52 protein-coding genes (2 of these 52 running past the window's edge) are annotated in these 56,935 nt (G+C 64.0%); 32 read left to right on the forward strand and 20 right to left on the reverse strand.

Going from position 1 to position 56,935, the window contains the following annotated elements:
- From BM059_RS04190 to BM059_RS04205, 4 genes are all read left to right on the forward strand, one after another.
- Positions 1 to 503, forward strand: the end of a protein-coding gene (locus tag BM059_RS04190; protein ID WP_074937417.1) for an MmgE/PrpD family protein. 853 nt of this gene lie to the left of the window's left edge; only the last 503 of its 1,356 coding nucleotides appear in the window; the start codon falls outside the window, past its left edge; its stop codon occupies positions 501 to 503.
- 124 nt (positions 504 to 627) lie between these two features.
- Entirely contained in the window at positions 628 to 1,827 is a 1,200-nt protein-coding gene (locus tag BM059_RS04195) for a CaiB/BaiF CoA transferase family protein (protein ID WP_074936945.1), read from the forward strand.
- 195 nt (positions 1,828 to 2,022) lie between these two features.
- Entirely contained in the window at positions 2,023 to 2,844 is an 822-nt protein-coding gene (locus BM059_RS04200; RefSeq protein ID WP_074936946.1) for an HpcH/HpaI aldolase/citrate lyase family protein, read from the forward strand.
- 130 nt (positions 2,845 to 2,974) lie between these two features.
- Positions 2,975 to 3,967 (forward strand): TRAP transporter substrate-binding protein, encoded by a 993-nt coding sequence (locus BM059_RS04205; protein WP_074936947.1) that lies wholly within the window; start codon positions 2,975 to 2,977, stop codon positions 3,965 to 3,967.
- Positions 3,968 to 4,118: 151 nt separating this feature from the next.
- Here the strand turns inward: BM059_RS04205 and BM059_RS04210 are convergent, their stop codons facing one another.
- The gene (locus BM059_RS04210; RefSeq protein WP_074936948.1) at positions 4,119 to 5,054 is read right to left on the reverse strand and encodes a hydroxymethylglutaryl-CoA lyase; all 936 of its coding nucleotides are present in this window, start codon (positions 5,052 to 5,054) and stop codon (positions 4,119 to 4,121) included.
- A gap of 166 nt (positions 5,055 to 5,220) precedes the next feature.
- The gene (locus BM059_RS04215) at positions 5,221 to 6,423 is read right to left on the reverse strand and encodes a CaiB/BaiF CoA transferase family protein (RefSeq protein ID WP_074936949.1); all 1,203 of its coding nucleotides are present in this window, start codon (positions 6,421 to 6,423) and stop codon (positions 5,221 to 5,223) included.
- A 168-nt stretch (positions 6,424 to 6,591) separates the two neighbouring features.
- Here BM059_RS04215 and BM059_RS04220 point away from each other — a divergent pair, with 168 nt between their 5' ends.
- The 7 genes from BM059_RS04220 (at position 6,592) to BM059_RS04250 (ending at position 15,617) form a co-directional block, all read left to right on the forward strand.
- Positions 6,592 to 7,512: a LysR family transcriptional regulator gene (locus tag BM059_RS04220; protein ID WP_037000197.1), complete on the forward strand. Its 921-nt coding sequence runs from the start codon at positions 6,592 to 6,594 to the stop codon at positions 7,510 to 7,512.
- A gap of 118 nt (positions 7,513 to 7,630) precedes the next feature.
- Complete coding sequence (locus BM059_RS04225; RefSeq protein WP_074936950.1) at positions 7,631 to 8,644, forward strand: TRAP transporter substrate-binding protein; 1,014 nt, start codon at positions 7,631 to 7,633, stop codon at positions 8,642 to 8,644.
- 154 nt (positions 8,645 to 8,798) lie between these two features.
- Positions 8,799 to 9,428: a TRAP transporter small permease gene (locus tag BM059_RS04230; protein ID WP_074936952.1), complete on the forward strand. Its 630-nt coding sequence runs from the start codon at positions 8,799 to 8,801 to the stop codon at positions 9,426 to 9,428.
- A complete protein-coding gene (gene dctM / locus BM059_RS04235; RefSeq protein ID WP_055985020.1) occupies positions 9,425 to 10,708 on the forward strand; it encodes a C4-dicarboxylate TRAP transporter large permease protein DctM in 1,284 nt (427 codons plus the stop codon). Before BM059_RS04230 ends, dctM begins: the two co-directional genes overlap by 4 nt.
- A gap of 215 nt (positions 10,709 to 10,923) precedes the next feature.
- Positions 10,924 to 12,885: an acetate--CoA ligase gene (acs, locus tag BM059_RS04240; protein ID WP_037005210.1), complete on the forward strand. Its 1,962-nt coding sequence runs from the start codon at positions 10,924 to 10,926 to the stop codon at positions 12,883 to 12,885.
- Between the two features lie 266 nt (positions 12,886 to 13,151).
- On the forward strand, positions 13,152 to 14,783 hold the full coding sequence (locus BM059_RS04245) for a methyl-accepting chemotaxis protein (RefSeq protein WP_074936954.1): 1,632 nt from the start codon (positions 13,152 to 13,154) through the stop codon (positions 14,781 to 14,783).
- 48 nt (positions 14,784 to 14,831) lie between these two features.
- Positions 14,832 to 15,617 (forward strand): EAL domain-containing protein, encoded by a 786-nt coding sequence (locus BM059_RS04250; RefSeq protein ID WP_394327995.1) that lies wholly within the window; start codon positions 14,832 to 14,834, stop codon positions 15,615 to 15,617.
- 56 nt (positions 15,618 to 15,673) lie between these two features.
- Here the strand turns inward: BM059_RS04250 and BM059_RS04255 are convergent, their stop codons facing one another.
- Positions 15,674 to 16,351, reverse strand: a complete 678-nt coding sequence (locus BM059_RS04255) for a DUF4197 domain-containing protein (protein WP_037005206.1) — start codon at positions 16,349 to 16,351, stop codon at positions 15,674 to 15,676.
- Positions 16,352 to 16,468: 117 nt separating this feature from the next.
- Between BM059_RS04255 and BM059_RS04260 the strand changes: the two genes are divergently transcribed.
- Positions 16,469 to 16,870, forward strand: a complete 402-nt coding sequence (locus tag BM059_RS04260) for a hypothetical protein (protein WP_074936955.1) — start codon at positions 16,469 to 16,471, stop codon at positions 16,868 to 16,870.
- 7 nt (positions 16,871 to 16,877) lie between these two features.
- Here BM059_RS04260 and BM059_RS04265 read toward each other — a convergent pair whose 3' ends face one another.
- The 5 genes from BM059_RS04265 to BM059_RS04285 form a co-directional block, all read right to left on the reverse strand.
- Positions 16,878 to 17,576: an SDR family NAD(P)-dependent oxidoreductase gene (locus BM059_RS04265; protein ID WP_074936957.1), complete on the reverse strand. Its 699-nt coding sequence runs from the start codon at positions 17,574 to 17,576 to the stop codon at positions 16,878 to 16,880.
- A complete protein-coding gene (locus BM059_RS04270; RefSeq protein WP_037005189.1) occupies positions 17,573 to 18,106 on the reverse strand; it encodes a DUF3833 domain-containing protein in 534 nt (177 codons plus the stop codon). Before BM059_RS04270 ends, BM059_RS04265 begins: the two co-directional genes overlap by 4 nt.
- 8 nt (positions 18,107 to 18,114) lie before the next feature.
- Positions 18,115 to 18,615, reverse strand: a complete 501-nt coding sequence (locus BM059_RS04275) for a chalcone isomerase family protein (protein ID WP_244154377.1) — start codon at positions 18,613 to 18,615, stop codon at positions 18,115 to 18,117.
- A 408-nt stretch (positions 18,616 to 19,023) separates the two neighbouring features.
- Complete coding sequence (locus BM059_RS04280) at positions 19,024 to 19,722, reverse strand: SDR family oxidoreductase (protein WP_074936960.1); 699 nt, start codon at positions 19,720 to 19,722, stop codon at positions 19,024 to 19,026.
- Positions 19,713 to 20,576, reverse strand: coding sequence for an MBL fold metallo-hydrolase (locus BM059_RS04285; protein WP_074936962.1), 864 nt, complete (start codon positions 20,574 to 20,576; stop codon positions 19,713 to 19,715). The genes BM059_RS04280 and BM059_RS04285 overlap by 10 nt, the downstream gene beginning before the upstream one ends.
- A gap of 102 nt (positions 20,577 to 20,678) precedes the next feature.
- On the opposite strand from BM059_RS04285, the gene BM059_RS04290 reads away from it, so the two are divergent.
- From BM059_RS04290 to BM059_RS04300, 3 genes are all read left to right on the forward strand, one after another.
- Positions 20,679 to 21,572: a LysR family transcriptional regulator gene (locus tag BM059_RS04290; protein WP_074936963.1), complete on the forward strand. Its 894-nt coding sequence runs from the start codon at positions 20,679 to 20,681 to the stop codon at positions 21,570 to 21,572.
- A gap of 87 nt (positions 21,573 to 21,659) precedes the next feature.
- Positions 21,660 to 23,021 carry a putative bifunctional diguanylate cyclase/phosphodiesterase gene (locus BM059_RS04295; protein ID WP_074936965.1) on the forward strand — a complete coding sequence of 454 codons (1,362 nt, stop codon included), beginning with the start codon at positions 21,660 to 21,662 and terminating at the stop codon, positions 23,019 to 23,021.
- A 231-nt stretch (positions 23,022 to 23,252) separates the two neighbouring features.
- The gene (locus BM059_RS04300) at positions 23,253 to 23,909 is read left to right on the forward strand and encodes a TIGR04211 family SH3 domain-containing protein (protein WP_074936966.1); all 657 of its coding nucleotides are present in this window, start codon (positions 23,253 to 23,255) and stop codon (positions 23,907 to 23,909) included.
- A 1-nt stretch (position 23,910) separates the two neighbouring features.
- Here the strand turns inward: BM059_RS04300 and BM059_RS04305 are convergent, their stop codons facing one another.
- The 6 genes from BM059_RS04305 to ubiM form a co-directional block, all read right to left on the reverse strand.
- A complete protein-coding gene (locus BM059_RS04305; RefSeq protein WP_074936968.1) occupies positions 23,911 to 24,816 on the reverse strand; it encodes a LysR family transcriptional regulator in 906 nt (301 codons plus the stop codon).
- A 12-nt stretch (positions 24,817 to 24,828) separates the two neighbouring features.
- Positions 24,829 to 25,083, reverse strand: a complete 255-nt coding sequence (locus tag BM059_RS04310) for a hypothetical protein (RefSeq protein WP_037005171.1) — start codon at positions 25,081 to 25,083, stop codon at positions 24,829 to 24,831.
- Positions 25,084 to 25,114: 31 nt separating this feature from the next.
- Positions 25,115 to 25,888, reverse strand: coding sequence for an SDR family oxidoreductase (locus BM059_RS04315; RefSeq protein WP_074936970.1), 774 nt, complete (start codon positions 25,886 to 25,888; stop codon positions 25,115 to 25,117).
- Positions 25,889 to 25,996: 108 nt separating this feature from the next.
- Positions 25,997 to 26,230, reverse strand: coding sequence for a cbb3-type cytochrome oxidase subunit 3 (locus BM059_RS04320; protein ID WP_074936972.1), 234 nt, complete (start codon positions 26,228 to 26,230; stop codon positions 25,997 to 25,999).
- Positions 26,220 to 27,653, reverse strand: coding sequence for a cytochrome-c oxidase, cbb3-type subunit I (ccoN, locus tag BM059_RS04325; protein ID WP_074936974.1), 1,434 nt, complete (start codon positions 27,651 to 27,653; stop codon positions 26,220 to 26,222). Before ccoN ends, BM059_RS04320 begins: the two co-directional genes overlap by 11 nt.
- 158 nt (positions 27,654 to 27,811) lie before the next feature.
- Entirely contained in the window at positions 27,812 to 28,984 is a 1,173-nt protein-coding gene (gene ubiM / locus BM059_RS04330; protein ID WP_074936975.1) for a 5-demethoxyubiquinol-8 5-hydroxylase UbiM, read from the reverse strand.
- Positions 28,985 to 29,304: 320 nt separating this feature from the next.
- Here ubiM and BM059_RS04335 point away from each other — a divergent pair, with 320 nt between their 5' ends.
- The 9 genes from BM059_RS04335 (at position 29,305) to BM059_RS04375 (ending at position 39,805) form a co-directional block, all read left to right on the forward strand.
- The gene (locus BM059_RS04335; RefSeq protein ID WP_074936977.1) at positions 29,305 to 30,291 is read left to right on the forward strand and encodes a glucokinase; all 987 of its coding nucleotides are present in this window, start codon (positions 29,305 to 29,307) and stop codon (positions 30,289 to 30,291) included.
- A 55-nt stretch (positions 30,292 to 30,346) separates the two neighbouring features.
- Entirely contained in the window at positions 30,347 to 31,081 is a 735-nt protein-coding gene (locus BM059_RS04340; RefSeq protein WP_074936979.1) for a response regulator, read from the forward strand.
- Complete coding sequence (locus BM059_RS04345) at positions 31,071 to 32,522, forward strand: ATP-binding protein (protein ID WP_037005149.1); 1,452 nt, start codon at positions 31,071 to 31,073, stop codon at positions 32,520 to 32,522. Before BM059_RS04340 ends, BM059_RS04345 begins: the two co-directional genes overlap by 11 nt.
- 116 nt (positions 32,523 to 32,638) lie before the next feature.
- Positions 32,639 to 33,883, forward strand: a complete 1,245-nt coding sequence (locus BM059_RS04350; protein WP_074936981.1) for a D-mannose isomerase — start codon at positions 32,639 to 32,641, stop codon at positions 33,881 to 33,883.
- A gap of 104 nt (positions 33,884 to 33,987) precedes the next feature.
- Positions 33,988 to 35,256, forward strand: coding sequence for an ABC transporter substrate-binding protein (locus BM059_RS04355; protein ID WP_074936982.1), 1,269 nt, complete (start codon positions 33,988 to 33,990; stop codon positions 35,254 to 35,256).
- 116 nt (positions 35,257 to 35,372) lie between these two features.
- Entirely contained in the window at positions 35,373 to 36,281 is a 909-nt protein-coding gene (locus BM059_RS04360; RefSeq protein ID WP_037005144.1) for a carbohydrate ABC transporter permease, read from the forward strand.
- A gap of 94 nt (positions 36,282 to 36,375) precedes the next feature.
- Complete coding sequence (locus BM059_RS04365) at positions 36,376 to 37,179, forward strand: carbohydrate ABC transporter permease (RefSeq protein ID WP_244154385.1); 804 nt, start codon at positions 36,376 to 36,378, stop codon at positions 37,177 to 37,179.
- A gap of 32 nt (positions 37,180 to 37,211) precedes the next feature.
- On the forward strand, positions 37,212 to 38,378 hold the full coding sequence (locus tag BM059_RS04370) for an ABC transporter ATP-binding protein (RefSeq protein WP_074936986.1): 1,167 nt from the start codon (positions 37,212 to 37,214) through the stop codon (positions 38,376 to 38,378).
- A gap of 173 nt (positions 38,379 to 38,551) precedes the next feature.
- Positions 38,552 to 39,805 carry a maltoporin gene (locus tag BM059_RS04375; RefSeq protein WP_074936987.1) on the forward strand — a complete coding sequence of 418 codons (1,254 nt, stop codon included), beginning with the start codon at positions 38,552 to 38,554 and terminating at the stop codon, positions 39,803 to 39,805.
- 100 nt (positions 39,806 to 39,905) lie between these two features.
- Here the strand turns inward: BM059_RS04375 and mapR are convergent, their stop codons facing one another.
- Both mapR and ccoG read right to left on the reverse strand, forming a co-directional pair.
- Entirely contained in the window at positions 39,906 to 41,318 is a 1,413-nt protein-coding gene (mapR, locus tag BM059_RS04380; protein WP_037005472.1) for a GntR family transcriptional regulator MpaR, read from the reverse strand.
- A 281-nt stretch (positions 41,319 to 41,599) separates the two neighbouring features.
- Entirely contained in the window at positions 41,600 to 43,012 is a 1,413-nt protein-coding gene (ccoG, locus tag BM059_RS04385) for a cytochrome c oxidase accessory protein CcoG (protein WP_074936989.1), read from the reverse strand.
- 342 nt (positions 43,013 to 43,354) lie between these two features.
- On the opposite strand from ccoG, the gene BM059_RS04390 reads away from it, so the two are divergent.
- The 5 genes from BM059_RS04390 to BM059_RS04410 all read left to right on the forward strand — a co-directional run bounded on the left by BM059_RS04390 (position 43,355) and on the right by BM059_RS04410 (position 48,472).
- Complete coding sequence (locus BM059_RS04390) at positions 43,355 to 45,022, forward strand: nitrite/sulfite reductase (protein WP_074936990.1); 1,668 nt, start codon at positions 43,355 to 43,357, stop codon at positions 45,020 to 45,022.
- Positions 45,019 to 45,537 (forward strand): DUF934 domain-containing protein, encoded by a 519-nt coding sequence (locus BM059_RS04395; protein ID WP_036998601.1) that lies wholly within the window; start codon positions 45,019 to 45,021, stop codon positions 45,535 to 45,537. Before BM059_RS04390 ends, BM059_RS04395 begins: the two co-directional genes overlap by 4 nt.
- Positions 45,534 to 45,887 carry a CidA/LrgA family protein gene (locus BM059_RS04400; protein WP_036998600.1) on the forward strand — a complete coding sequence of 118 codons (354 nt, stop codon included), beginning with the start codon at positions 45,534 to 45,536 and terminating at the stop codon, positions 45,885 to 45,887. The genes BM059_RS04395 and BM059_RS04400 overlap by 4 nt, the downstream gene beginning before the upstream one ends.
- The gene (locus BM059_RS04405; RefSeq protein ID WP_074936992.1) at positions 45,884 to 46,567 is read left to right on the forward strand and encodes an LrgB family protein; all 684 of its coding nucleotides are present in this window, start codon (positions 45,884 to 45,886) and stop codon (positions 46,565 to 46,567) included. Before BM059_RS04400 ends, BM059_RS04405 begins: the two co-directional genes overlap by 4 nt.
- A gap of 297 nt (positions 46,568 to 46,864) precedes the next feature.
- Complete coding sequence (locus tag BM059_RS04410) at positions 46,865 to 48,472, forward strand: malate:quinone oxidoreductase (RefSeq protein ID WP_036998597.1); 1,608 nt, start codon at positions 46,865 to 46,867, stop codon at positions 48,470 to 48,472.
- Between the two features lie 452 nt (positions 48,473 to 48,924).
- Here the strand turns inward: BM059_RS04410 and BM059_RS04415 are convergent, their stop codons facing one another.
- The 3 genes from BM059_RS04415 to BM059_RS04425 all read right to left on the reverse strand — a co-directional run bounded on the left by BM059_RS04415 (position 48,925) and on the right by BM059_RS04425 (position 53,552).
- On the reverse strand, positions 48,925 to 49,638 hold the full coding sequence (locus tag BM059_RS04415) for a S1 family peptidase (RefSeq protein WP_074936993.1): 714 nt from the start codon (positions 49,636 to 49,638) through the stop codon (positions 48,925 to 48,927).
- A gap of 237 nt (positions 49,639 to 49,875) precedes the next feature.
- Positions 49,876 to 52,359, reverse strand: a complete 2,484-nt coding sequence (gene plsB / locus BM059_RS04420; RefSeq protein ID WP_074936995.1) for a glycerol-3-phosphate 1-O-acyltransferase PlsB — start codon at positions 52,357 to 52,359, stop codon at positions 49,876 to 49,878.
- A 350-nt stretch (positions 52,360 to 52,709) separates the two neighbouring features.
- Positions 52,710 to 53,552, reverse strand: coding sequence for an EamA family transporter (locus BM059_RS04425; protein WP_036998591.1), 843 nt, complete (start codon positions 53,550 to 53,552; stop codon positions 52,710 to 52,712).
- A gap of 338 nt (positions 53,553 to 53,890) precedes the next feature.
- Here BM059_RS04425 and BM059_RS04430 point away from each other — a divergent pair, with 338 nt between their 5' ends.
- The 3 genes from BM059_RS04430 (at position 53,891) to BM059_RS04440 (ending at position 56,634) form a co-directional block, all read left to right on the forward strand.
- Positions 53,891 to 55,702 carry a bifunctional diguanylate cyclase/phosphodiesterase gene (locus BM059_RS04430; RefSeq protein ID WP_074936997.1) on the forward strand — a complete coding sequence of 604 codons (1,812 nt, stop codon included), beginning with the start codon at positions 53,891 to 53,893 and terminating at the stop codon, positions 55,700 to 55,702.
- Between the two features lie 111 nt (positions 55,703 to 55,813).
- On the forward strand, positions 55,814 to 56,206 hold the full coding sequence (locus BM059_RS04435; protein ID WP_074936999.1) for a hypothetical protein: 393 nt from the start codon (positions 55,814 to 55,816) through the stop codon (positions 56,204 to 56,206).
- A 47-nt stretch (positions 56,207 to 56,253) separates the two neighbouring features.
- Entirely contained in the window at positions 56,254 to 56,634 is a 381-nt protein-coding gene (locus BM059_RS04440; RefSeq protein ID WP_244154378.1) for a hypothetical protein, read from the forward strand.
- 87 nt (positions 56,635 to 56,721) lie between these two features.
- On the opposite strand, the gene BM059_RS04445 is transcribed toward BM059_RS04440, so the two are convergent.
- Positions 56,722 to 56,935: the end of a DUF695 domain-containing protein gene (locus BM059_RS04445; protein WP_036998583.1), read on the reverse strand. Its footprint extends 224 nt past the window's final position; only the last 214 of its 438 coding nucleotides appear in the window; its start codon lies off the right edge, out of view; it ends in the stop codon at positions 56,722 to 56,724.

Raw genomic sequence — 56,935 nt, forward strand, 5'->3', positions numbered from 1 at the left:
TGCAGCGCGAAGGCCTGCGTCATCAGCAGATCGAGCGCGTCATCGCCCGTGTGCATCAGGGCGCCATCGATGTGCTCGGCCGCGTGAAGGTGCCGCAGACCGTGCACCAGGCCAAGTTCTCCATGGGCACCGTGCTTGGCCTGATCGCCGTGCATGGCAGCGCGCAACTGACCGAGTTCGCCAATTTGGCGTTGCAGGACCCGGCCGTGGCCGCCTTCCGCGACAAGGTGCAGATGCGCCTCGACCCTGAGGTGGATGTGGCTTACCCGCAGCGCTGGTTGGGCCGCGTCGAGGTGATCACCACCGATGGCCGCACCCTGCGTGGCGCCATCGACGAGCCCAAGGGCGACCCCGGCAACACCCTTAGCCGCGCCGAGTTGGAAGACAAGTTCCGCCGCCTGCTGGCCTTCGCCGGCAAGCGCAGCAGCGATGAAGCGGGCGTGCTGATCGAGCGGGTCTGGCGTCTGCGCGAGACGGACGATCTGCGCCAGTTGACTTTGTAGGAGCGGATTCATCCGCGAAAACGTACGCCAACCCCGCACAACTGCAGCGCCTGACACAGTGCATTCGCGGATGAATCCGCTCCTACAGGAACGCTGCTGCGCCTGAGTAAATGAGGTTCTTGAGATGACTCAAAGCAATCCCCGACCACTGGATGGCATCACCGTGGTCAGCCTGGAGCACGCCATCGCTGCGCCGTTCTGCACCCGCCAACTCGCCGACCTCGGTGCGCGGGTGATCAAGGTCGAGCGTCCCGGCAGTGGCGATTTCGCTCGCGGCTATGACGAGCGCGTCAGCGGCCTGGCCTCGCATTTCGTCTGGACCAATCGCTCCAAGGAAAGCCTGACCCTCGACCTCAAGCAGGACGACGCCAGCGAAGTGCTCGACAGCCTGCTGGCCAAGGCCGACGTGCTGGTGCAGAACCTCGCACCGGGTGCCGCCGCGCGCATGGGCCTGTCGTTCGAGGCGCTGCACGAGCGCTTCCCGCAACTGATCGTCTGCGACATCTCCGGCTACGGCGAAGGCGGCCCGTACGAGCAGAAGAAGGCCTACGACCTGTTGATCCAGAGCGAGGGTGGATTTCTCTCCGTCACCGGCGGCGCCGGCGAGGAAGAGATGGCCAAGGCCGGTTGCTCCATCGCTGATATCGCCGCCGGCATGTACGCCTACACCGGCGTGCTGTCGGCGCTGATGCTGCGCGGCAAGACCGGTGTGGGTAGCCGCGTCGACGTGTCGATGCTGGAAAGCCTGGTGGAGTGGATGGGCTATCCGTTGTACTACGCCTACGACGGCGCCACGCCGCCGCCGCGCGCGGGCGCCGCGCACTCGACCATCTATCCCTACGGCCCGTTTCCGGCTGGCGACGGCGGCACGGTGATGCTCGGTCTGCAGAACGAGCGCGAATGGCAGGCGTTCTGCGAGAAGGTTCTGGAGCAGCCGGAGCTGGCCAGCGACGAGCGCTTTGCCGCCAACTTCAAGCGCTCAGCCAACCGCGCCGAACTGCGTGCGCTGATCGTCGAGGCGTTCTCGCGCATGAGCTCGGCGCAGGTCATCGAGCGCCTGGAGCAGGCGCAGATCGCCAATGCCCAGGTCAACGACATGGCCGGCGTCTGGGCTCACCCGCAACTCGAAGCGCGGCAGCGCTGGCGCCAGGTCGACAGCCCCAGCGGCAGCCTGCCGGCGTTGTTGCCGCCAGGGCGCAACAGCGCCTTCGAACCGCGCATGGATGCCATCCCGGCGCTGGGCCAGCACACCGATGCGCTGCTCACCGAGCTGGGCTACGCGTCCGCCGACATCCAGCGCTTGCATCAGCAGGGGGCGGTGTGAACGTGCCCATTCCCGGATTGCATCCGGGCGACGCGTCGCCATGCACGCACCGATGAATCCAAGAGCCGGTGCGCACGGCGCACCCTACGGGAAATATATGAACCCACAGTTGCGTAGGGTGGACGACGCTCTTTTCGTCCACCAGCCGTCTGCCTGTCACAAGGGGCAAACGCCCGCGTTTGATGAGGACAGATCATGAGCAAATCGATCATTCGCAGTGCCCTGTTCGTGCCGGCGAGTCGCCCGGAGCGCATTCCCAAGGCGCTCGCCATCGGTGCCGATGCGGTCATCGTCGACCTCGAAGACGCCGTGCAGGAGAGCCTCAAGGTCGAGGCCCGGGCCAATCTCGATGGCTTTCTCACGGCCAATCCCGACGCCCGGCTGCTGGTGCGGATCAACGCACCGGAACACGCCGGTCATGGCGCCGATATCGAACTCTGCGGCCGTCATGCCGGTGTCGTCGGTTTGCTGCTGCCCAAGGTGGAAAGCGCTGCCCAGGTGGCGCGAGTAGCGGCCTGTGGCAAGCCGGTGTGGCCGATCATCGAGAGTGCCGCGGGCTTGCTGGCGCTGGCGGAAATCGCCCGCGCTGAAGGCGTCGAGCGGCTGTCCTTCGGCGCTCTGGATTTGGGCCTGGACTTGGGCCTCAGCAGCGGTAGCGCCGCAGCCGAACGCATCCTCGACCAGGCCCGTTATGCCTTGTTGCTGCACTCGCGCACGGCTGGCCTGGCGGCGCCGCTGGACAGCGTATTTCCCGCCATCGAGGACCGCGACGGCCTTGCCCGCACGACACGCGATGCCCGCGACATGGGCTTCGACGGTTTGCTCTGCATCCACCCGACTCAGGTGGCGGTCGTGCACGACGCCCTGCGCCCGGCGGAGCAGGAGCTGGCCTGGGCACGCCGTGTGATGACGGCGGCTAGCAGCGGCGAAGGAGTATTCGTGGTGGACGGCCAGATGGTCGATGCCCCGGTACTTGGCCGTGCCCGACGCCTGCTGCTGCGGGCAGGAGAACCGTAGGCGCCCGCTTGCGGGCGATGCTTCTCAGCAGATCGCCGGCAAGCCGGCTCCTACAAAAAACGACTGGCTGCTGCGGCAGCCAGCCACCTTGTAACCACGTACCAACCTACAAAAACAATGAGGTAACGTCATGTTCAAACTCACCGCCAAGGCGCTCGCCTGCGCAGCCATGCTTTCCTGCGTCGGTCTGGCTCAGGCCGCTGATCCCATCATCATCAAGTTCGCCCACGTGGTGGCGGACAACACGCCCAAGGGACAGGGCGCGCTGCTGTTCAAGCAACTGGCCGAGGAGCGCCTGCCAGGCCGGGTGAAGGTGGAGGTCTACCCCAACTCGTCGCTGTTCGGCGATGGCAAGGAAATGGAGGCGCTGCTGATCGGCGACGTGCAGATGCTGGCGCCGTCGCTGGCCAAGTTCGAGCAGTACGCCAAGCCGGTGCAGCTCTTCGACCTGCCATTTCTGTTCGACAACATGGAGGCAGTCGATCGCTTCCAGGCCAGCCCTGAAGGCCGTGGCCTGCTGACCTCAATGGAAGACAAGAACATCACCGGCCTGGCCTACTGGCACAACGGCTTGAAAGTGATGTCGGCCAACAAACCACTGCGCGAGCCGGCCGATGCCCGTGGTCTGAAATTCCGCGTGCAGGCGTCGGCGGTGCTGGAGGAGCAGTTCAAGGCGGTGCGGGCCAATCCGCGCAAGATGAGCTTCGCCGAGGTCTATCAGGGCCTGCAGACCGGTGTGGTCAACGGCACCGAGAACACCTGGTCGAACTACTACAGCCAGAAGGTGCACGAGGTACAGAAGTACATGACCGAGTCCGATCATGGCCTGATCGACTACATGGTGATCACCAACACCACGTTCTGGAAGGGCCTGCCGGATGACGTGCGTGCCGAGCTGGAAACCATCATGGCCGAGGTCTCCGTGGAGGTGAACAAGCAGGCTGACGATCTCAACCGCACGGCCAAGCAGGACATCGCCAAGGCCGGCACCACCGAGATCATCGAGCTGACCCCGCAGCAGCGCGCCGAATGGCGTGAAGCGATGCGCCCGGTGTGGAAGAAATTCGAGAAGGAGATCGGCGCCGAGCTGATCCAGGCGGCGGAGAAGTCCAACCAGGGCTGAGTGTCGAGCTTGAAATGAAAACGCCCGGCTTGTGCCGGGCGTTTTCGTTCGAGGAGCAACGCTACTCGAATACGTAGGGTGCGCCGTGCGCACCAGTCACCCCAGAGTCGGCACCTCACGGCACACGATCTGTACGGCGTCGTGCCAGGCTTTACAGCCCGGCTTCCTGCATCCACTTCGGCTTGGGATAGCGTCGATCCGACTTGCCTGCCTTGAGGATGGCGCCCGGTACATCGTGGCCGATCAGCTCGGGCAGGGTGGCGGCGGCTTCGAGCAGGGCATCGAGATTCACGCCGGTGTCCAGGCCCATGCGCTGGAACATGTGCACCAGATCCTCGGTGCAGATATTGCCGCTGGCGCCTGGTGCATAGGGGCAGCCGCCGAGGCCGCCGAGGGAGGCGTCGAAGCGGTCAATACCGGCATTCAGCGCCGCCAGGGCATTGGCCAGGCCCATGCCGCGAGTGTTGTGGAAGTGCGCGGTGAACACCGCTTCGGGCCAGCGTTGCAGCGCCTCGCGGCAGATGCGCTCGACCTGCGCCGGGTCGGCCATGCCGGTGGTGTCGCACAGGGTCACGCCCTGCACGCCGATGTCCAGCAGGCGCTGGGTCAGCTCGTACACACGGGCCTCGCTGACCTCGCCCTCGAACGGGCAGCCGAAGGTGGTCGACAGCGAAGCGTTGATGAACACGCCGCTGCCGCGGCTGACCTCGATGATCTCGGCGAACTGCGCCAGCGATTGCTCCGGCGTCATGCGCAGGTTGGCCAGGCCGTGGGTGTCGCTGGCGGACATCACCAGGTTGATCTCGTCCACCTCGCACGACAGCGCGCGTTCGCAACCCTTCACGTTGGGCACCAGCACCGTGTACTCAACGCCGGCGACGCGCTGGATGCCGCGCATCACCTCTTCGGCATCGCGCAGGTTGGGGATGGCCTTGGGCGAGGTGAAGGAGGTCACCTCGACCTTGGCCAGGCCGGTGTGGGACAGGCGGTCGATCAGGGCGATCTTGTCTTCGGTGGGTACGAAGGACGCTTCGATCTGGAAGCCGTCACGGGTAGCGACGTCCTGGATGTAAAGGCGTTTGCTCATGGGGAATCCTCAATCTTTGACTTGATCGTTCCCACGTCGAGGCGTCGAACCGTCCGCGTGGGAATGCATCCGGGGACGCTCTGCGTCCGTCGCTATCACGGGCGGACGCAGAGCGTCCTGTGCTGAACTCCCACGCGGAGCGTGGGAGCTATCTGCAGCCATCTGGCTAGATGATCCCGCGCTCGCGCAGGCCGGCGACCTGTTCCGCGCTCAGGCCGAGGCCGGCGAGGATGTCGTCGTTGTGCTCGCCCAACTGCGGGCCGCCAGTGCCGATACGGCCCGGTGTACGGCTCAGCTTGGGCAGCACGCCCGGTACCTTGAGCGGGCCGACGCTGGTCTGCACCTGCTCGATCATCTGCCGCGCCAGGTAGTGCGGGTCCTGCACGATGTCGGCGGCGGTGTAGGGATAGCCGGCCGGTACGCGCGCGCCCTTGAGGGCTTCGATCACTTCATCGCGGCCGCGCTGCGCGGTCCATTCGGCGATGGCACCGTCGATCAGCTCGGCGTGCTGGCTGCGCCCGTCGTTCTGCGCCAGGCGCGGGTCATTGCCCAGGTCGTCGCGGCCGATCAGGCTCATCAGGCGCTTGTAGATGCTGTCGCCATTGCCGGCGATCAGCACGTAGCTGCCGTCGTTGCAGGGGTAGGAGTTGGACGGGGTGATGCCGGGCAGGGCGCTGCCGGCCGGCTCGCGGACGTAGCCGAAGGCGTCGTATTCGGGGATTAGACTTTCCATCATGGCGAACACCGACTCGTACAGTGCCACGTCGATCTCCTGGCCTTCGCCGCTGCGCGCACGTTCCTGCAGGGCCAGTAGAACGCCGATCACGCCGTACAGCGAGGACAGCGAATCACCGATGCTGATGCCGACGCGCACCGGCGCCTGGCCGGGGTAGCCGGAGAGGTGACGCAGGCCGCCCATGGCTTCGCCGATCACCCCGAAACCGGGCAGGTCGCGGTAGGGGCCGGTCTGCCCATAGCCGGAGATGCGCAGCATGATCAGGCGTGGGTTGATCGCCTTCAGCGCTTCATAACCCAGGCCCCAGCCTTCCAGCGTGCCGGGGCGGAAGTTCTCCACCAGCACGTCGGCCTCACTCACCAGCTTGCGCACGATGTCTTGCGCTTCGGCCTGTTTCAGATCGAGAGTCAGCGAGCGCTTGTTGCGCGATTGAACGTGCCACCAGAGCGAGGTGCCGTCCTTGATCTTGCGCCATTTGCGCAGCGGGTCGCCGACGCACGGCGGCTCGATCTTGATCACGTCGGCGCCGAATTCGCCGAGCAGTTTGCTGGCGAAGGGACCGGCGATGAGCTGGCCCATCTCGATCACCTTGAGCCCCTGCAGGGCCATGTTGCTGGTGTTGTTTTGAGTCATGGCTGCACCTGATTTGCCTGTGCGTTTCTCGTGGTGCGCAGAATGGCGCAGCGCAGCGGTTGCGACAATTGCCCAATGGCCAAGCTAGGCTTCGCGTATCGCGAAGTGGCATGCTGTAAATCAGCTTCCTGGCAGCATCGCTTCGCCAGGCGCGAAATGGAGACCCTCATGCGCCGCATCGATTTCGTCACCCTCAAGCTGTTCGTCGCCATCGCCGACGAGCGCAGCCTGACCCGCGCCGCCGAGCGCGAGCACCTGGCCCTGGCGGCGGTGAGCAAGCGCGTCAGCGACCTGGAAAGCCAACTGGGCATCGCGCTGCTCTATCGCCAGCCCAAGGGCGTCGAGCTGACCCCAGCCGGCCATGCGCTGCTGCACCACGCGCGCAACATGATGGACAACCTTGAGCAGCTCAACGCCGACCTCAGCGAGTTCAGCGAAGGGGTAAAAGGCCACGTGCGCATCCACGCCAACACCTCGGCGGTGATCGAGTTTCTGCCCGAGGACCTGGCCAGCTTCAGCCGCCTGCATCCGCAGGTGAAGATCGATCTGGAGGAGCGGGTCAGCAGCGAAACCATCCGCGCCGTGCGTGAGGGCCTGACCGATATCGGCATCTTCGCCGGCCATGTGCCGGCCGAGGATCTACAGGTATTCACCTACCGCCACGACCAGTTGGTGCTGGTCACCCCGCGCGAGCATCCACTGGCCGAACGCGACGGCCTGTTCCTGCGTGAGGCGGTGGGCTTCGATTTCATCGGCCTGCAGCAGGACGCCTCATTACATGGCCTGTTGCAGCATTCGGCGCAGAGTCAGGGCGTAGCGCTGCGCCTGCGCATTCAGGTGCGCAGCTTCGAGGCCATCTGCCGGATGATCCACACCGGTATGGGCGTCGGCGTACTACCGGACCTGGCGGTGCGTACCTACTTGCCGGCGCTCGATGTACGGGTCATCCCGTTGCACGATCCCTGGGCGCGGCGCGAACTCAAAGTGGCGGTGCGCAATCAGGACAACCTTTCGCTGACCGCGAAGCAGATGCTCGATCACCTGCGAAACAGTGGCGCGACAGAGGGATATTCAGCGCTGCCTTCGTGAATGCCGAAGGCTCGGTTGTTCAAATGTGAATTTCAGCCGGGGGGAGGGCGGAGTAGAGTCCGGGCCAATCGACGGCGATCCGCCCTCGACGCTCAGACAAAAACAACAGGAGCCTTCCATGAAGTTTTCTTTCGTCCGTCGTGGCCTGGCCGGTGTGCTCGCCGGTTGCGCACTGCTTGGCGCACTCTCGGCACACGCAGCCGATCCGATCTTGATCAAGTTTTCCCACATCACCGCTGACAGCACGCCGAAGGGCCAGGGCGCACTGCTGTTCAAGAAACTGGTGGAGGAGCGTCTGGCCGGCAAGGTCAAGGTCGACGTCTATGCCAACTCCTCGCTGTATGGCGATGGCAAGGAAATGGAAGCCCTGCTGCTCAACGAAGTGCAGATGCTGGCACCAGCACCGTCCAAGCTGGAGCAGTACACCAAGCAGCTGCAACTGTTCGACATGATGTTCCTGTTCGATGACGTCGCTGCCGCGCAGCGCTTCCAGTCTTCGGACAAGGGCAAGGCGTTGCTCAAGTCGATGGAGAGCAAGGGCATCACCGGCCTGGCCTACTGGCTCAACGGCATGCGTCAGCTCACCGCCAACAAGCCGCTGGTCGACCCTGCCGATGCCCGTGGGCAGAAATTCCGCGTGCAGCCGTCCGATCTACAAGCGGCGCAATACAGTGCGCTGCGTGCGGTGCCGCGCAAGATGGCCTTCGCCGAGATCTACCAGGGGCTGCAGACTGGCGTGGTCAACGCCCAGGACAACCCCTGGTCGAACATCTACTCGCAGAAGTACTTCGAGGTGCAGAAGTACATGACCGAGTCCAACCATGCCATCGGCAACTACCTGCTGATCACCAACACCCAGTTCTGGAACGGCCTGCCGGCGGATATCCGCAGCGAACTGGAGCAGATCGTCGACGAGGTGACCGTCGAAGTGAACAAGCAGGCCGAGGCGTTGAATACCGAAGCCCGCCAGGCCATCGTCGCTACCGGCAAGAGCGAGATCATCACCCTGACGCCCGAGCAGCGTGCCGCCTGGCGTGACGCCGTGCGCCCGGCGTGGAAGAAGTTCGAGGCCGAGATCGGCGCTGACATGATCGAAGCCGCGCAAGCCGCGCAAGCCGCCAACCAGCCGTAAGCCTTACAGCCGCCCCGGGCCCACGCACCCGGGGCGGCCCTTCATTCGCCGTCGCCTAAGACGGCGTTTGCCAATGACGAATATCGTGCCGTTCCAGGCTCGGTTAGATTCGTCATCCGACTCCTTAAAACCACAACAATGCTCGGAGATGCCGATGAACGCCTTGCGGCGCGTCTGGGAGCACTTCGAGGAAGGCTTCATCGCTTTCCTCCTGGCGGCCATGACGCTGATCACTTTCGTCTACGTGATCCTCAACAACTTCTACACCCTGTTCTACTGGCTGGGTGATGCCTTCGGCGGTAACGAGTTTCTGCTCGCTATCGGCGACTCCATTCTCGACATGGCCCAGGCAATGACCTGGAGCAATGCCCTGACCAAAGCGCTGTTCGGCTGGCTGATCTTCTTCGGCCTGGCCTACGGCGTGCGTACCGCCGGCCACATCGGCGTCGACGCCCTGGTCAAACTCGCCCCGCGCGGCATTCAGCGCATCATCGGCGTGGTCGCTTGCTCGGCCTGCCTGGGCTACGCCGGCCTGATCGCCGTCGGCAGCTTCGACTGGGTCAGCACCCTGTTCAAGGCTGGCATCGGTGCCGAGGACCTCGGCCACTACGGCATCCAGCAATGGCATATCGGCATGATCGTGCCGTTCGGCTACGCCATGGTGTTCATCCGCTTCCTGGAAATCCTCGTCCGTATCTTGCGCAACGAGCAGACCGGCCTCGGCCTGGCTGACGAAGCCGCCGATGCGCTGAAAATCAATGAGCACGAGGAGCCCAAGCAATGACCGTTCTGTTCCTCTTCCTGCTGCTGTTCCTGCTGATGTTCATCGGCGTGCCGATCGCCGCGTCGCTCGGCTTGGCCGGTTCGATCACCATCATGCTGTTCAGCCCGGACTCGGTGCGCTCGCTGGCGATCAAGCTGTTCGAGACCTCCGAGCACTACACCCTGCTGGCGATCCCGTTCTTCCTGCTCTCCGGTGCGTTCATGACCACCGGTGGCGTGGCACGTCGCCTGATCGACTTCGCCAACGCCTGCGTCGGCCACATCCGTGGCGGCCTGGCCATCGGTGCGGTACTGGCGTGCATGCTGTTCGCTGCGCTGTCCGGTTCGTCGCCGGCGACCGTCGCTGCGGTCGGCTCCATCGCCATCGCCGGCATGGTGCGTTCCGGTTACCCGCAGGCGTTCGGCGCCGGCATCGTGTGTAACGCCGGTACGCTGGGCATCCTGATTCCGCCGTCGATCGTGATGGTGGTGTACGCCGCTGCCACCGAGCAGTCGGTGGGCAAGCTGTTCATGGCCGGTGTGATCCCCGGCATCATGCTCGGCCTGGTGTTGATGATCGCGATCTACATCGTCGCGCGCATCAAGAAGCTGCCAGCCCTGCCGCGCGCCAGCTTCCGCGAGTGGCTGCGTTCCGCCCGTGAGGCGTTCTGGGGCCTGCTGCTGATGGTGATCATCCTCGGCGGTATCTACACCGGCATGTTCACCCCGACCGAGGCCGCGGCCGTGGCGGCGGTGTACGCCGGCTTCGTTGCCCTGTTCGTGTACAAGGACCTGACCATCCGCGAGTGCCCGAAGGTGCTGCTGGAGTCTGGCAAGCTGACCATCATGCTGATGTTCATCATCGCCAACGCCATGCTCTTCGCCCACGTGCTGACCACCGAGCAGATTCCCCAGCAAATCACCGCCTGGGTGGTGGAGCTGGGCCTGCAGCCGTGGCAGTTCCTGCTGGTGGTGAACATCGTGCTGCTAGTGGCCGGTGCCTTCATGGAGCCGTCGGCGATCATCCTGATCCTGGCGCCGATCCTGTTCCCGATCGCCATGCAACTGGGCATCGACCCGATTCACCTGGGCATCATCATGGTGGTGAACATGGAGATCGGTTTGATCACGCCGCCGGTGGGGCTGAACCTGTTCGTCACCTCGGCGGTGACGGGGATGCCACTGACGGCAGTGATCCGCGCAGCGATGCCGTGGCTGATGCTGCTGCTGAGCTTCCTGATGATCATCACCTATATCCCAGCGGTATCTATGGCGTTGCCGAACTGGCTGGGGATGAGCTGAGCAATTGTGTCTACCTCTGTGCCCGGCCTTGTGCCGGGTTTTTTTATCTACGCGCCTCGACGTATCCATGACGCTGTCGAATTGGCTCGCCATATGCCAGGCAGGGCTTCAAGACCATGGTCTTAGAGCGGTAAGACCATGGTCGAATGGCCTCACGAAGGGTCGGGGGATACAAAAGGCACCATACAAAAACAACTCCCCGTCGAGGTGATTCCATGAGTGCTGCGTCTCTTTACCCTGTGCGTCCCGAAGTGGCCGCGCGGACCCTCACTGACGAGGCCACCTACAAGGCCATGTACCAACAGTCCGTGGTCAACCCCGAGGGTTTCTGGCGCGAGCAGGGCAAGCGCATCGACTGGATCAAGCCCTACAACAAGGTCAAGCAGACCACCTTCGACGATCACCATGTCGACATCAAGTGGTTCGCCGATGGCACCCTGAACGTCTCCTACAACTGCCTCGACCGTCACCTGGAAGAGCGCGGTGACCAGATCGCGATCATCTGGGAAGGCGACGATCCGTCCGAGCACCGGGAAATCACCTACCGCGAGCTGCACGAGCAAGTGTGCAAGTTCGCCAACGCCCTGCGTGGCCAGGACGTGCACCGCGGCGACGTGGTAACCATCTACATGCCGATGATTCCGGAAGCTGTGGTGGCCATGCTGGCCTGTGCGCGTATTGGCGCGATCCACTCCGTGGTATTCGGCGGCTTCTCCCCCGAGGCGCTGGCCGGGCGCATCATCGATTGCCAGTCCAAGGTGGTGATCACCGCTGACGAAGGGCTGCGTGGCGGTAAGAAAGTACCGCTCAAAGCCAACGTCGACGACGCCCTGACCAACCCCGAGACCCGCAGCATCCAGAAGGTCATCGTGGTGCAGCGCACTGGCTCCGAGATCAAGTGGAACCAGCATCGCGACATCTGGTACGAAGACCTGATGAAGGTGGCTGGCAGCGTCTGCGCACCCAAGGAAATGGGCGCTGAAGAAGCCCTGTTCATCCTCTACACCTCCGGTTCCACCGGTAAGCCCAAGGGCGTGCTGCACACCACTGGCGGCTACCTGGTATACGCCTCGCTGACCCATGAGCGCGTGTTCGACTACCGTCCGGGCGAAGTCTTCTGGTGCACCGCTGACATCGGTTGGGTCACGGGCCACACCTATTTGGTCTATGGGCCGCTGTCCAACGGCGCCACCACCGTGATGTTCGAAGGCGTGCCGAACTATCCGGACGTTTCGCGCGTCGCCAAGATCGTCGACAAGCACAAGGTCAACATCCTCTACACCGCCCCGACCGCCATTCGCGCCATGATGGCCGAGGGCAAGGCCGCGGTCGAAGGCGCCGATGGTTCCAGCCTGCGCCTGCTCGGTTCGGTTGGTGAGCCGATCAACCCGGAAGCCTGGCAGTGGTACTACGAGAACGTCGGTCAGAGCCGTTGCCCGATCGTCGACACCTGGTGGCAGACCGAAACCGGCGCCTGCCTGATGACTCCGCTGCCGGGCGCTCATGGCCTCAAGCCGGGCTCCGCTGCGCGTCCGTTCTTCGGCGTACAGCCGGCACTGGTGGACAACCTGGGCAACATCATCGAAGGCGCTGCCGAAGGTAACCTGGTGATCATCGACTCCTGGCCGGGTCAGGCGCGTACCCTGTACGGCGACCATGACCGCTTCGTCGACACCTACTTCAAGACCTTCCGTGGCATGTACTTCACCGGTGACGGTGCGCGCCGCGACGAAGACGGCTACTGGTGGATCACCGGCCGCGTCGACGACGTGCTCAACGTCTCCGGCCACCGCATGGGCACCGCCGAGATCGAAAGCGCCATGGTCGCCCACGCGAAAGTCGCCGAGGCCGCAGTAGTCGGTGTACCGCACGACATCAAAGGGCAGGGCATCTACGTCTACGTCACCCTGAATGCGGGCGAAGAAGCATCGGAACAACTGCGTCAGGAATTGCGCAACTGGGTGCGCAAGGAGATCGGCCCGATCGCCACGCCGGACGTGATTCAGTGGGCCCCCGGCCTGCCGAAGACCCGTTCGGGCAAGATCATGCGCCGTATCCTGCGCAAGATCGCTACCGCCGAATACGATTCCCTCGGCGACATCTCCACGCTGGCCGATCCTGGTGTGGTGCAGCACCTCATCGACACGCATCGTCAGATGCAAGCCGCCTGCGCCTGATCGGTAACGGCAAACGAAAGCCCCGCCTGGCCACAAGCCCGGCGGGGCTTTTCATTTCTGCGTTTCGAACATTTCCGCGTCTTGATCGTTCTTGTAATTAACTTGTACATGAATAAATCTTTGTACAATTTTTTCAGGTGTGCATAATGCCTCCGTGCCACCACACGTGGCCTGTCTTCTCTTGCTTCAGCGTTCTCGTTGTCCAGCCCCGTCCCAGGTGGGCGCTGTTTTTGTGCGCCCCCATTTTCTGAATCCAGAGGTTCTGCATGTTTGCCAATCTCAGCATGTCCCAGAAGCTGTATGCGGGTTTCGGTGTTGTCCTGCTGGTCATCGTCGGCCTGGTACTGTCCACCTGGCGGGGGTTCGACCAGGTCGACAGCACGGTGAAAAAGAACATCCATACCTACACCGTGATCAACGAATCGGCCTCTTTGCTGACCAGCCTGGTCAACATCGAGACCGGTATGCGCGGCTTCGTCATCACCGGGCGTGAGCAGTTTCTCGTGCCGCTGACCGAGGGCGAGGGCAGCTTCCAGCGGCACCTGACGCAGTTGCGTCAACTGACCGCTGATAACCCGGCTCAGCAGCGTCGCCTTGAGCAGCTGCAGGGTTTGCACGATCAGTGGCTACGTGAGGACATCAACGACAGCGTCGAACTGCGCCGCCAGGTGTCGAGTGGGACGAAGAGCCTGGATGCGCTCGTCGAGCTGATTGCCGCCGGGCGGGACAAGGTGAAGATGGACACCATGCGGCAGCTGCTGGACGCTGTGCAGCAGGATGAAAGGGTGTTGCTCGAACAGCGTACCGATGCCATGAACGGCGCCAAATCGATGTCACTGAGCATCCTGCTGCTGGGCGGTTTGCTCGCCACCGTGCTGTCCATCGGCGTGGCATTCGCCATGTCGCGTAGCATCGCCGGACGCTTGCAGCAGGCGGTCGAGGTCGCGCGCAGTATTGCCGAAGGCCGTCTCGACTCGAGGATCGAGCGTAGCGGGCGCGATGAAATCAGTGTGCTGCTCGATGCCTTCGCCACCATGCAGGATCGCCTGCGCGACATGATCGGCCAGATTCGCGCCGGTGCCGGACAACTGGTGGCCTCGGCGCAGAGCATTTCCAGCGCGTCGAGCCAGCTGTCGGTTTCCGCGCAGGAGCAATCACAGGCTGCGTCGAGCATGGCGGCCACGGTCGAGGAGCTGACCGTGAGCATCAACCACGTGGCAGACAACGCCAACGAGGCGCATGGCCTTTCCAGTGAATCCGGACGGCAGTCGGCCGACGGCGGTGCGGTGATCCAGGAGACGCTGGGTAGCATGCAGCGTATTGCCGATACGGTGCAGGGCGCGGCCACACAGATCGCCGAGCTGGGTCAGCACTCTGATCAAATCTCTTCCATCGTCAACGTGATCAAGGAAATCGCTGACCAGACCAACCTGCTGGCCCTCAACGCAGCCATCGAGGCGGCACGGGCTGGTGAGCAGGGGCGTGGTTTCGCCGTGGTGGCCGACGAGGTACGCCTGCTGGCGCAGCGCACGGCCAACTCCACCCAGGAGATCACCGAGATGATCAAGAAGATCCAGACCGGCACGCGCAACGCGGTGAGCAACATGGAAGTCGGCGTGCAGCAGGTCAACGGTGGCCTGGTGCAGGCTGGCCAGGCGGGCAATGCCATCGTCAGCATCCGTGCAGCCTCCGAGCGCGTCGTTGGCGTGGTCGATCAGATTTCTCTGGCCCTGCGCGAACAGACCGTCGCCAGCCAGGACGTGGCACGCAATGTCGAGCGTATCGCGCAGATGTCGATGGAAAACAGCGAGGCGGTCAGCGATACCTCGCGAACGGCGCACGACCTGCAACAGCTGGCTGTATCGCTGGACAAGAACGTCGCGTTCTTCCGTTTTTGACTCACGCTGAACACGCTGGACTACACATGCCTGAACGAGGAGAGTGAAATGCTGATCGATACCGCGAGCCGCAGTGACTTTCCGCAACCCTTTCGCCCTCTGGGCTGTCGCGAGTGTCGCGACAGCCCAGCGCTGGGGTTCGACTTCACCATGGCCTTCCAACTGATTCTCGACGTTCAGGAGCAGCGCCCGTTTGCATACGAAGCACTGGTAAGGGGCGTCGATGGCGAGTCGGCACAGCAGGTGCTGGGACGGGTCAACGACAGCAATCGCTATCGCTTCGACCAGGCATGCCGGGTCAAGGCCATCGAGCAGGCGGCGAGCCTGGGGCTGCTCGATATTCCCGACTGCCTGCTCAGCATCAATTTCCTGCCCAATGCTGTATACCGCGCCGAAACCTGCATTCGCGCGACGCTGGAGGCGGCCAGGCGTTTCGCCTTTCCGCAGGAGCGGTTGATGTTCGAGGTGACCGAGGGTGAGCGGATTCACGACCCCGAGCACCTCAAGCAAATCTTCGCCGAGTACGGGCGCCAGGGGTTCACCACCGCCATCGACGATTTCGGTGCCGGCTATTCGGGCCTCAACCTGCTGGCCACCTTCCAGCCGCATATCCTCAAGCTGGACATGGCCCTGACCCGTGGCATTGACCAGGATGACGTGCGTCAGGCCATCGTCGCCGGCATCGTGCTGGTGTCGCGGCGACTGGGCATCCGCATCATCGCCGAGGGCATCGAAAGTGCGGGGGAGCGTGATGCCTTGCTCGGCCTGGGCATTCGCTACATGCAGGGTTTCTTCTTCGCCAGGCCACAGGTCGACAGGCTCTGCCTACCTTGAAGCACCAACGAAAAACGCCCTGATGATCAGGGCGTTTTGGTTTGTGTGGCGAGGCTTCAGAGTGCGCCGAACACCTTCTTCGCCAGGCTGGTGGCGGCAGCGGCCGGGTTCTGACGGATGCTTTCTTCCTGCTTGGCGATCATCTCGAACAGGCCGTCCAGCGCTTGTTCGGTCACGTAGCTTTCCACCGTGCTGCTCTTGGCGTCGACCACGCCGAAGCTGGCGGCCTGGCCGGCGAAGGCGTTGTACTGCTGGGCCAGGCCGACCTGGTCGGTGGCCTGCTTGACGATGGGCAGGAACTTGGCGCGAATCTGCTCGCGGCTGCTCTTGTTCAGGTACTGGGTAGCCGAGTCCTGTGGGCCACTGAGAATCGACTTGGCGTCGGCCACGGTCATCTTCTTCACTGCATCGACCAGCAGCGCCTGCGCCTGCGGCACGGCGGCCTCGGCGGCCTTGTTCATGCTCGCTTCGAGCTGATCGACCTGGGCGCCCATGCCCATCATCTTCATGGTCTTGGCGGCTTTGCCGAGTTTGCCGGGCAGTTCGATGCGCACGTCCGGGTTGTTACTGAAGCCGCCGGGCGCGCCCAGTTGCTTGACGGCCACCTGGGCGCCCTGGATCAGCGCGTCTTTCAGGCCGCCACTGGCATCCTGCTGGCTCAGGTCGGAGAGGGACAGGGCGAAGACGTTGGCCGAAAGCAGCAGGCCAGCGGCAAGAGTGGTGAGGCGCAGCATGGTGTTCATCCTTGCATCGGGGGGAAATGCTGTGAGCTTAACGGAGTCTGCCGCACTGGCAAGCCAACCGATGGGCGTGGATGGGCAGCGCGCGCGGCTATGGCTATGATCAGCGCAATGAATTCACCGCTTCCTCTCCGAAATTCTTGCCCTCCGGGTGCCTGCGACTGCCAGCGCGATGAGTTGCTGGGCGTGCCGGGCGCAGACACGCGCGTGCTGTTGCTGACGCGTAACGAGGAGCAGCGCCTGCTCGAACGCCTGGAGAGCCTGCAGAGCCTGGAAGACCTCGAGCGCATGCAGAAACGCATGTTCGAGCAATTGGGCATTCGCCTGCATATCGAGCCGAGCCACGGCGAGGTACGCAGCATGCGCGGTATCCATATGCACTTCGATGCTCATCCGGGGTTGTGCCGCAAGACCCGGCAGAGTATTCCGGCAGCGATCCGACGGGCCATGGAGAAACGGCCGGAAATCGCCTGGCGTCTGCTCGACGCTAACGATTTGTTCAGCGGCTTGTAGCCGATCCTCACCAGGGCAATGCCTGTCCGTCATAGGCGTGAAAGCTGCCGCTGTGCTCGGGCCCTAATGCATCGATCACCCCTAGCATTTGCGCTGCCGCCTGTTCGGCCGGTCGTGCGGCGGTGGCGCCACGAAAGGGCTGTGACAGAGGTGAAATTACCGTGCCGGGATGCAGGGCGAGCAGGCGCGCCTTGGGCTTGCTGCGTGCCAGCTCGATGGCTGCGGTCTTGATCAACATGTTCAGCGCCGCCTTGGAGGCGCGGTAGGCATACCAACCGCCCAGGCGGTTGTCGCCGATGCTGCCGACCTTGGCCGAGAGCATGGCCATGGCGCCCTGTTTGTCCAGCAGCGGCAGGAAGTGGCGCAGCACCAGGGCGGGCCCCAGCGCATTGACCTGGAACACTGCCTGCAGCGCCTCGGCGTCGATGGCCGCCAGGCTTTTTTCCGGTGCAATACCGCCGCGGTGGAGCAACCCAGCACTGTGCAGAATCAGCTGGTAAGGCCCTTCAGCGGCCAATGCTGCGGCCGCTTCGGCAATGCTGGAGGGTGCCTCGAGGTCGAGCGCTGGCGAGCTGCTGCGGCTCAACTCGCGCACGCTGGCGCAGTTGGAGTCGGCACGCAGCAGTTGGCAGAAGGCCTGGCCGATGCTGCCGCTGGCGCCGATGACCAGCGCCTTGTAGCCGCTGCCAAGGCTGCTCAGACTCATGGTTGAGCGGCGCCCCGGCGGAAGAACAGCGTCACCTGACCCAGTTCGATGCCGAACTTACTCATGGCCGAGCGGTTGATCAGGGTGTCGTCATCCATCAGGTACATCCAGTCGTCGAAGTAGACGACGTAGGTGCTGTCATCCACCGGCAGGTTGAGGTGGTAGCGCCAGCGCAGGGCGTTGCCGGCCACCTCGCCGATGGCTTCGCCGACCACGTCGTCGGCGGTGCCGATCCAGCGCCCGGTACCATCCGGGGTCAGCGTCCAGACGCGGCGCTGGCGCGTGCCATCGCTGTACAGGAAGCGTTCGTCGAGGATCAGTTTTTCGCCCTCGCGGCGGCTCTGGATATCGACGTGAAAGCGTTTGATCACTTCACCTGAGCGATCCTGGAACATGCCCCAGGCCTGCACCGGCCCGGCGAAGAAGGTGGGCAGGTCGAGTGCCGGCTTTTCGTTGGCGTAACGCTCGACCGGTACCTGACCGCAACTGATCAGCAGCAGGCTGGTCAGCACAATCAACAGGGTTTTCATGGAATACCTCACGGGTTAAGGCCAAGCAGCGCGGCGCGCAGTTTCGGGCTGCGGGTCTGCGGATCGAGCCAGATGGAGAAGAAAGCGCGGGCGAACTCGGGGTCGTCGATGATGTGCTGCAGTTTGCCGTCGACGTAGAAACGGCAGCCTGCGTCCGGCAGGAAGACCCCGGTGATGCGCGTGCCATCCTTCACATCGACGAAAGCCTGGCTCATCTGTTGCGCCCAAGCATTCTGCTGTTCGCGGTCGAGGGGCTCTCCATTGATGCGGCGGATTTCATCAAGGCTGGTGTCGACCAGGGTGTCTCGGCTGATGGTGCGCCGATAGGTCAGCTCGAGGGCAAAGGGCTGGGTGAAGTCCACGCGCTCTACCGGACTCCACAGCTTGGCGTTGTAGACCGAGAAGCCGAACCAGCTGAAATCGCCGCTGCCGATCAGGTTGGCCTGAGGCAACTGTTCACGCCAGCCAGTCTGGTTGTTGGCCCACGCCGGCAAGCTGGATAGCAACATGAGCAGCACCAGAGCTGCGCGCAGAGGTCGAAGCAGGGCTGCCATGGTTGTTCCCTCTGATCCGACTGGCGAGGGCCGCGCCCAGCCGTTGCGTGCTTGGCCCTGCGGCGACGGGCCTCGAATAAAAAAATCCGGCAACCAAAAAGGGGAGATGGGCGTTACCGGATTGCGCAGCTTGTCAGTTGGTTCGTCGTGTACTGGGCGTGTAGTTCAAGGTTGCACAGGCCTTGTACAGATCGTGCTGTCATTCAATATATGTACAAACTGTCTGGTTGTACAGATTTTGTATAGATGTGCTGCTGTGCAGATAAAGCGCAGGCGTAATTGCCTCGACGGCGCTGGCGGTATGAAGGGGCAGTGAAGGCAGCACCCTGAACTGTTCAGGTGCTGCTGCGGATGGGACGGGATTCACCAGGGCAACGGCTGGCCCTGGTAATCGATGAAGGCGCACTGGCTTTGGCCCAGTTGCCGGGTGATCACCTCGCGCAGGCCGTTGGCGCTCTGCTCGACGCTCAGCTGCGCGGCATCTCCGCCCATGTCGGTACGCACCCAGCCGGGGTGCAGGGCCAGCAGGCTCCAGGGCAGCTCAGGCAGTTGCGCCTGCCAGCTGCGTAGCAGGCTGTTCAGGGCGGCCTTGCTGGCACCGTACAGGGGCATGTCAGCGGCGAGCGCCAGTTCCACGCTGGCCATCTGCGAACTCATGCAGGCGATCACGCCGCCGTCGAGTATCTGGCCGGCCAACTGTTGCGCAAGACGAACCGGTGCCACGGCATTCGCCAGGAACAACAGGCCGATGTCGTCGACCTCAGCCTGGCGTGGGTCCTGGTGGCTGGGACCGTAGACCCCAGCGTTGAACAGGGCGCAGTCCAGGCGCTGGCCGTGCAGGGCGGCTTCGATGCTGCAGGACGCATCGAGACGATTGAGGTCGCAGGTGATCACCTGCAGTGTCTCGGGATGCTGGGTGCGCAGGGCATCCAGTGGGCTGGCTGGGCGTAGCTCACGCACCACGGCGTGCACCTGCCAGCCAGCATCGAGAAAGGCGCGAACCAGGCCGAGGCCCAGCCCGCGCGAGGCGCCGCAAATCAGAATGTGACGTTTCACGGCCACTGCATCTCGCCTTTGAGCACCTTGGCGCTCAGCTCCAGGCTGCTGTCATCTTGCAGGTGAGGGTAACGTGCCTTCATCGCCGCGATCAGCGCCTGGCTGTCCCGGGCCTTGGGCAGTTCCTGCTCCAGAGCCAGTAGATAGTCGCGGGTGAAGTGCAGGTCGGCCAGGTTCATCGCCGGCTCGCCCAGGTAGTGGCCCGGAATCAGGGTGGTCGGTTGCAGGGCTTCGAGTTGGTCCAGCGATTTCAGCCAGCGTTGGCGCGCCTCGACGCTCTGCGCGTCGGCGACCCACAGGTGGATGTTGGCGCTGGTCAGCACGCCGCCGACCACGGCCTTGATGCTCGGGATCCACAGGCTGGTGTGCTGCGGGTCATGGCCGACCACCTCGATGCGCTGGCCTTCCAGCTCCAACAGGTTGCCTTGCAGCACTTCGGGCACCAGGGTGCGGGCCGGTGCGCTGTCTTTCAGGATCGGCCCCCAATAAGCCAGCTTTGGCGCGCGTGTCTTCTCGATATAGGCGACGGTTGCTGGGGTGGCCAGCACTTTGGCTTCGGGGTAGGCACGGGTCAGTTCGTCGAGGCCGAAGTAGAAGTCCGGGTCGCCATGGCTGATGAAAATGGTGGTCAGGCGCTTGCCGCTGGCACGAATACGCTCGATCAGGGCCTTGGCTTCGCTATTGGAGAACTGCGCATCGACCAGGATGACGTCCTTCTCGCCGCTGATCAGGGTGGAGCTGACCGGGAACACCGCCGCCTCGCGTGGGTTGTAGGTGTCCAGGGTCAGTGGTTGGGCGAGGGCGCTGCTGGCCGCGGCGAGCAGGCCAAGGCCGGCGAGGAAGTGGGTGGCGAAGGACATGGCGATCTCCGGACTGGTAAGGGTGTGGCGCATCTTATGTGCTACCAGGCGAGCGAAAAGCCCCGTAAGCTGGCCATATTTGTTGCGTGAATCGAGCGAATCATGGATCGACTTATGGCGGCACGAGTATTCGTGGAGGTGGTCGAGCGGGGTAGCCAGACGGCCGCCGCCGAGGCCCTGGAGATGTCACGCGCGATGGTTTCGCGCTACCTGGCCGAACTCGAAGGCTGGGCCGGCGTGCGCCTGCTGCATCGCAGTACGCGGCGCTTGAGCCTGACCGCTGCCGGCGAGCAGATGCTGCCGCAGTGCCGTGAGATGCTGGCGCTGGCCGAGCGTATGCAGGCCCTCGGCCAAGGCGTGGATGACACCCCGCGCGGCACCCTGCGTATCACCTGCAGCCAGTCCTTCGCCCAGGCCTGGCTGGTGCATGCGCTGCAAGCCTTCACTGAGCGTTACCCGCAGGTCAACGTCGACCTGTTGGTGGGCAGCGAAGCGGTCAACCTGGTGGAGGCGCGTATCGACCTGGCGCTGCGCATCACCAACCAGCTTGACCCCAACCTGATCGCCCGGCGCCTGGCCGTGTGTCGCTCGGTGGTTTGCGCCAGCCCGGATTACCTGGCTCGGCACGGCACGCCGCAGCGCCCGGAGGATCTGGCGCGGCACAACTGCCTGGCCTATGCCTATTTCGGTCGTAGCCTGTGGGAGTTCGAGCATCAGGGCGAAGTCAGCGCCGTGTCGGTGTCCGGCAGTCTCAGCGCCAACGAGTCGATGGTGTTGCTGGAGGCGACCCTGGCCGGTGCCGGTATCAGCCTGCAACCGCTCTATTCAGTGGCGCACTTGCTGCGTGACGGGCGCCTGGTACGCCTGTTAGCGGACTACCGGCCAGCGGAGCTGGGCATCCATGCTCTATACGGCACGCGCCGACAGATGCTGCCTGCGCTGCGCCTGTTGCTGGATTTTATCGCCGAACGGCTGGCCAGCGAGGCGCACTGGTAGCATTAGCAGACCGTTAAAAGCTGCGCCGGAAACTTGCATTCGGCCAGGTAGCTTCGAGAATGAGAGTGATCGGATAAGGATTTCACCATGCCATCACTCTCGACCTTCGGCAGGCGTGTGCGCAAACTCTGGCACGGCGCAGACCTGGCTCTGGTTGGCCAGCGTCGCGAACGCCGCATGCGTATGCTGTCGAGCGCTTTCATGATGGTGATGGGCCTGCTCTGGGGGCTGTTCTTTGCCTCGCGAGGTTACTGGGCCATCGTCGTCATGGATGTGACGATCATCTTCAGTGGTGTCGCGGTGTTCGCCCTGACCCTGCGCAACCGAGCGCGTAGCGCCAACCTGATTCTGTTCAGTGCGCTGATCCTCATCGTGGTCGCCTCGACCCTGCTGCTCGATCCGCCGACCCTCACGGCGCCGCGTGCCACTCATCTCTATTTGCTGCCGGTGGCCGTGGGCGCCTTGATGGCCTTCCGTGACGAACCCTTGTGGCTGCGTTACGGCATCTCGATGTTCAGCCTGCTGCTGTTCGTCGCGCTGGCAGCATCCAACTGGCGGCCAACCGATCTCTACGCGTTGCCCGACGACGTACGTATCGTCGGCTCCTGGATGCAGGGCCTGGTCGCCATGGCGCTGTTCTTCCTGCTGCTGCACATCCTGCAGAGCGACACCGCCGAGCGTTCGGAGCTGGATCGGGATCTGCGCGCGGCCATTCGCGAGCGGCAGTTCGTGCTCTATTACCAGCCGCAACTCAATGCTGCCGGACGGGTGATCGGCGCCGAGTTGCTGATTCGCTGGCAGCATCCGCAGCGCGGGCTGCTGGCACCGGGGGAGTTCATCGACCACGCCGAGAACACCGGTCTGATCATCCCCATCGGCCAGTGGGTGCTTGAGCAGACGGCCGCGCGCCTGCGCCAGTGGAATGATGAGCCGCTTTTCGCCGACCTGGGGCTGGCAGTGAACATCAGCCAGAAGCAGTTCTCGCAGAGCAGTTTCGTCGCCGAAATTCTCGGTTTGATCGAGCGCCACGGCATCGATGCGCAGCGGTTGGAGCTGGAGCTGACCGAGACGCTGATCGTCCACGATATGGAAGACCTCACGCGCAAGATGACGGCGTTGGTTGAACAGGGCGTGCGCTTCTCGCTGGATGACTTCGGCACCGGTTTTTCGTCGCTCAGCCACCTCAAGCGCCTGCCGTTGAGCAAGCTGAAGATCGATCGTTCGTTCATCTGCGACGTGCTCAGTGATGCCAATAGCGAAACCATCGTGCGTACGGTGATCGCCCTCGGCCAGAGCATGGGCATGACGGTGATCGCCGAAGGCGTGGAAACCGAGGCGCAGCGGCGCTTTCTGGCCGATAACGGCTGCAGTCAGTTCCAGGGTTATCTGCTCGGCCGGCCCATGCCGCTGGCGGATTTCTGCACCTTCGTGCAGCGTCACAACGGCTGATTCGCGTTTCCGTCCATCTGTCATCTCCAGCTCCGAGTGAACTCGAAGCAAGCGGCCAATGTCTGTCTGCTGTCGGCCCGTACCGGCAGGAATGGATGGCTATTGGCCGCTAGTGTGGCGTCTTCGTCGCGAATTCTGCCTGGATCGTGCTTGAGCATGTGCTCGTGCGTGTGGCCGGCATCGTTCATCCCGTTCTCCGGGTTCGTCTGACTGCCACGTGAAGATCGCCCCATGTTTTTATCTCGTCATGCTCCATTCCAACCCCGCATTCTTGGTGCCTGCCTGCTGCTTGGCGGCCTGCTTGGCGGCGCTCAGCCGTCATTGGCAGAAGAGGCCGCCAGCAACCAGCGTTGGGTCAGCGACAGCCTCAACACCTATGTGCGCAGTGGCCCCACCGACGGCTACCGCATCGTCGGCACCCTGGTTTCCGGGGAGAAGGTAGAGTTGTTGCGCACCCAGGGCGATTACAGCCAGGTACGCGGCGCAAGCGGCAGTACGGTATGGATTCCCAGCCGTGACCTGCAGTCCGTGCCTGGGCAGGCCGAACGCCTGCCGCAACTGGAGCAGAAGGTGGCCGATCTGACCGCCGAGCTGAAAGGCATCGATGACGCCTGGAAGGCGCGCGTACAAGGCATGCAGGAAACCCTCGACACGCGCAAGAAACTGATCGACGAGCTGCAGGCTGCACGCGGCGCGCTGGACGCCGAGCTGACCAGCACTCGCTCGCAGCTACGTGATGCCCAGGCGCAACTGGGTGAAGAACAGCAGCAAGTGCTGATGCGCTACATGGCTTACGGCGGCACCATCGCTGGTGCCGGGCTGCTGCTTGGGCTGATCCTGCCGACCATGCTGCGGGTCAAGCGCAAGCGCAGTGATCAGTGGGTCTGACTCATTCCAGGTGCGGCGCCATCAACTGCTCCAGCCACTCGATCAGCACCGCCAGGCGCCTTGAGCGCTGGCGACGGTGCGGGTAGAGCAGGGCGATCGGCATGGCAGTGGCGCGCTGCAGGGGCATGACTTCCAGCAGTTCACCGGAGGCCAGCAGGTGCTGGATGTCGAAGCGCGGAATCTGGATCAGGCCCAGACCGGCCAGGCAGCAGGCGATGTAGTTCTCGGCGTTGTTGACGATCACCCGGCTGGCTGGGCGCAGTTCGCACTGCTCGCCATTCTCGTCGACATATTCCCAGGGCAGTTCGCGGCCGCTGGTGGGTGAGGCGTAGCCGATCATCCAGTGACGGTTTTCCAGCTCATCGGCTTGCTGCGGCTCGCCATGTTCACGCAGGTAGGCTGGGCTGGCGCAGTTGATCAGCGCCAGATTGCCCAGCGGTCTGGCGGCCAGGCTGCTGTCGCTGAGCGTACCGACGCGCAGCACGCAGTCGACCCCTTCCTTGACCAGATCGATGGCGCGGTCAGTCGAACTCAGCACCAACTGCAGCTGTGGATGACGGCGCAGCAGGCTCGGTAGCGCCGGTGCGATCAGGCGCCGGGCGATGCGGCTGGGCACGTCGACCTTCAGGCGCCCGCTGACCTGGCTGCTGGTTCCCTGTGCGCTCTGCTCGATGTCTTCGGCCAGCGCCAGCAGTTCACGAATGCGTTCGAGCAACTGGCTGCCATCCGGCGTCAGGCGAACGTTACGGGTGGTGCGGTGCAGCAGGCGTACGCCCAGTTGGCTTTCCAGTTGCTGCAACGCCGCCGATACCGAGGCGCGTGGCAGCTCCAGCGCATTGGCGGCCTTGATGAAGCTGCCCATTTCGGCGATCTGCAGGAAAACGCGGTACTGCTCGAGTTTGTCCATTCATCCATCCGTTCAACCTGCCCGACGCAGCCACCACCAGGCGAGCCAGGCGGTGGCCGCGGGAACCCCGAACAATACAGCATGGATCGGCAGTTCCTCGGCCAGGGTATAGCCGTGGGAGAGTCCGGTGCGCAGGTTGAGCACGCAGACGCCCAACCACAGCAAGGTGAACAGCGTGACGGCCAGCGTGCGCTGCGCTGTCGGCGCGAAGCGCAAGGCCAGGGCGGCCAGCGCCAGGCCCACTAGCAGCAGAATCAGGGTTCGCATCCGCTCACCTCCCCGGCTTTTTTCCAGTCGCTTACTTAGTGGTATAGCCGCCATTGATCAGAATGGTCTGCCCGGTGATCCACCAGCCATCGCTGACCAGGTGACGGATGAAGGGCACCACGTCCTCGATATCGGTCAGGCCGGTCTTGGAGAAGGGCGACAGCGCCGCCGCGCTCTTGTGGTAGGCCACCGCATCGGCACCTTCCTGACCGTAGAAGAAGGGGGTGTCCATCGGGCCGGGGCCGATAGCGGTGACCGAAATGCCGCGTGCGCCGAATTCCTTGGACGCCGCTCGGGTGTAATGCTCCACCGGCGCCTTGGTGCCGGCGTAGGCCGCGTAGAAGGGGGTGTAGGCGCCCAGTAACGAGGTCACCAGGGTGCAGATCTTGCCGTTGTCCCTGACGTGCCTGCCGGCTTCCTTGAGGAAGAAGAACGCCGATTTGGAGTTGACCGCGGTCATCTCGTCATACTCGGCTTCGCTGATCTCGCTGAAGGGTTTCTTCAGCACCTTGCCCACGGTGTTGATGGCGATATCGGGGCGGCCGACTGCGGCCATCGCATCCGCGAAGAGTTTTTCCACGGCGGCGGCGCTGGTCAGGTCGCCCTGCAGCGCGACCGCCTTGGCGCCGAGCTTTTCCACCGCCTGCACGGTGGCTTCGGCCTCAGTCTTGCTTGCCGTACTGTTGTAGTGAATGACCACCGCGCTGGCGCCGTTTGCCGCCAGGTCGCGGGCCAGCAGCCCGCCGAGGTTCTTGCCGCCACCGGCGATGAGTACCGTCTTGCCTGCAATGGAATGATCGACCATGAGATGTCTCCCGGCTCGGGTTGAGGAAACCAGAGTCTAGGTAGCCATGTGAGTCTGATCAGCGTCTCGGTTCTGGATGCATTGTCCAGAAAACGCGACCAATGTGGTTCAGAAATCCCGCCGTCCGCGGTGCTCGCAGCTACCGTCGCAGGTGCCAGGGCAGGCGCAGCCTTTGGTGCTGCGCCCGGTGTCGCGCTCGACCCGCCGGGCGACGTCGGGATCGTCGGCAAACGGCAGCATGGTGGCTTCGTCGAGGTCGCGCTGGCTGCCACGGCCAAGGCTCAGTTGCACGCCCAGGAAGAACACCGCCAGGGCGATCATCCACCAGACTTCAGCCGGCATGGGCGGCTGCTCCGGCGTCGTGCGGTTCGCTGGCTGGGCTGCGCAAGGTCAGCCAGGTGTTGAGCACCATCAGCAGCATGCCGGTGAGGAAACACAGGCCGCCGACCAGGCGCACCACGAAACCGGGGTGACTGGCCTCCAGCGCCTCGACGAAGGAGTAGGTGAGGGTGCCGTCTTCGTTGACCGCGCGCCACATCAGGCCTTGGGTGATGCCGTTGACCCACATCGAGGCGATGTAGAGCACGGTGCCGATGGTCGCCAGCCAGAAGTGCGCGTTGATCATCCCAGTGCTATACATGCCGTCGCGGCCGAAGACCTTCGGGATCAGGTGATAGAGCGAGCCGAAGGTGATCATCGCCACCCAGCCCAGCGCCCCGGCATGGACGTGTCCGATGGTCCAGTCGGTGTAGTGCGACAGGGCGTTGACCGTCTTGATCGCCATCATCGGCCCCTCGAAGGTGCTCATGCCGTAGAACGCCAGCGACACCACCAGAAAACGCAGGATCGGATCGGTGCGCAGCAGGTGCCAGGCGCCGGAGAGGGTCATCATGCCGTTGACCATGCCGCCCCAGCTCGGAGCCAGGAGAATGATCGACATCACCATACCCAGCGATTGCGCCCAGTCCGGCAGGGCGGTGTAGTGCAGGTGGTGCGGGCCGGCCCAGATGTACAGGGTGATCAGCGCCCAGAAGTGGACGATGGACAGGCGGTAGGAATACACCGGCCGATCCACTTGCTTGGGCACGAAGTAATACATCATCCCCAGGAAACCGGTGGTGAGGAAGAAACCCACCGCGTTGTGCCCGTACCACCATTGCACCATGGCGTCGGTAGCGCCCGAATAGATCGAGTAGGACTTGAACCAGCTCACCGGCACCGACAGGTGGTTGACGATGTGCAGCATGGCGATGACCAGGATGAAGGCGCCGAAGAACCAGTTGCCGACGTAGATGTGGCGCGTCTTGCGCTGCGTCAGCGTAGTGAAGAAGACGATGCCGTAGGCAACCCAGACGATGGCCATCCACAGCGCGCCGGTAAACTCGATTTCGGCGTATTCCTTGGTGGTGGTCAGGCCCATGGGCAGGGTCACCAGCATGATCAGGATGGTCGCCTGCCAGCCCCAGAAAGTGAACGCGGCCAGTTTGTCGGAGAACAGCCGCGTCTGGCAGGTGCGTTGCACCGCGTAGTAGCTGGCGGCGAACTGTGCGCTGCCGGCGAAGCCGAACACCACCAGGTTGGTGTGCAGCGGACGCAGGCGGCCGAAGCTCAGCCAGGGTGTGTCGAAGTTCAGTTCCGGCCAGACCAGTTGGGCGGCGATGAGCACGCCGGTGCACATGCCCACCACGCCCCAGAAGAGGGTCATCAGGGTGAACTGGCGGACTACTGTGTAGTTGTAGGCCAGGTGGGAAGCAGCAGATTGCATCGCGGTAACCTTCCATACAGTAATGCGGGCGCAGCCGCGCGAGTGGTGAAACTGTAGGGAGGCCGGGAAAAACAAAACAGACTCAGAAAGTACCATCTGATGCGTATCAGATGGGGCGATGGGAGGCGCGCGCTACGTTCGGCGCGCGCTTTCAGGGCTCAGGCCTGGGCGGTCAGATGACGGGCAATGCCCTTCTTCAACGGCAGCAGGCCCTGCGCCACGCGCAGCCCGGCGCCGCGCAGCAGGCGTGCGGGCAGGTGGTCGTTGGTGTACAGCTCCACCAACAGGTTGGTGGCCTGGTACAGCGGCCAGGTGGCCAGGCGCAGCTGACGTTCATAGCGGGCCAGTGGCGCAGGCGCACCAATGTCCTGACGTTTGCCATGGGCGCTCAGTAGCGCTTCGCTGAGCAGTTGCACGCCGATCAGGCCGAAGTTGAAGCCGTGCGCGGTGACCGGGTGCATGCCCACGGCGGCGTCGCCAAGCAGGGCGCAGCGGCTGCCGACCATGCGCTGCGCATAGGCGCCCACCAGCGGGTAGGCGTGGCGACTACTGATCAGTTGCATGGCGCCCAGGCGGCGGTCGAAGCGCTGCTCCATTTCGCGGGCGAAGGTGGCTTCGTCGAGCTTCTGCAAACGCTCGATCTCACGCGGCGGCAGGGTAAGCACGGTCGACGACTGCCGGCCGTTGAGCGGCAGTAGGGCCAGGGTCTGGCCGTAGCCGAACCATTCCCAGGCCACCTGCTGATGTTCCTCTTCATGCTGCATGCGGCACACCAGCATGCTCTTGCCGAAGTCCTTGAGCTGCGCGCCGATGCCGAGCTGGCGCCGGGTCTCCGAGAAACGGCTGTCGGCGGCGACCAGCAGGCGCGGCTGCAGCACCTGGCCGTCCTGAAGCACCAGTTTCACCTCGCTCTCGCTTTGCTGGATGGCATGTATACGGGCGTCACACAGCAGCTGCACGTCGGCACAGTCGCTCACGGCCTGATAGGCGGCGCGGCGAATGGCCTGGTTGGCCACCAGATGGCCGAGGCGCTCGGCGCCTGCCTGCTCGGCGCGGATCTTCAGGGCGAACAGCGAGGGGCCGTTGAATACCTGGGCATCGCGCAGCACGGCAATGTCGGCGGCAGGCAGGCTTGCCCACAGCCCCAGGCGTTCGAGCAGCGCCTGCGAGCCATGAGTGAGGGCAATCTCGCGGCCGTCGAAGGCTGGTTCGGCCAGTGGCTGTTCGCCCTGGCGTTCCAAGATCACGATGGACAGGCCATGCCCGGACAGGGCACGTGCCAGGCATAGACCTGCCGGGCCGGCGCCGACGATGACGATATCGGGTGACATGCTGCAGCTCTCCGTGCGGATGACCAGTAGGGCGGGTGAAACCCGCCATGCGCCGATACGAGTCTAGGTCGGCGCAACGCCGCCGATATTGTCCGGGATCATGCCGAGGGCTGAATCCGTTGCGCGGGCGATGGCTATGGGTTGGCATTAAATATTGTTGTTATTACTACTTTGGCCGGCTTGATAGGCGTAGTTTTCGGGTTTACTGTGGTGCGCGTTGTCTGAACTACAAAAATAATTCGGTTTGGAGTCGATGCCATGCATCCTCACTTTTCTGCAACTGTCGCTCGGCGAACGGCCTTCGCTCCGGAGGCGTTCAAGTGAAACTGGCGCTGGTCGGCGATATCGGTGGTACCAACGCACGCTTTGCCCTGTGGCGTGATGAGCAACTGGAGGCGGTGCAGGTTCTGCCGACTGCCGATTTCGAAGGGCCGGAGCAAGCCATTGCCGCCTATCTGCACGCTCAGGGCCTGGCCCCGGGTGCCATTGGTTCGGTATGCCTGGCCTGCGCCGGGCCGGTCAGCGGCAACCTGTTTCGCTTCACCAACAATCACTGGCGTATCGATCGTGCAGCGTTCTGCGAGGCGTTGCAGATCGACCGTTTGCTGATGATCAACGACTTCTCTGCCATGGCCTTGGGCATGACCCGCATCGCCGAGCATGAGCGTGTGCAGGTGTGCCCAGGCGAGCCGCAGGCAGAGCGTCCGACCCTGGTGATCGGCGCTGGCACGGGCCTGGGTGTCGGTACGTTGCTGGCGCAAGCGGATGGCAGCTGGCGGGTGCTGCCGGGCGAGGGCGGCCACGTCGACCTGCCCATCGGCAGCCCGCGCGAGGCCGAACTCTGGCAGGTGCTGTACCGACAGCTGGGCCACGTGCGCGCCGAAGACGTGCTCAGTGGCAATGGCTTGCTGGTGCTCTATCGGGCCATCTGCGAGCTGGACGGTCAGCCACTGCAGCACGCGACGCCAGCGGCCATCACTGCCGCCGCTTTGGCGGGCGAGCCTGTCGCCGGCGAGGTGCTGGAGCAGTTCAGTTGCTGGCTCGGCCGTGTTGCCGGCAACGACGTACTGACTCTGGGCGCGCGCGGCGGGGTGTATGTCGTTGGCGGCGTGGTGCCGCGTTTTGCCGAACGGTTTCTCGCCAGCGGTTTTGCCAAGAGTTTCCGCGACAAGGGTTGCATGAGCGATTACCTTCACGGCATTCCGGTGTGGCTGGTGACGGCCGAGTACCCCGGCCTGACCGGCGCTGGTGTGGCCTTGCAACAGGCGTCGGAGCGTAGCCCGGATGCAATCCGGGAGAACCGTTGATAGCACCCCGGATTTGATCCGGGCTACACAGTCATAACAAGAAAGGTGGCGGACCATGAGCCAGCCCGGTAAATCGATTTTGCTGGTCGATGACGACCAGGAAATTCGCGAACTGCTCGATACCTACCTGAGCCGCGTCGGCTTTCAGGTGCGCGCCGCGGCCGATGGCGCCGCCTTCCGCCAGAGCCTGTGTGCGGAGTCGGCCGACCTGGTGATTCTCGATGTGATGCTGCCCGACGAGGACGGCTTCAGCCTGTGCCGCTGGGTGCGCGAACACCAGCGCTTCGCCCAGGTGCCGATCATCATGCTCACCGCCAGCTCCGACGAAGCCGACCGGGTGATCGGCCTGGAGCTGGGGGCCGACGACTACCTCGGCAAGCCGTTCAGCCCGCGTGAACTGCTGGCGCGGATCAAAGCCTTGCTGCGCCGTGCGCAGTTCACCCAGGAGCGCGGTGGTGAGGTGCTGGCCTTCGAGGACTGGCGCCTGGACATGGTCAGCCATCGGCTGTTTCACCGCGACGGCGAGGAGGTGATTCTGTCCGGCGCCGACTTCGCCCTGCTCAAGCTGTTTCTCGATCACCCGCAGCAGATTCTCGACCGCGACACCATCGGTAACGCCACCCGTGGCCGTGAGGTGATGCCGCTGGAGCGCATCGTCGACATGGCCGTTAGTCGCCTGCGTCAGCGTCTGCGCGATACCGACAAGCCGCCGCGGCTGATCCGTACCGTGCGTGGCAGCGGCTATCAATTGGCGGCCACGGTCAGCCTGCAGGCCGGCGATGGGCGTTAACCCACGGCGCTGGCTGCCGCGCTCGCTGCTCGGGCGCATGCTACTGCTGACCCTGCTGGCGATCCTCGCTGCGCAGACCCTGTCCAGCGTGATCTGGCTGTCGCAACTGCGCGCCACCCAGCTCGAAGGCCTGGTCACCACTGCGCGCAGCCTGGCGCATTCGATGTCCGCCAGCGTGCGTTACTTCCGCTCGCTGCCGGTGGCGTATCGGCCGCTGGTGCTCGACCAATTGCGCAGCATGGGCGGCACGCGCTTCGTGGTCAGCCTCAATGATCGCCCGTTGCAGATGCAGCTGTTGCCGCCCACACCGCGCAAACAGGCAGTGACCGAGGCGGTGGCCGAAGTGCTGCACCAGTCGTTGGGCAATGCCGCGGACATTTCGGTGACCTTCGTCAGCCCGGACGATCTGCGCATCTTCAATGGCGGCCTGAAACTCGACGAACTGCCACGCTCCTGGGCGCATTACGCGCTGACCCTGGAGCCGGTCAATCCGCCGGTGCTGGTGACGCAGATCCAGCTGGCGCCGGGCGAGTGGCTGTACATCGCCTCGTTGCTGCCCGAGCCTTATACCAGCCTGGAAGAACCCGTCCTGCCGACCCAGCAGCTGTGGTTCATCCTCCTGACCACGGCCTTCCTGCTGCTGTTCATCGGTTTGCTGGTGCACTTGCAGAGCCGCCCGCTCAAGCGCCTGGCGCGCACCGCGCGGCATATGTCGCTGGGCGCCGAGGTAGAGCCGGTGGCCGAGGGCGGTGGGCGCGAGGTGGTCGAGGTGGCCCGCGCCTTCAATGCCATGCGCGAGCGCATCAGCCGCTACCTGACCGAGCGCAGCCAGTTGTTCAGCGCCATTTCCCATGACCTGCGCACGCCCATCACACGTTTGCGCCTGCGCGTCGAACTGCTCGACGACGAAAGTCTGCAGACCAAGTTCGGCCGCGATCTGGACGACCTCGAGCTGCTGGTCAAAGGCGCGCTGCAATGCGTGAAAGACACTGATATCCACGAGAACATCGAACCGGTGGACCTCAACCACCTGCTGCATTGCCTGGTCGAGCCTTACCTGGCGCCGGCGGGCAACGGCAGCGTGACCCTCGATGGCGAGGCCTGCGCGGCGTATCCGGGCAAGCCGCTGGCGCTGCGGCGCTGCATCGGCAACCTGATCGACAACGCCCTGAAGTACGGGCGCAACGCCCATCTGCACATCGAGGACGACGGCGCGGCCTTCGTCCTGCATGTCGATGACGAAGGCCCTGGCGTACCGGAGCAGCGCCTGGAGCAGGTGTTCGAGCCGCACTTTCGCCTTGCCGGGCAGCAGCAGGGCTACGGCCTCGGGCTGGGCATCGCGCGCAACATCGCCCACAGCCATGGTGGCGAAGTCAGCCTGCGCAACCTGCGCGAGGGCGGCTTGCGCGTCACCCTGCGCCTGCCGCGTACACCTGAGTGAATGTCACCGAACGGTGACAAAGGCGCGCGCTTTCGTGACCGGTGCAGCGGATGACGCTGACTAGAATCCGGCTTCGACCCAGCGGCATCACGCCGCGCTGCGTATGGAACACAACCGTGAAAGCACCTGCCTGGCGCCCAGACAGCTGGCTATGCCAGCCCGCTCACCTCACCTGGCTGAATGACGAAGGCCGGCGCCTGCTGCCGTTCGCACGCGGGGCGCAGGTCGAGCAGGGCTTCTCCGCGCTCGATGATCGAGGGCACTTGCCCGAGGGCGCGATTGCCGAGCTGATTCACACCACGCGCATGACCCACTGTTTCGCCCTGGCGCATATCCAGGGGATTCCCGGCCATGCCGCGCTGCTCGACCATGGCCTTGCAGCACTGCGCGGCGCCCTGTGGGACGAAGAACACGGCGGCTGGTTCAGCGATGCAACGCGCAGCGGCGGCAAGTCCGCCTACCTGCATGCCTTCGTTGCGCTGGCGGCCAGCTCCGCCAGGGTCGCCGGCCATCCTGCCGCCCAGGCGCTGCTGGATGACGCCATCGAGATCATCGAGCGGCATTTCTGGAGTGAGGAGGAGGGCGCCCTGCGCGAAAGCTTCAATCGCGACTGGAGCGACGAGGAGGCTTATCGCGGCGCCAACAGCAATATGCATGGCGTGGAGGCCTTTCTCGCCCTGGCCGATGTCACCGGCAATACGCTCTGGGTACAGCGCGCGCTGCGCATCGCCGAACGCCTGATCCATCGGCACGCCGCCGCGTGCGGGCACGTCGTGGTCGAGCACTTCGATGCGCACTGGCAGGCGCTGCCTGAGTACAACGCGGATAACCGCGCCGACCCCTTTCGCCCTTATGGCAGCACGCCTGGCCACGCCTTCGAGTGGGCGCGCCTGCTGCTGCATCTGGACGCGGCGCTGATCCAGGCCGGGCTCGCCGCGCCGGACTGGCTGCTGGCCGATGCCAAGGGCCTGTTCGCCAGCGCCTGCCGGCATGCCTGGCAGGCCGATGGTGCACCAGGCTTGGTGTACAGCCTCGACTGGAACCAGCAGCCGGTGGTGCGTGCCCGTCTGCACTGGGTGCATGCCGAGGCCGTCGCCGCGGCGGCGACGCTGCTGCAGCGCAGCGGCGAGGCGATCTACGAGCAGTGGTATCGGCAGTGCTGGGACTTCATCGCCGAGTATTTCATTGACCCGCACGGCGGCAGCTGGCACCACGAACTCGATGAACACAACCAGCCGGCCGCCCGTATCTGGGCCGGCAAACCCGATCTTTATCACGCCTACCAGGCCGTGCTGCTGCCGCGTCTGGCGCTGGCGCCGAGCCTGGCCACGGCGCTCGCCGCCGATGTAACCAGGCGGTGACATTCATGCATCCTTTCGTTACCCGAGCCGGCAACGACCCTGATTACACTCCCTATCAACGCAAGCGCCACGACTTGCCCGATAACAACAAGAAAGGTACTCCGATGAACGCTATTACTCGCCTCGCTACCGCCGTTTCTCTCGCCTCCCTGTTCCCCTTCACCGCGCTGGCCGCCGACTCCAAAGGTACGGTGGAAGTGGTGCATTGGTGGACCTCAGGTGGTGAGGCTGCTGCGGTGAAGGTTCTGCGTGATCTGGTCGAGAAGGATGGTTTCACCTGGAAGGATGGCGCGGTGGCCGGTGGCGCTGGTTCCGCCGCCATGACCGTGCTGAAGACCCGCGTGGTGTCCGGCAACCCGCCGGGTGCGGCACAGATCAAGGGTCCCGATCTGCAGGAGTGGGGTGCGCTGGATCTGCTCGCGCCATTGGATGAGGTGGCCCAGGCCAACGACTGGGATGGCCTGCTGTCGAAGACCGTTGCCAAGACCATGCAGTACGACGGGCACTACGTCGCGGTGCCGGTCAACATCCACCGGGTCAATTGGCTGTGGATCAACCCGCAGGTGTTCGAGAAGGCCGGCATCGACAAGGCGCCGACCACCCTCGAAGAACTCTACGCCGCCGGTGACAAGCTCAAGGCTGCCGGCTTCGTGCCGCTGGCCCATGGCGGTCAGCCCTGGCAGGACAGCACCGTGTTCGAAGGCCTGGTGCTGAGCATCATGGGCGCCGAAGGCTTCCACAAGGCGTTCGTCGAGAACGACGAGGCGACCCTGACCAGCGCGCAGATGACCGAAGTGTTCACCGCGCTGAAAAAACTCTCCACCTACATGGACGACAACCGCGCCGGACGCGACTGGAACCTGGCAACCGCCGAGGTGATCGACGGCAAGGCAGGCATGCAGATCATGGGCGACTGGGCCAAGAGCGAATGGACCGCCGCCGGCAAGGTGGCAGGCAAGGACTACCAGTGCGTGCCGATGCCGGGAACCGCTGGCAGCTACACCTACAACATCGACTCCATGGCCATGTTCAAGCTGAAGAACGAAGGCGACATCGCGGCCCAGCATGCCCTGGCGCGGATCGCCCTGGAGCCCGAGTTCCAGTACGTGTTCAACGAGAACAAGGGCTCGATCCCGGTGCGCTCGGACCTGGACATGAGCAAGTTCGACAGCTGCGCCCAGGCCTCGATGAAGGATTTCCAGGAGGCCGATAAGAACGGCAAGCTGGAGCCGAGCATGGCCCATAGCATGGCCACCAACCTCGCCGTGCAGGGCGCCATCTTCGACGTGGTGACCAACTTCATGAGCGAGAAGAACGCCGACCCGAGCAAGGCCGGCGCGCAGATCTACGCGGCGATCAAGGCCGCTCAGTAGCGCCAACGGGCCGGCGCTGCCGGCCCACTTCCCACGCACCGCCTCGCACGACAGGGCCCTGGCCCCGTCGGGGCGGCGTTCGGCCCGGATTTCACTTCGCCAACTGGTAATGCCCGATGAGTATCACCACGGTAATGACCAAGGCCTCCCCCCTCGATGTGCTGCAACGCTGGCTGCCCAAGTTGGTGCTGGCGCCGAGCATGCTGGTGGTGTTGGTCGGTTTCTACGGCTACATCCTCTGGACCCTGGTGCTGTCGTTCACCAACTCCAGCTTCATGCCCAGCTACAAGTGGGTCGGCCTGCAGCAGTACATGCGCCTGATGGACAACGACCGCTGGTGGGTCGCGAGCCAGAACCTGTTGGTGTTCGGTGGCCTGTTCATCGGCATCAGCCTGCTGATCGGCGTGTTCCTCGCCGTGCTGCTGGACCAGCGCATTCGCCGTGAAGGCTTTATCCGCACCATCTACCTGTACCCCATGGCGCTGTCGATGATTGTCACCGGCACCGCCTGGAAATGGCTGCTCAACCCCGGCCTGGGTCTGGACAAGATGCTCCGCGACTGGGGCTGGGAAGGTTTTCGCCTCGACTGGCTGGTGGATCAGGACCGGGTCATCTACTGCCTGGTGATCGCTGCGGTGTGGCAGGCCTCGGGCTTCGTCATGGCGCTGTTCCTGGCCGGGCTGCGCAGCGTCGACCAGTCGATCATCCGCGCTGCCCAGGTGGACGGGGCAGGGCTGCCGACCATCTACCTGCGCATCGTCCTGCCGAGCCTGCGCCCGGTGTTCTTCAGCGCGGTGATGATCCTCGCGCACATCGCCATCAAGAGCTTCGACCTGGTGGCGGCGATGACCGCAGGCGGCCCCGGCTACTCCTCCGACCTGCCGGCGATGTTCATGTACTCCTTCACCTTCAGCCGCGGCCAGATGGGCATCGGTTCGGCTAGCGCGATGCTGATGCTGGCCGCGATCCTCACGCTGCTGGTGCCGTACCTCTATTCGGAACTGCGAGGCAAACGCCATGAATGATGCGAGCGTCGCGCAACGACGATCTGCCGCTGAGCTTCTCCCGTCAGGAGACAGTGGCGCGAAGCGCCGGGTGAGGGCGATCAGTCCGAGCCGCCTGGCCATCCACGCCACCCTGCTGTTCGCCGCCGCGCTGTATCTGGTGCCGCTGGTGGTGATGCTACTGACCAGCATCAAGACGCCCGAGGACATTCGCACCGGCAACCTGCTGTCCTGGCCCGAGACCGTGACCCTGATTGGTTGGGTCAAGGCCTGGAGCGTGGTCGACGGCTATTTCTGGAATTCGGTGAAGATCGCCATTCCCGCCGTGCTGATTTCCACCGCCGTTGGCGCGTTGAACGGCTACGTGCTGTCGATGTGGCGCTTCCGTGGTTCGCAGCTGTTCTTCGGCCTGCTGCTGTTCGGCTGCTTCCTGCCATTCCAGACCGTGCTGCTGCCAGCTTCTTTCACTCTCGGCAAGCTAGGGCTGGCCAATACCACGGCCGGCCTGGTGCTGGTTCACGTGGTCTATGGCATCGCCTTCACCACGCTGTTCTTCCGCAACTACTACGTCGCCGTGCCCGATGCCCTGGTGCGCGCGGCGCGGCTCGATGGCGCCGGGTTCTTCACCATCTTCGTGCGAATTCTGCTGCCCATGTCGGTGCCGATCATCATGGTCTGCCTGATCTGGCAGTTCACCCAGATCTGGAACGACTTCCTCTTCGGCGTGGTATTCGCCAGTGGCGACTCGCAACCGATCACCGTGGCGTTGAACAACCTGGTCAACACCAGCACCGGCGCCAAGGAATACAACGTCGACATGGCCGCTGCGATGATCGCCGGGCTACCGACCCTGCTGGTCTACATCGTGGCTGGAAAGTACTTCCTGCGCGGCCTGACGGCCGGCGCGGTGAAAGGCTGAAAGCTACTGCGCTTTCAAAGTGGAGAAATGAAATGGCTACCCTCGAACTGCGCAACGTCAACAAGTCCTACGGCAGCGGCCTGGCGGACACGCTGAAGAACATCGAGTTGTCGATCGACTCCGGCGAGTTCCTGATCCTCGTTGGCCCGTCCGGCTGCGGCAAATCCACCCTGATGAACTGCATCGCCGGGCTGGAGAACATCAGCGGCGGCGCGATCCTGGTGGACGGCGCCGACATCAGCGGCATGAGCCCGAAGGATCGCGACATCGCCATGGTGTTCCAGTCCTACGCGCTGTACCCGACGATGAACGTGCGCGACAACATCGCCTTCGGCCTGAAGATGCGCAAGATGGCCCCGGCCGCCATCGATGAGGAAGTGGCACGGGTGGCCAAGCTGCTGCAGATCGAACATCTGTTGCAGCGCAAGCCCGGCCAGTTGTCCGGCGGCCAGCAGCAGCGCGTGGCGATGGGCCGGGCGCTGGCACGGCGACCGAAGATCTACCTGTTCGACGAGCCGCTGTCGAACCTCGACGCCAAGCTGCGCGTGGAGATGCGCACCGAAATCAAGCTGATGCACCAGCGCCTGAAGACCACCACGGTGTACGTCACCCACGACCAGATCGAGGCCATGACCCTGGGCGACAAGGTGGCGGTGATGAAGGACGGCATCATCCAGCAGTTCGGTACGCCGCAGCAGATTTACAACGACCCGGCCAACCTGTTCGTCGCCAGCTTCATCGGTTCGCCGCCGATGAACTTCATTCCTGTGCGTCTGCAGCGTCGCGATGGCCAGTGCTGGGCCGTGCTCAACTCGTCGCTCGGCGTCGCCGGGCAGGCGCGCTGCGAACTGCCGTTGGGCGAGCTGGAGGCAGGCATGGAAAACCGTGAGGTGATCCTTGGTATCCGCCCCGAGCAGATCCAGTTGGCTGCCGACGACGGTGCTGAGGCACCGAGTATCTGCGCCGAAGTGGAGGTCACCGAGCCCACCGGGCCGGACACCCTGGTGTTCGTCAACCTCAACCAGACCAAGGTCTGCTGCCGCCTGGCGCCGGACATGGCACCACAGGTCGGCAGCAGCCTTGCGCTGCGTTTCGAGCCAAGCCGGGTGTTGCTGTTCGACGCCCAGAGCGGCGAGCGCCTGCTGGCAAAAAAGCGCCAGGCCACTGACAACAAAGTGGCGCAATTGAAGCGCGGTTAGCCATGTAGCCCGGATGAAATCTGGGCTCTGTGGAAACAACCACCCGAATTGCATCCGGGCTACGCGACGCACCCGTCACGTAGGAGGTGCCGTGCGCACCAGGGAAACGAAAAACCGTCGCTGCGGCGGCTATTCCGCAGCATCCGTAAAAATAAAAACAATCAGGAGCAACGATGAAGACCACACCGCAAGCTGCCCCCCAACTCCTTGGTGCGCGCAGCGCACCCTACCTACTGGTCGCTGCCGTGGCCTTGGCCACGCCGCAGGTGCAGGCCGTCGAGTTCACCGGCTACGTCCGCAGCGGCATCGGCGGTGCGGATACCGGCGGCACGCAGCAGTGCTTCCAATTGCCGGGCGCGCAATCGAAGTACCGCCTGGGTAACGAGTGCGAGCAGTACATCGAGCTGGACCTGCGCCAGGACCTGTTTCGCCTGGACGACGGCTCGGTGATCAGCGTCGAGGGCATGGCGCAGCTTTACAACCAATATGGCCACACGCCCAAGTTCACCGGCGACTACGGCTTCGCGCGAATGAACCAGATGTACGCGGAGTGGAGCAACATGCCGGCGCTCAATGGCGGTTCGCTGTGGGCCGGGCGGCGTTTCTACAAGCGTAACGACATCCATATCTCCGACTTCTACTACTGGAACCAGAGCGCCACCGGTTTCGGCATCGACGAGATGAAGATCGGCGACCTCAAGTACAGCTACGTGTTCTCGCGCAAGGACAACTACGACCAGGAGCCCTACATCAACCGCCACGATTTCAACGTCGGCGGCTTCCAGGTCAACCCCGGTGGCGAGCTGGAAGTGGGCGTCAGCTACATCGACAAGCCGGACAGCACCGACAGCCACAGCGGCTGGGCGGTGAGTGCGCAGCACAAACAGCAGGACTTCCTCGGCGGGGTCAACACCGTCGCCCTGCAATACGGCCGCGGGCCGGGCACCGCGCTGGGTTACACCGGCGATCCGACCCTCGACAGCAGCAACAGCAGCTGGCGCCTGGTGGAGTTCTTCGACTTCCAGATGACCCCGCGTCTCGGTGGCCAGGTGCAGGTGGTCTACCAGAAGGACAAGCGCCCGGATGGTGCTGATCAGAACTGGCTGTCCATCGGTGGCCGCACCAGCTACGCCTTCACCGAGCAGTTCAAGCTGGTCGGCGAGATCGGCCGCGACCAGGTCGAGGCGCCCGGCGGCACGCGCAAGTTGACCAAGTTCACCATCGCGCCGACCTGGTCGCCATCTGGCCCCGGTTTCTGGGAGCGTCCGGAAATTCGCCTGTACTACACCTACGCCAGCTGGAACCGTGCCGCACAGCAGGCCGCCAACCTGCTGGCCGACGGCTCGGCATTGTCCGAGAACGGCGCCTTCGGCAGCGCGCGCAACGGCTCCAACTTCGGCGTACAGGTGGAGTACTGGTGGAAGTAAAACGCTCGTAGATTGGGTCCGCTGGCAAATCAGTCGGTGCGCACGGCGTACCCTACGCGACCTGCGGGGTGTTCGTAGGGTGCGCCGTGCGCACCGGGCGTCAGAGCAATCCCGCCACCAGACGCCCGAGCACTTCCATGGCCTGTTCGCTACGCGGGCTCCACGGGTGGCCATAGTTCAGCCGCGCGCAGTGACGAAAACCCTGGCTGGCGGAGAAGATCGGCCCCGGCGCCAGGCTGATGCCCTGGGCCAGTGCCAGGCGTAGCAGTTGCAGCGAGTCCAGGCGCTCGGGAAATTCGAACCAGAGGAAGTAGCCGCCCGCCGGCCGCGTGACCCGCGTGCTGGCCGGAAAGTGCCGGGCGGCGGAGGCGAGCATCGCGCTCTGCTGCATTTCCAGGGCGTGGCGCAGCTTGCGCAGGTGGCGATCGTAGCCGCCGTGCTGCAGGTAGTCGGCCAGCGCCGCCTGCGCCGGCACCGACGGCGAGATGGTGGTCATCAGCTTGAGCCGGGCGATCTGCTCGGCATAGCGCCCACCGGCCACCCAGCCGATGCGATAACCCGGTGCCAGGCTCTTGGAGAAGGAGCTGCAATGCATCACCAGCCCTTCGCGGTCGAAGCTTTTCACCGGCTTGGGCGGGTGGCTGCCGAAGTACAGCTCAGCGTACACATCGTCCTCGATCAGCGGCACCTGATGCTCGACCAGCAGTTCGTACAGCGCCTGCTTCTTGGCCTCGCTCATGCTCGCGCCCAGCGGATTCTGCAGGCTGCTCATGAACCAGCAGGCCTTGATCGGCAGTTGCTCGAGGCTTTCGGCCAGGGCGCCCAGGTCGATGCCCTCACGCGGGTGCACGGGAATTTCCACCGCCTTGAGCTGCAGCCGTTCCAGCACCTGCAGGCAGGCGTAGAAGGTCGGTGATTCGATGGCCACCAGGTCGCCCGGCTGGGTCACGCACTGCAGGCAGAGGTTGAGCGCCTCCATGGCGCCGTTGCTGATCACCAGCTCCTCCATCGGCAGCATCACACCACTGACCATGTAGCGCAGGGCGATCTGCCGGCGCAGGTCGGCGTTGCCTGCGGTCATGTCGGCGATGATCTCGTGCGGCGAGAGCATGCGCAGGGCATGCGCCATGCTCTTGGCCAGGCGCGGCAGGGGGAACAGGTCGGGGCTGGGGAAGGCCGAGCCGAAGGCGACGGTGTGCGGGTCCTTCAGCGAAGCGAGCACCGAGAACACCAGCTCGCTGACGTCCACTTCGGTGGTCTGCGCGGCGTGGGCGGTCAGTTCCGGTTCGTGCAGCGGGCGCTTGGCGTGCTCGCGAACGAAGTAGCCGGAGCGTGCCCGGGCCTGGATCAGGCCGCGATCCTCCAGCAGGTAGTAGGCCTGGAATACCGTGGACGGGCTGACCCCGTAGGTGCGGCTGGCATGACGCACCGACGGCACCTTCTCACCGGGGCCGAGCACGCCGGTGCGAATCAGCTCGGCGATCTCGTCGGCAAATTTTTCGTAGCGTTTCATCCTGTCCTGGTTCACCGCCGCAAAGGGTATGGGCGAACACTTTACGGGGTGAGCGGCAGACATGGCAGTGCCTCGTGAAGGGGGACGTATCTCGAATCGCCCCGGATTGCATCCGGGCTACGACGCTTGCTCCCCTCTCCCATTCATGGGAGAGGGGCCGGGGGAGAGGGTTAGATACACCTCCGTGTAACCGTTACCCCCTCCCTAGCCCTCTCCCCGTGGGGGAGAGGGGATTGATCGTGTCCACCTTTCGTTAAGTGAACAGCACGGTTTACCGCGCCTCACCGCAGCGGCGCGAGGAAGGTGCTCTTGGTGCTGACGCGGCTCTGCAAATCGGCCTTGTCGTGCACTTCGAAGCGTACGGTTTGCGGGCCGGCGGCGTTATGCGAGGCGGTCAGGGCGACGCTTACCGGCAGGTCGCGAATTTCCCCTGGAGCCAGGTTCAGCGTGCGCGGGCCGTGCAGTTCGAAGTCACCGGGCTCGACCAGTGCGATGGCGTAGCTGCGCGGCTGCTGGGTCTTGTTGATGATCTTCAGGCTGTAGATGTTCTCGATCTGGCCCACGGCGTTCTCGCGGAACAGGCCACGGTCACGGGTCACATCCAGGGAGATCAGCGGGCGCTCGGCCAGGGCCCAGACGAAGGCGCCGATCATCACCGCCAGCATCGCCGCATAGCCGATCAGGCGCGGGCGCAGCCAGTGGGTCGTACCGCCGGCTAGCTCGTGTTCGGAGCTGTAACGCACCAGGCCACGGTCATAGCCGAGCTTGTCCATCACGTTGTCGCAGGCGTCGATGCAGGCGCCGCAGCCGATGCATTCCAGTTGCAGACCATCGCGAATGTCGATGCCGGTGGGGCAGACCTGCACGCACATCGTGCAGTCGATGCAATCGCCCAGGCCTTCGGCTTTGTAGTCCGCATCCTTGCGCCGTGGGCCACGGTTTTCGCCACGGGCGGCGTCGTAGGAAATGACCAGCGTATCGCTGTCGAACATCACGCTCTGGAAGCGCGAGTAGGGGCACATGTCGCGGCACACCTTCTCGCGCAGCCAGCCTGCGTTGATGTAGGTAGCGGCGGTGAACGACAGCACCCAGAACGCGGTGGTAGCGCCCATCTCCAGGGTCAGCAGGTCGGTGGTCAACTGGCGCACTGGGGTGAAGTAGCCGACGAAGGCCATCGCTGTGACCACGCTGACTACCAGCCACAGGCCGTGCTTGGCGCTGCGCCGGGCCAGTTTCTGCAGCGACCAGGGCGCGGCATCGAGCTTGATGCGCTGGCCACGGTCACCTTCGGTGATCTGCTCCACGCGCATGAACACCCAGGTCCACACGCTCTGCGGGCAGGCGTAGCCGCACCAGACGCGGCCGGCCAGTACGGTGATGAAGAACAGGCCGAAGGCGGCGATGATCAGGATCGCCGAGAGCAGGATGAAGTCCTGCGGCCAGAAGGTCGCGCCGAAGATGTGGAACTGGCGGTTATCCAGATCCCAGAGCACGGCCTGGCGGCCATTCCAGTCGATCCAGGCGGTGCCGAAGAACAGCAAGAACAGCAGGCCGGCGCCGAGCAGACGCAAGTTGCGAAAGCGCCCGCTGAAACTGCGGGTGTGGATCGGGCCACCGGCCTGGGCCGGTGTCAGGCGGATGGGTTTGGCGGGGTCGATGGTCTCGACGCTGCGCACGGGGATCAGATCAGTCATGGCGTTGCCCTCATCAGGCGTTTATTCAGGCTGGCGCCATGATCCGAGGGCAACTGATCGCAAAACAGACTCAGGTTTTCGATAAAAAAGCGGATCAGATCCGCCACCAGGGCGTCAGGAAAAGCAGCGGGCAGCGCTGCAGGGCTCGCATTGCCTGGCGTTGAGAGTTATTCATCCGAGCAGCACAGTGATCGCCCTGCGACATCGCGCCGCGCCAATCAGCAGCTGATGGCGAGCACTGCCTGATTGATCTGATCCGGTTTTTTAGAGCTTTTCTGGCGCTGTTTTCGACGCACATTCGGCAGGCATAGTCGACGCCCCGTGATCAGGAGGCCTGCCGGTATGTACCAATACGACGATTATGACCGCGCACTGGTGCGCGAGCGCGTCGCCCAGTTCCGCGACCAGGTCCAGCGGCGCCTGGCCGATGAGCTGAGCGAGGAGGAGTTTCTGCCGTTGCGCCTGCAGAACGGCCTGTACCTGCAGAAGCATGCCTACATGCTGCGTGTGGCGATCCCTTACGGCACCCTGTCGGCCAAGCAGATGCGTGCACTGGCGCATATCGCCCGCGAGTACGACCGCGGTTATGGGCACTTCACCACGCGGCAGAACATCCAGTTCAACTGGGTTGAGCTGGAGCGCGTGCCGGACATCCTCGACTGGCTGGCCGAGCACGACATGCATGCCATCCAGACCTCGGGCAACTGCGTGCGCAACATCACCACCGAGGCGTTTGCCGGGGTCGCCGCCGACGAATACCTCGACCCACGCCCGCTGGCCGAGATCCTGCGCCAGTGGTCGACGGTCAACCCGGAATTCCTCTTTCTGCCGCGCAAGTTCAAGATCGCCCTGTGCGCCGCCGAACAGGATCGCGCCGCCGTTCAGGTACATGACATCGGCCTGCAACTGTACCGTGATGAGGCCGACGAGCTGCGCCTGCGTGTGCTGGTTGGCGGCGGCCTGGGGCGCACGCCGATCATCGCCCAGACTCTGCGCGAGGGCCTGCACTGGCAGGACTGCCTGTCCTACGTCGAGGCCATCCTGCGTGTGTACAACCGCCATGGCCGACGCGACAACAAGTACAAGGCGCGCATCAAAATCCTGGTCAAAGCCCTTGGCATCGAGTCCTTCGCCGCCGAGGTGGAGCGGGAGTGGCAGCCGATCAAGGATGGCCCGGCACGCCTGACCGAGGACGAGTACCAGCGTGTCGCGGCGTCCTTCCACAAACCGGCCTACGTGCCGCAGGACGCCCTCGACCTCGATTTCGGCACCCACCTGGCGCGCGACGAGGCCTTCGCCCGCTGGGTGTCGCGCAACGTCATGGCGCATCAGGTGCCCGGCTACCTCAGCGTGGTGCTGTCGACCAAACCGGGCATCAGTGCGCCGCCCGGCGACGTCAGCGCCGAGCAGATGGAGGCGTTGGCGGACTGGAGCGAGCGCTACGGCTTCGGCGAGATTCGCGTCGCCCACGAACAGAACCTGGTGCTGCCCGACGTGCGCAAGAGCGACCTCCATGCGTTGTGGAGCGAAGCGCAGGCGGCCGGGCTGGGCACCGCCAACGCCGGTCTGCTCACCGATATCATCGCTTGCCCCGGCGGTGACTTCTGCTCGCTGGCCAACGCCAAGTCGATCCCCATCGCCCAGGCCATCCAGCAGCGTTTCGACGATCTCGACTACCTGCATGATCTGGGCGAGCTGAGCCTGAACATCTCCGGCTGCATGAACGCCTGCGGCCATCACCATATCGGCAACATTGGCATCCTCGGCGTCGACAAGAACGGTAGCGAGTGGTACCAGCTCACCCTCGGCGGCAGCCAGGGCCGGCAGGCGGCGCTTGGCAAGGTGATCGGCCCGTCGTTCGCCGCCGAGCAGGTGCCCGAGGTGATCGAGCGCATCGTGCGCACCTATGTCGATCAGCGGGAGGTCAACGAAGGTTTTCTCGACACCTTCCAGCGCATCGGTCTGGAGCCATTCAAGGCGAACGTCTACAGCCGCGAGGAGGTGGCATGAATAACCTGATTCGCCTGGTCGAGGGCCAGGCCTGCATCGTCGACGATGATCCCTGGCAACTCGACGCTGAGGCTGACGCGCCACTGATCCTGCCGCTGGCCGCCTGGCGCGAACGGCAGTCTGACGAGGTACTGCAGGGCAGGGCGGTTAGCGCCGACGGCCTGCTGCTGCAGGTGGACGACGAGCCGGAGGCACTGCAGCCGTTGCTGGCCAGCCTGCCGCTGATCGCCATCGATTTTCCCAGCTTCCGCGACGGCCGAGGTTACAGCCAGGCCTACCTGCTGCGCACCCGTTTGGGCTGGCGCGGTGAGTTACGCGCGGTGGGCGATGTGCTACGCGACCAGTTGGCGCACATGCGCCAGTGCGGCTTCGATGCCTTTGCCGTGCGCGCCGACAAATCACTGGAAGATGCACTCAAGGGCCTGCAAGGGCTCAGTGTGTTGTATGGTCGCTCGGTTATCGAGCCGCGTCCGCTGTTTCGTCGGGGACGCCATAAGGAGGAGTCGAGATCATGATGGTGCGTGGCCTGTTCTGGCTGGTATTGCTGCAGTTGTTCGGCATAGCCCTCAATCATTGGCTGTTGCCGATGCTGCCGGCGTCGATCATTGGCCTGCTGCTGCTCTCGGTCTGGCTGATGTGGCGCGGTGCCGTACCTGAGCCGCTGCAACAGGCTGCCGGTGGTTTGCTGCCTTACCTGCCGCTGCTGCTGGCCGTGCCGGCTTCCGGGATCATGACCAGCAGCGACCTGCTGCTCGGTGAGTTGCCGGTGATCGCCACGGCGCTGGTGCTGTCGCTGCTGGTGACCGTGCCGTTCTGTGGCTGGCTGCTGCAGACTTTGATCCGCCGTCAGGAGCGCAAGGGATGAGATTGCTGACTCATCACCCGCTGTTCGCCATCGCCCTGACCCTGGCCGCTTTTCTGATCGCCGCCTGGCTGTATCGCCGCAGCGGCTGGCTGGTGCTGCAGCCGGTGCTGGTTTCGGTGACGCTGATCGTCGCCACCTTGCTGCTGTGCGGGGTGGATTACGCCACCTACCGCGCCGGTGCCGAGCCCGTTGCCTGGTTGCTGGGGCCGGCCACCGTGGCCCTGGCGGTGCCGCTGCAGCACAACATCAAGCGCATTCGCCAGTTGTTCTGGCCGGTGATGATCACCCTCAGCGCCGGCGGCGTGCTGTCAGTGGCGCTGACCCTGGCCATCGGCTGGGCGATGGGCGCCGACTGGAGCGTGGTAATGAGCCTGGCGCCGAAGTTCGTGACCATGCCGATTGCCATGCCGGTGGCCGAGCAAATTGGCGGCGTCGCTTCGCTGGCCGCGGTGATGGTGATGCTCACCGGTGTGATCGGCACGGCGTTGGGGCCGCTGCTGCTGCGCTGGGCGGGCGTCGATCACCCGGCGGCCCGTGGTCTGAGCTACGGTATCAACGCGCATGCCATCGGTACCGCGCATGCCTTGCAGGAAGGCGAGGAGTGCGGTGCCTTCGCGGCCCTGGCGATGAGCCTGCTGGGGATCGGCACGGCCTTGCTGTTGCCACTGCTGCTGGCCTGAGCCGGGCGGAATCCCGCCACCTGAACGCTGCCTGGCGCCGGGCGGTGGCGACATCTCGCCACCCTCATACTGGTTCGACGCTGTTCGAACCCAATAAATGCCGCTGAATCCTTTCAGCGGCACGCATATTGCTCTTGCTCGCGGCGTGATCGGAATACGCCCGCCAAGAGGCCTGGAACCCCCTTCCTTTCGCCGTGTCGCAGATCTGCGGCTATCGCTCATGTGTGGCCCACACGGCCGCTGCCCGAAACCTTGCCTGCACGGCCCTTGTCGTCGTGCGACGAACTGGACTGTCCCATGAAAAAAATCCTGCTGACGCTGCTTTGTCTCAGCGTGATCGGTTGCTCCAAGCCCCGCGAGCCCGAGAAAACCGTCGACGTGTTGCTGATCGGCGCTGGCGTGATGAGCGCCACCCTCGGCACCTACCTCCACGAGCTACAGCCGGACTGGAGCATCGAGATCTACGAGCGCCTCGACCGCGTCGCCGGCGAGAGCTCCAACGGCTGGAACAATGCCGGCACCGGCCACTCTGCCTTCTGCGAGCTGAACTACACGCCGGAAACCGCCGACGGCGGCATCGACATCAGCAAGGCGATCGCGATCAATGAGTCGTTCGAGATCTCCAAGCAGTTCTGGGCCACCCAGGTCGAGCGCGAAGTGCTGAGCAAGCCCAAGAGCTTCATCAACATCACTCCGCACATGAGCTTCGTCTGGGGCGACGACAACGTCGAGTACCTGCGCAAGCGCCACGCTGCGTTGCAGCACAGCAACCTGTTCCGCGGCATGGAGTTCACCGAGGATCACGCGCAGATCGCCCAGTGGGTACCGCTGATCATGCAAGGCCGCGATTCGCAGCAGAAGGTCGCCGCGACTCGCATGGCCATCGGCACCGACGTCAACTTCGGCGAGATCACCCGCCAGTTGATCGACTCGCTGATCGGTAAGCAGCAAGCCAGCCTGCATCTGGAGCACGAAGTTCGCGACCTGCAGCGCAACGATGACGGCACCTGGCGCGTGACCGTGGCCGATCTGGCCAAGGGCGGCGCCGAGCAGAGCATCAATGCGCGCTTCGTCTTCATCGGCGCCGGTGGTGGCGCGCTCAAGCTGCTGCAGAAGTCCGGCATCGAAGAAGCCGAAGGCTACGCCGGCTTCCCGGTCGGCGGCCAGTTCCTGATGACGCGTAACCCGGACATCGTTGCCCAGCACCTGGCCAAGGTTTATGGCAAGGCGTCGGTCGGCTCGCCGCCCATGTCCGTGCCGCACCTGGACACCCGCGTGATCGACGGTGAGAACGTGCTGCTGTTCGGCCCGTTCGCCACCTTCTCCACCAAGTTCCTCAAGAATGGCTCGCTGCTCGACATGTTCAGCAGCATGACCACCGACAACTTCATGCCGATGGTCAACGCCGGTATGGACAACTGGTCGCTGAGCACTTACCTGATGGGCCAGCTGATGCTCAGCCAGGAAGACCGCATGGCCTCGCTGCGCGAGTACTTCCCGGATGCACAGGATGCCGACTGGGAGCTGATCACCGCTGGCCAGCGCGTGCAGATCATCAAGAAGGATGCCGAGAAGGGCGGTGTACTGCAGTTCGGTACCGAGGTAGTGACCTCTGCTGACGGCAGCATCAGTGCGCTGCTGGGCGCCTCGCCGGGTGCCTCCACTGCCGCGCCAATCATGCTGCACCTGATCGAGAAAGCCTTCGCCAACAAGGTCGCCACCGCCGAGTGGCAAGCGCGTTTGAAGGACATCATCCCGTCCTACGGGCAGAAGCTGAACGACGACCTGGCGCTGACCAACCGCATTCGTCAGTGGAGCAGCGAGCGTCTTGAGCTGCAGCACATCGAAGTGGCGCCGGACGTGGAAATGGCCGCCGAGCCCGAGCCGGCTGCCGTGACCCTGTAAGCGTTTGACGCAATACAAGAACCCGCCCCGCGTGATGCGCAGGGCGGGTTTTTTATTGGGCCGTTGACATTCGTGAGCTGAATCTTTCGTGGCTGAAGCGCAATGCCGCCCAGTCACTCCTACGGGACGGATGCAGACCCGTAGGAGCGGCTTCAGCCGCGATGTTTTTTTGTCCGCGCCAATGCATCCACGTGTCGTAGCCCGGATGCAATCCGGGGCTGTTCGAGCACCTGGTAAAGCTGTCGCGGCTAAAGCCCCTCCCACAGATCCCGCCGTGCCTGTGGGAGGGGCTTTAGCCGCGACAAGGTATGGGGCGCTTTCCCCGGATTGCATCCGGGCTACTCACCGGTTATCGCCCGCAAGCGTGCTCCTACGGGACGTGGCGTGTTCTGTAGGAGCCGGCGAGCCTGAAGATCACGCTGACAATCATCCCTCGAGATGATGCCGGGCAATCATTCGGTGAGGGTCATCAGAATATCGGCATACCAGGTGCAGTTAAGGCCCAGGGCTTCGTCCTGATCCTCATCGCGATCACCCAGCAGGCGCGTCGAGTGGATGCCCAGCAGATGCCAGGGCAGTTCGCCGTTGCCGCTGGCCCGCTTGACCACCGGCGCACCGCTGATGCCGCGATGGGTGCGGCCGTCGGTGAGGAAGTAGCCCAGCCCCTGAACACGCAGGCCGAAAGACGACGCCAGCCCGGCCTGCCGCGCCACCGGCATGCGGTGCAGGGTGTCCTGAAAACCCAGCGGGAAGCCCACCACCAGCAGCGCCGAGCCGATTTCAACATCTTCGTCAGGCTGCAGCAGGTGTTGCGGGGTAAAGGCCTGGTAAGCGCCGTTGTTGGGAAGCGCGGCCTGATCCAGCTCGATCACCGCCACGTCGATCTCGCCCGCGCCATCCATGCCCTGACGCCAGAGGTGCTGGTCGCCGTCATACAGCGGGATGGAAAAGCTGACGGTACTGGCGAGGTTGCTCGCGTCGGTGTGCAGCTCGATCTGCAGACTGTCCGGCTGATGACCACTCGGCTCGTCGAGCACCACGTGGCGACTGGTCACCAGAAACAGCCGACCCTCGCGGCGGAAGAAGAAACCACTGGCATTGGTCAGTATCTGCCCCGCGGCCAGGGTGGTGATGCGTGCAGCGCTCAACATCAAGGAATCGATCATGGCCAGGGCCTCCTGCCGGTGTGTGGTCTATCACTGACTGCCAAACCCGTGACAGGTTCGGCTGCTCGCATTGAGCCTCCGCCAGGGTGGGTGTAAAAAGCGACAGCTACGCGCCCCGATCCACTCTAGGATGCTGACGTGACATGCGGTGTGGGGCGGTAGGGTGCGCCGTGCGCACCGGTGGCTACGGTGATTCGGAGGTGCGCACGGCCTGGGCGGCCCCGCGACACCCTACGATCATGGGAGTGTCGGTTCGTCCTCGTTGCGATCCAGCGCCACCTGGCGAATCGACAGGCGAATCTCGGCCGGCAGCACGCGTTTGGCGGCGCCTTCGGCCAGCTCGCTGAGCAGTGGGTGATGGCTGAGCTTGCCGGCTTCGTCCTGGCGCAGCACGCCCTGGTCCAGCAGGCTCTGGATGAAGTGACGGAACAGGCTCTTGTCGAAGAACTCCGGCGCGTTCAGGCCATGCAGGATCGACAGGCGCTGGGCCATGACCGTGCACAGGTCTTCCAGCTCCTCGGCGCTGATCGCGTTCTGTCCGGCGTTGAGCAGCAGGGCGATGGCCATGTAGAAGCGCTGCAGGGTCTGCGCCACCGAGCGCGACAGCAGGGTCAGCAGCACGAACTGGCGTGAGCTCGGCGCCGGGCGCACGTACACGTCGCCTTCTACCTTGAGCAAACCCTGCTCGACGAAGGCCGTCAGCCACTGGTCGATTACGCCATCCAGCTCGCTCTGCTCCCAGCGGATGAACAGCTCGGACTGCAGATAGGGATACAGCGCGCCGGCGTAGCGCAGGATCTGCTCGCGGCTGATCCGCGCGCTGCTCTGGAAGAAGCTGGCCAGCAGCGCCGGCAAGGCGAAGATGTGCAGCACGTTGTTGCGGTAGTAGGTCATCAGGACGGCGTTCTGCTCGTCCAGATAGAGAATCTTGCCCAGCGCGTCCTTCTGCTCGGCCAGCAGGTCCATGCCCTTGACGTGCTCGATCAGCGTCGCGCCGTCGCCTTCCGGCAGGGTGGTGTGCGGCGAATAGGGCACGGCGCGCAGCAGGGCCAGGTACAGGTCGAGCACACGGGCCAGGGCGCGGTCGTCCAGGGCCAGCTTGCTGGTGGACAGCAGCGCCAGGGCCACCAGGTTGACCGGGTTGATCGACGCCGCTTCGTTGAGGTGACGCGCCACGCGCTCGCCGAGGCGGTTGGTGGTGTCGTTGAGCCAGGCCGGGCGGTACTGCGGGCCCAGGTCCTGATCACGCCAGCCGGGCTGCTGCTGGTCGAGGAATTCCGCCAGCTTGATTGGCTCGCCGAAGTTCACCGAGACCTGGCCGAAACGCTGCTTGAGCGCGCCGAGCACCTTAAACAGGTCGAAGATCGACTCCTTCTTCTTGCTCGCGCCACGCAGCTCACCGAGGTAGGTGCGGCCTTCCAGCACGCGCTCGTAGCCGATGTACACCGGCACGAAGACGATTGGCAGGCGGTTGCTGCGCAGAAAGCTACGCAGGGTGATGGCCAGCATGCCGGTCTTCGGCCGCAGCATGCGCCCGGTGCGCGAGCGTCCGCCCTCGACGAAGTATTCGACCGGGAAGCCCTTGCTGAACAGGGTGTGCAGGTATTCGTTGAACACTGCGGTGTACAGCGGGTTGCCCTTGAAGGTGCGGCGCATGAAGAAGGCGCCGCCACGGCGCAGCAGGCCGCCGATCACCGGCATGTTGAGGTTGATGCCGGCGGCGATGTGCGGCGGCGTCAGGCCGTTGCGGAACAGCAGGTAGGACAGCAGCAGGTAGTCGATGTGGCTGCGGTGGCAGGGCACGTAGATCACCTCGTGGCCCTGAGCGATGTCGCGCACGCCTTCGACGTTGTGCACCTTGATGCCGTCGTAGATCTTGTTCCAGAACCAGCTCAGCACCAGTTCGAGGAAGCGGATCACCGTGTAGGTGTAGTCCGAGGCGATCTCGTTGCCATAGCGCAGCGCCTGGGCTTCGGCCTTCTCCGGGCTGATCTTCTCGCGCTCGGCCTCCTCGGCAATTGCCTGACGCACCATCGGGTCGTGCACCAAGCCTTTGACCAGGTTGCGCCGGTGCGACACGTCCGGGCCGATCACCGCCGCCTTCTGGTTGCGGAAGTGCACGCGCAGGATGCGGTGCACCATGCGCAGGGTGCGTTCCTGGCCCTTGTCCTGCTCGACCAGCTCGCGCAGGTGAATCGGCGTGGAGAACTGCACGCGAGTTTTGCGCCCGAGAATCAGGATGCTGATCAGCCGTCGCAGGCGCCCGGTCACCGCCCAGCTGTCGGCGAACAGCAGTTTCCAGGGGCTGGTCTCGCGGTCCGGCGACTGCCCCCAGAACACGCTGACCGGCACGATCTGCGCGTCGTCCACAGCATGCTGGCTGAGGGCGGTGACCACGCGATCGAGGGTCGGCGAGATACCACGCTTGTCCTGGCGGCCGAACCAGTCCGGCTCCGGCGTCAGGTAGAAGAAGGCGGCGGGCTCGATATGCTCCCCGACCGCTACCGGCAGCACCGGGCGCGGCAGGCCGGCCTTGGTGCATTCGCGGTCGACCACCGCCAGGTCGCTCACGGAGGGCTGCTGCAGCACGTAGAACACCGGCTTGCTGCGGTCGAGCCTGAGGGTGAAGGCGGACTGGTTGATGGTTTCCGAGCGTACCCAGAGGTACAGCAGGCGGCGCAGCGCGCTGAAGGCCATGCGGCGGAAGGGGGAACGGGTCATACGGACTCTTGAGCAGATAAACGAGCGGATGCTCGGGAAGGGCGCTAGTGTGCCGCAAGCCGCGTCTGGCGGGCAAAAAACTCGTGCGTCCAGGCGGCCATCCCGATCAGCATGCAGGCGGTGTATGACGAAAAAACGGTCAACGACTCAGCGCCCGTTGATCAACAGAACCGTAAAGCGGGTCTCTGGTTCCCGATCAGAATGCCGAGTCAGGCCATCCCAATGGCGCGGATCGCATCCTGACCTGCGGTTACCTTGTCGTGTGGGCCGGGCAGCGATTCGTTTCAGTCAGGTAGGGTGGGCCGGGCGGCGATCCGCTTCAGCCCACCACCTACACCAACACGTCCCCCTCATGCCAACTTCATCACCACCACGCCAGCCGCGATCACCGCGCATGCCACCAGACGAATCGGTCGCAACCTCTCCTTGAGCAACACCACCCCCAGCAGCACGGCGAACACCACGCTGGTCTCGCGCAGTGCCGAAACCAATGCCACCGGCGCTTGGGTCATGGCCCAGATGACGATGGTATAGGCGGCCATCGACATTGCCCCGCCGGCCAGGCCGCCACGCCAGTGCGGACCTAGTTGCAGGAAGGCGCGCGGCCCACGACTGATTGCCAATACCGCCGCCATCACCCCGCCATTGACGGTGAACAGCCACAGCGAATAGCTCAGCGCGTCGCCATTGTTGCGAGCGCCCATGGCGTCGCTGAGGGTGTAGCCGGCGATGAACAGCGCCGTCATCAACGCACAGAACAGCATCGCTCCTTGCGGCGCCTGGTGATGGCCGCCGCGCAGCGCCATCAGCCAGATGCCTAGTACCAAGACCAGCAGACCCAGCAACTGTAGGGTGCCGAGCCCGTCGTGCAACAGCAGCAGCGAGAGCAGGGCGACCATCAGTGGCGAGCTGCCCCGCGCAATCGGGTAGACCTGGCCCAGGTCGCCATACTGGTAGGCGCGGGCGAGGAAGAAGTTGTAGCCGATGTGCAGCAGCGCCGACAGCGCGATCCACGGCCAGGCTGATGCCTGCGGCAGCGCCACCAGCGGGAGCGCGCAGAGGGCCACCAGGCCGGCACCGATCTGAATCAGGGTGGCGGTGAGGAAACGGTCGAGACCAATTTTCAGCAGGGCGTTCCAGCCGGCATGCAGGGCAGCAGCGGCGATGACGGCGAGAAAGACCGTGGTTTCCAAAGCGAGCCTCGAAGGCGGTGGTTATTGAAGAGGTCGAGCAGCGTATACCGCTCGGCTTGATGTGGCTGGGGCGCGGTGTCGGTCGTCAGTCTGCCGCAAGCTCGATTCTCGGGCAAAACGCATTACCACCTGATGGCAACACAGTGGCGCAACAGTGCCTATGATTCAACGCATGGCGGTGGATCAAGCCCCGCGACGCTGAACGCAAGGGCACCTGCCCTCAACAACTAGAAGACAGCCCACCTCTGAATGGCCTGGAGAATAAGGCGATGACTGCGCCCAGACTGCCGATTGACGCGCATGATACCGTCGCTCGACGTCCTCGAATCGCAACCCCCTTGAACCTGCTGCTCGTTCTGGCGAGCGTGTTCATTGCCGTCGTCTGGCTGATCACCCTGCAGCGCGTCGCCTTCGAGCGTGAGCAGACGCTGGCTGCGGAAATGGAAGCCAACTCCAGCCTGGCCATCGCCTTCGAGCAGCAGGTGTTCCGCGCGCTGAAGGCAGCCGAGCAGGTGGCGGCGTTCGTGCGCGAGCAGTACCGCCGGCAGGGTGACGCCATCGACCTACGGCGTTGGGTCGAGGAGGGCGTGATCCGCGAAGAGATGTTCACCATCGTCAGCGTGGTGGACGAGCAGGGCGATATCGTCAGCAGTAGCCAGAATACCGGCCCGGTCAACTACGCCGACCGCGAGTTCTTCAAGGCGCAGCGCGATGCCCGTATCGATCATCTGTTCATCAATCAGCCGGTACTCGGGCGGGTGTCCGGGCGCTGGCTGATCCCCATGTCGCTGCGTATCGAGCACGAGGACGGTAGCTTCGCCGGGGTGGTGGTGATGGCTGTCAGCCCAGAGGACGTCACGCATTTCTTTAAGCAGGTCGACCTGGGCCCGCAAGGGCTATTGGAGCTCGCCGGCCTTGACGGCGTGGTGCGTGCGCGCAAGGTCGGTGCCCGCAGCGAGTTTGGCCTGCGTGCCGAGTCGCTGGCCTGGTTCCAACGGCAAAAGCTGCACAGCGCCGATGATTTCTACGACAGTGGCGAAGCGGGAGACGGCGTCGCCCGTATCGTCAGCTACCGCACCATGGCCGACTACCCGCTGATGGTTACCGTGGCCACGGCCTACGACGAGGAGATGGCCACCACTTTGCAGCGACGCTACAGCTACCTGATGGCAGCGGTCGGGGTCACCCTGGTGGTCATGCTCTTGGTTGGTCTGCTGGCGCTGATGCTGGTTCGCCAGCGCTCGGCTACCGAGGCCTTGCAAGGCAGTGAAGCGCTGTTTCGTGCCACCTTTCACCAGGCGGCCATGGGCATCGTCCACATCAGCCCCGAGGGCCGGATTTTGCGGGTCAACGAGAAGTTCGCGCGGATGCTGGGGCGTCCGGCCGAGGCGCTGCAGGGTGGCAACATTTTCGACCTGTGCGACCCCGACGTGGCCAGTGCAGCCCGCCGCTTTCTGAACCAGCAACTGGTCAGCGAGGTGCGGGCACTTTCTCCGGAGATCGAGAAAACCTACCGCCGCGAGGATGGTTCGCTGCTCTGGGTGTGCGAAGCCTTGAGCGTCGTGCGCAATCGCCAGGGGCATCCGGAGTTTCTGGTGCTGGTGGCGCAGGACGTCACCGAGCGCAAGCACCTGGAGGCACGCCTTTGTCATGACGCCGAGCATGATGCCCTCACGGGATTGGCCAATCGTGTTAGGTTCCACCAGCGGCTCGATCAGGCACTGGCGTCGGTGCACGTCCAGGGGGAGTTATGCGCCGTGCTCTATATCGATCTCGACGGTTTCAAGGCGATCAACGACCGCCACGGTCACGCGGTGGGCGATAGCCTGCTGCAGATGGCCGCCAGGCGGCTCGAAGGCTGTGTACGCAGTACGGACACGGTCGCGCGCTTTGGCGGCGACGAATTCGGCATCGTCCTCGCCAAGCTGCACAGCAGCCAGGATTGTGAGCACGTGGCACTCAAGGTTCTTGATGTGCTGGCCAAGCCGTTCGATCTGGACGGCTGTGTGGTGCGGATATCAGCGAGTGTGGGCGCCGCTCTGTTTCCACTGCACGGTGAAAACGGCCAGGATTTACTGAAGTACGCGGACCAGGCCATGTACGCGGCCAAGCATGCCGGCAAGAACCGCTTTCACTGCTTTGGCGGATAAGGGAGGGCGACGGCAGAGACAACGAGGGCTTTCGGAGGCGAAGCTGCGCCCAGCAGTTTTGCTTTGACGCTATGCTCTCCTTCGCTCGCACCCACAAGGACTTAAACGCTGATGGACTTCATTGCACGCAATTTCAGATGGCTGATGCTGTTATCCGGCGCTCTCACGGTGACCATGTTCTACGGTCTGTTTGCCCCGCAGGCAGCGCTGCAGGCGATGTTTGGCGCGTCCTTTGATGGGCCACTGCAGTCTTTGCTCATTCGCAGTTGGTCGGCGCTGGTCGGGTTGATGGGTGTGCTGCTGATCTATGGCGCGCTGAGCCCGAAAAATCGGGTCTTTTGCGCGGTCATCGCAGCGTTGAGCAAGGCCATATTTGTGTTGCTGTTGCTGCTTTATGGCCAGGATTATCTGAGTAAGGCCGCTCCTGCCATTGCTCTGGATCTGTTGGTGATCGCCGTTACGCTGCTGTTCCTGCTGGCCGTGCAAAAGCGGCATCACGTTTGAGGCGAGCCACCATGCGAATGGTCAGGCATATCCTCTGGCTGGACTGCATGGCCGCTGCGGTCGCAGGTGTTGTGGTCCTGCTGTTCGCCCCTTGGTTGAACGATTGGTATAGCTTGCCGCGCGAGCTTCTCAGCTTCATCGGCGCGGTCAATATCGCCTACGCCTGCTATTCCTTTTCGCTGGCGGTCCGCGTGCGGCGCTCCGAAACGCTGATCAAGCTGCTGGCATTGGCCAACGGATTCTGGGCGTTGGTATGCCTGGGTATCGCTGCGACCTTCGCCCCGGTCATCACGCTACCGGGGCTTTGCCATGTGCTCGGCGAGGCAGCTTTCGTCGGAGGCCTGGGCATGCTGGAGTGGAAATGGCGCAGGCAGTTGCGGGTGGCCGGCGAACGCGGCACTTCAATACCGTCTCTCGTGGACCAGTAGTCGTCTGTGCAGGGCTTCACGCGAAGCGCCTGCGCAAGGTGTGAGCACCGGGTTCGTCAGTCGCATTGGAGGCGTGCACAGGCACATTCAGTGGACGGTGCTCATGCTCTGGTGCAGCTTGGCAAGGTCGCTCCACTCCGGGTCTTCATAGAAGTTGATTTCGATGGGGTAGGCCGGATGATCGCTCAGCGCCTGGTTCAAATTGGCCATGAACGCCTCACGGTCCGCGATGTAATAGACAAACTCCTTCAGGCCGTTGCCGGTCGCCGTGTAGGCGTCCAGGTAGACCGAGCCATTGCCT

The organism is Ectopseudomonas composti, from assembly GCF_900115475.1.
In the GTDB taxonomy this organism is placed as follows: domain Bacteria; phylum Pseudomonadota; class Gammaproteobacteria; order Pseudomonadales; family Pseudomonadaceae; genus Aquipseudomonas; species Aquipseudomonas composti.

Bases quoted from the DNA above. Each gene is read 5' to 3' on its own strand.
- BM059_RS04300 (WP_074936966.1), top strand. From the start codon at position 23,253: ATGTTTTTATCTCGTCATGCTCCATTCCAACCCCGCATTCTTGGTGCC.
- BM059_RS04345 (WP_037005149.1), top strand. From the start codon at position 31,071: ATGGGCGTTAACCCACGGCGCTGGCTGCCGCGCTCGCTGCTCGGGCGC.
- BM059_RS04220 (WP_037000197.1), top strand. From the start codon at position 6,592: ATGCGCCGCATCGATTTCGTCACCCTCAAGCTGTTCGTCGCCATCGCC.
- BM059_RS04390 (WP_074936990.1), top strand. From the start codon at position 43,355: ATGTACCAATACGACGATTATGACCGCGCACTGGTGCGCGAGCGCGTC.
- BM059_RS04200 (WP_074936946.1), top strand. From the start codon at position 2,023: ATGAGCAAATCGATCATTCGCAGTGCCCTGTTCGTGCCGGCGAGTCGC.
- BM059_RS04255 (WP_037005206.1), bottom strand. From the start codon at position 16,351: ATGCTGCGCCTCACCACTCTTGCCGCTGGCCTGCTGCTTTCGGCCAAC.
- BM059_RS04210 (WP_074936948.1), bottom strand. From the start codon at position 5,054: ATGAGCAAACGCCTTTACATCCAGGACGTCGCTACCCGTGACGGCTTC.
- BM059_RS04265 (WP_074936957.1), bottom strand. From the start codon at position 17,576: ATGAGTCTGAGCAGCCTTGGCAGCGGCTACAAGGCGCTGGTCATCGGC.
- BM059_RS04245 (WP_074936954.1), top strand. From the start codon at position 13,152: ATGTTTGCCAATCTCAGCATGTCCCAGAAGCTGTATGCGGGTTTCGGT.
- BM059_RS04295 (WP_074936965.1), top strand. From the start codon at position 21,660: ATGCCATCACTCTCGACCTTCGGCAGGCGTGTGCGCAAACTCTGGCAC.
- BM059_RS04215 (WP_074936949.1), bottom strand. From the start codon at position 6,423: ATGACTCAAAACAACACCAGCAACATGGCCCTGCAGGGGCTCAAGGTG.
- ubiM (WP_074936975.1), bottom strand. From the start codon at position 28,984: ATGTCACCCGATATCGTCATCGTCGGCGCCGGCCCGGCAGGTCTATGC.
- ccoG (WP_074936989.1), bottom strand. From the start codon at position 43,012: ATGACTGATCTGATCCCCGTGCGCAGCGTCGAGACCATCGACCCCGCC.
- BM059_RS04305 (WP_074936968.1), bottom strand. From the start codon at position 24,816: ATGGACAAACTCGAGCAGTACCGCGTTTTCCTGCAGATCGCCGAAATG.
- dctM (WP_055985020.1), top strand. From the start codon at position 9,425: ATGACCGTTCTGTTCCTCTTCCTGCTGCTGTTCCTGCTGATGTTCATC.
- BM059_RS04370 (WP_074936986.1), top strand. From the start codon at position 37,212: ATGGCTACCCTCGAACTGCGCAACGTCAACAAGTCCTACGGCAGCGGC.
- BM059_RS04310 (WP_037005171.1), bottom strand. From the start codon at position 25,083: ATGCGAACCCTGATTCTGCTGCTAGTGGGCCTGGCGCTGGCCGCCCTG.
- BM059_RS04395 (WP_036998601.1), top strand. From the start codon at position 45,019: ATGAATAACCTGATTCGCCTGGTCGAGGGCCAGGCCTGCATCGTCGAC.
- BM059_RS04285 (WP_074936962.1), bottom strand. From the start codon at position 20,576: ATGTCCTTCGCCACCCACTTCCTCGCCGGCCTTGGCCTGCTCGCCGCG.
- BM059_RS04355 (WP_074936982.1), top strand. From the start codon at position 33,988: ATGAACGCTATTACTCGCCTCGCTACCGCCGTTTCTCTCGCCTCCCTG.
- BM059_RS04400 (WP_036998600.1), top strand. From the start codon at position 45,534: ATGATGGTGCGTGGCCTGTTCTGGCTGGTATTGCTGCAGTTGTTCGGC.
- BM059_RS04290 (WP_074936963.1), top strand. From the start codon at position 20,679: ATGGATCGACTTATGGCGGCACGAGTATTCGTGGAGGTGGTCGAGCGG.
- BM059_RS04435 (WP_074936999.1), top strand. From the start codon at position 55,814: ATGGACTTCATTGCACGCAATTTCAGATGGCTGATGCTGTTATCCGGC.
- BM059_RS04440 (WP_244154378.1), top strand. From the start codon at position 56,254: ATGGCCGCTGCGGTCGCAGGTGTTGTGGTCCTGCTGTTCGCCCCTTGG.
- BM059_RS04250 (WP_394327995.1), top strand. From the start codon at position 14,832: ATGCTGATCGATACCGCGAGCCGCAGTGACTTTCCGCAACCCTTTCGC.
- BM059_RS04320 (WP_074936972.1), bottom strand. From the start codon at position 26,230: ATGCCGGCTGAAGTCTGGTGGATGATCGCCCTGGCGGTGTTCTTCCTG.
- BM059_RS04315 (WP_074936970.1), bottom strand. From the start codon at position 25,888: ATGGTCGATCATTCCATTGCAGGCAAGACGGTACTCATCGCCGGTGGC.
- BM059_RS04270 (WP_037005189.1), bottom strand. From the start codon at position 18,106: ATGAAAACCCTGTTGATTGTGCTGACCAGCCTGCTGCTGATCAGTTGC.
- BM059_RS04410 (WP_036998597.1), top strand. From the start codon at position 46,865: ATGAAAAAAATCCTGCTGACGCTGCTTTGTCTCAGCGTGATCGGTTGC.
- BM059_RS04375 (WP_074936987.1), top strand. From the start codon at position 38,552: ATGAAGACCACACCGCAAGCTGCCCCCCAACTCCTTGGTGCGCGCAGC.
- mapR (WP_037005472.1), bottom strand. From the start codon at position 41,318: ATGAAACGCTACGAAAAATTTGCCGACGAGATCGCCGAGCTGATTCGC.
- plsB (WP_074936995.1), bottom strand. From the start codon at position 52,359: ATGACCCGTTCCCCCTTCCGCCGCATGGCCTTCAGCGCGCTGCGCCGC.
- BM059_RS04205 (WP_074936947.1), top strand. From the start codon at position 2,975: ATGTTCAAACTCACCGCCAAGGCGCTCGCCTGCGCAGCCATGCTTTCC.
- BM059_RS04230 (WP_074936952.1), top strand. From the start codon at position 8,799: ATGAACGCCTTGCGGCGCGTCTGGGAGCACTTCGAGGAAGGCTTCATC.
- BM059_RS04415 (WP_074936993.1), bottom strand. From the start codon at position 49,638: ATGATCGATTCCTTGATGTTGAGCGCTGCACGCATCACCACCCTGGCC.
- BM059_RS04195 (WP_074936945.1), top strand. From the start codon at position 628: ATGACTCAAAGCAATCCCCGACCACTGGATGGCATCACCGTGGTCAGC.
- acs (WP_037005210.1), top strand. From the start codon at position 10,924: ATGAGTGCTGCGTCTCTTTACCCTGTGCGTCCCGAAGTGGCCGCGCGG.
- BM059_RS04360 (WP_037005144.1), top strand. From the start codon at position 35,373: ATGAGTATCACCACGGTAATGACCAAGGCCTCCCCCCTCGATGTGCTG.
- BM059_RS04225 (WP_074936950.1), top strand. From the start codon at position 7,631: ATGAAGTTTTCTTTCGTCCGTCGTGGCCTGGCCGGTGTGCTCGCCGGT.
- BM059_RS04405 (WP_074936992.1), top strand. From the start codon at position 45,884: ATGAGATTGCTGACTCATCACCCGCTGTTCGCCATCGCCCTGACCCTG.
- BM059_RS04260 (WP_074936955.1), top strand. From the start codon at position 16,469: ATGAATTCACCGCTTCCTCTCCGAAATTCTTGCCCTCCGGGTGCCTGC.
- BM059_RS04340 (WP_074936979.1), top strand. From the start codon at position 30,347: ATGAGCCAGCCCGGTAAATCGATTTTGCTGGTCGATGACGACCAGGAA.
- BM059_RS04275 (WP_244154377.1), bottom strand. From the start codon at position 18,615: ATGTTGCTATCCAGCTTGCCGGCGTGGGCCAACAACCAGACTGGCTGG.
- ccoN (WP_074936974.1), bottom strand. From the start codon at position 27,653: ATGCAATCTGCTGCTTCCCACCTGGCCTACAACTACACAGTAGTCCGC.